The 57,671-nt window shown below is 52.1% G+C and carries 56 protein-coding genes and 2 tRNA genes (2 of these 58 running past the window's edge); 19 read left to right on the forward strand and 39 right to left on the reverse strand.

All coding sequences use genetic code 11. The features are described from left to right. The 10 genes from dgcA to ABFZ83_RS06675 form a co-directional block, all read right to left on the reverse strand. On the reverse strand, window positions 1-898 hold the 5' portion of the coding sequence (gene dgcA / locus ABFZ83_RS06630; RefSeq protein WP_411818651.1) for an N-acetyl-D-Glu racemase DgcA. It extends 92 nt beyond the left edge of the window; the window shows 898 of its 990 coding nt (coding positions 1-898); it begins with the start codon at window positions 896-898; its stop codon lies off the left edge, out of view. Further along, a complete protein-coding gene (locus ABFZ83_RS06635; RefSeq protein ID WP_411818652.1) occupies window positions 895-1,950 on the reverse strand; it encodes a DUF1611 domain-containing protein in 1,056 nt (351 codons plus the stop codon). Before ABFZ83_RS06635 ends, dgcA begins: the two co-directional genes overlap by 4 nt. After that, complete coding sequence (locus ABFZ83_RS06640; RefSeq protein ID WP_411818653.1) at window positions 1,947-3,680, reverse strand: N-acyl-D-amino-acid deacylase family protein; 1,734 nt, start codon at window positions 3,678-3,680, stop codon at window positions 1,947-1,949. Before ABFZ83_RS06640 ends, ABFZ83_RS06635 begins: the two co-directional genes overlap by 4 nt. Before the next feature lie 60 nt (window positions 3,681-3,740). Then, a complete protein-coding gene (locus tag ABFZ83_RS06645; RefSeq protein ID WP_411818654.1) occupies window positions 3,741-5,276 on the reverse strand; it encodes a serine hydrolase domain-containing protein in 1,536 nt (511 codons plus the stop codon). Then, the gene (locus tag ABFZ83_RS06650) at window positions 5,273-6,229 is read right to left on the reverse strand and encodes an alpha/beta hydrolase (protein ID WP_411818655.1); all 957 of its coding nucleotides are present in this window, start codon (window positions 6,227-6,229) and stop codon (window positions 5,273-5,275) included. The genes ABFZ83_RS06645 and ABFZ83_RS06650 overlap by 4 nt, the downstream gene beginning before the upstream one ends. Before the next feature lie 109 nt (window positions 6,230-6,338). Then, the gene (locus ABFZ83_RS06655) at window positions 6,339-9,077 is read right to left on the reverse strand and encodes a TonB-dependent receptor plug domain-containing protein (protein WP_411818656.1); all 2,739 of its coding nucleotides are present in this window, start codon (window positions 9,075-9,077) and stop codon (window positions 6,339-6,341) included. Window positions 9,078-9,381: 304 nt separating this feature from the next. Continuing rightward, window positions 9,382-11,583 (reverse strand): TonB-dependent receptor, encoded by a 2,202-nt coding sequence (locus ABFZ83_RS06660; protein WP_411818657.1) that lies wholly within the window; start codon window positions 11,581-11,583, stop codon window positions 9,382-9,384. A 633-nt stretch (window positions 11,584-12,216) separates the two neighbouring features. Beyond that, window positions 12,217-13,290, reverse strand: coding sequence for a FecR family protein (locus ABFZ83_RS06665; protein ID WP_411818658.1), 1,074 nt, complete (start codon window positions 13,288-13,290; stop codon window positions 12,217-12,219). Next, window positions 13,287-13,880 (reverse strand): RNA polymerase sigma factor, encoded by a 594-nt coding sequence (locus ABFZ83_RS06670; protein WP_411818659.1) that lies wholly within the window; start codon window positions 13,878-13,880, stop codon window positions 13,287-13,289. The genes ABFZ83_RS06665 and ABFZ83_RS06670 overlap by 4 nt, the downstream gene beginning before the upstream one ends. Window positions 13,881-14,052: 172 nt before the next feature. Beyond that, window positions 14,053-15,564 (reverse strand): carotenoid oxygenase family protein, encoded by a 1,512-nt coding sequence (locus ABFZ83_RS06675; protein WP_411818660.1) that lies wholly within the window; start codon window positions 15,562-15,564, stop codon window positions 14,053-14,055. A 103-nt stretch (window positions 15,565-15,667) separates the two neighbouring features. Here ABFZ83_RS06675 and ABFZ83_RS06680 point away from each other — a divergent pair, with 103 nt between their 5' ends. Next, entirely contained in the window at window positions 15,668-16,309 is a 642-nt protein-coding gene (locus ABFZ83_RS06680) for a TetR/AcrR family transcriptional regulator (RefSeq protein ID WP_411818661.1), read from the forward strand. Between the two features lie 398 nt (window positions 16,310-16,707). On the opposite strand, the gene ABFZ83_RS06685 is transcribed toward ABFZ83_RS06680, so the two are convergent. Continuing rightward, complete coding sequence (locus ABFZ83_RS06685; RefSeq protein ID WP_411818662.1) at window positions 16,708-17,721, reverse strand: hypothetical protein; 1,014 nt, start codon at window positions 17,719-17,721, stop codon at window positions 16,708-16,710. Then, window positions 17,708-20,176 (reverse strand): hypothetical protein, encoded by a 2,469-nt coding sequence (locus tag ABFZ83_RS06690; protein WP_411818663.1) that lies wholly within the window; start codon window positions 20,174-20,176, stop codon window positions 17,708-17,710. The genes ABFZ83_RS06685 and ABFZ83_RS06690 overlap by 14 nt, the downstream gene beginning before the upstream one ends. 344 nt (window positions 20,177-20,520) lie before the next feature. On the opposite strand from ABFZ83_RS06690, the gene ABFZ83_RS06695 reads away from it, so the two are divergent. The 4 genes from ABFZ83_RS06695 (at window position 20,521) to ABFZ83_RS06710 (ending at window position 23,962) form a co-directional block, all read left to right on the forward strand. Beyond that, entirely contained in the window at window positions 20,521-21,309 is a 789-nt protein-coding gene (locus tag ABFZ83_RS06695) for a hypothetical protein (RefSeq protein WP_411818664.1), read from the forward strand. Window positions 21,310-21,597: 288 nt separating this feature from the next. Then, a complete protein-coding gene (locus tag ABFZ83_RS06700) occupies window positions 21,598-21,858 on the forward strand; it encodes a DUF3489 domain-containing protein (protein ID WP_411818665.1) in 261 nt (86 codons plus the stop codon). Beyond that, a complete protein-coding gene (locus tag ABFZ83_RS06705) occupies window positions 21,855-22,325 on the forward strand; it encodes a DUF2924 domain-containing protein (protein ID WP_411818666.1) in 471 nt (156 codons plus the stop codon). The genes ABFZ83_RS06700 and ABFZ83_RS06705 overlap by 4 nt, the downstream gene beginning before the upstream one ends. After that, window positions 22,322-23,962, forward strand: a complete 1,641-nt coding sequence (locus ABFZ83_RS06710; protein WP_411818667.1) for a recombinase family protein — start codon at window positions 22,322-22,324, stop codon at window positions 23,960-23,962. Before ABFZ83_RS06705 ends, ABFZ83_RS06710 begins: the two co-directional genes overlap by 4 nt. Before the next feature lie 243 nt (window positions 23,963-24,205). Here the strand turns inward: ABFZ83_RS06710 and ABFZ83_RS06715 are convergent. Further along, window positions 24,206-24,290: transfer RNA gene (locus tag ABFZ83_RS06715), tRNA-Tyr, on the reverse strand. A 180-nt stretch (window positions 24,291-24,470) separates the two neighbouring features. Between ABFZ83_RS06715 and rlmB the strand changes: the two genes are divergently transcribed. The 4 genes from rlmB (at window position 24,471) to ABFZ83_RS06735 (ending at window position 28,355) form a co-directional block, all read left to right on the forward strand. Next, window positions 24,471-25,280 (forward strand): 23S rRNA (guanosine(2251)-2'-O)-methyltransferase RlmB, encoded by an 810-nt coding sequence (rlmB, locus tag ABFZ83_RS06720; protein ID WP_411818668.1) that lies wholly within the window; start codon window positions 24,471-24,473, stop codon window positions 25,278-25,280. 29 nt (window positions 25,281-25,309) lie between these two features. After that, window positions 25,310-25,939, forward strand: coding sequence for a glutathione S-transferase family protein (locus ABFZ83_RS06725; RefSeq protein ID WP_411818669.1), 630 nt, complete (start codon window positions 25,310-25,312; stop codon window positions 25,937-25,939). 55 nt (window positions 25,940-25,994) lie between these two features. After that, entirely contained in the window at window positions 25,995-26,642 is a 648-nt protein-coding gene (locus tag ABFZ83_RS06730; protein ID WP_411818670.1) for an HAD-IA family hydrolase, read from the forward strand. Between the two features lie 69 nt (window positions 26,643-26,711). Beyond that, window positions 26,712-28,355: an acyl-CoA dehydrogenase family protein gene (locus tag ABFZ83_RS06735; protein ID WP_411818671.1), complete on the forward strand. Its 1,644-nt coding sequence runs from the start codon at window positions 26,712-26,714 to the stop codon at window positions 28,353-28,355. A 190-nt stretch (window positions 28,356-28,545) separates the two neighbouring features. Here the strand turns inward: ABFZ83_RS06735 and ABFZ83_RS06740 are convergent, their stop codons facing one another. From ABFZ83_RS06740 to ABFZ83_RS06785, 10 genes are all read right to left on the reverse strand, one after another. Then, the gene (locus ABFZ83_RS06740) at window positions 28,546-29,004 is read right to left on the reverse strand and encodes a hypothetical protein (RefSeq protein WP_411818672.1); all 459 of its coding nucleotides are present in this window, start codon (window positions 29,002-29,004) and stop codon (window positions 28,546-28,548) included. Between the two features lie 88 nt (window positions 29,005-29,092). After that, window positions 29,093-29,419 (reverse strand): hypothetical protein, encoded by a 327-nt coding sequence (locus ABFZ83_RS06745; RefSeq protein ID WP_411818673.1) that lies wholly within the window; start codon window positions 29,417-29,419, stop codon window positions 29,093-29,095. After that, window positions 29,412-30,893 carry a hypothetical protein gene (locus tag ABFZ83_RS06750; RefSeq protein WP_411818674.1) on the reverse strand — a complete coding sequence of 494 codons (1,482 nt, stop codon included), beginning with the start codon at window positions 30,891-30,893 and terminating at the stop codon, window positions 29,412-29,414. Before ABFZ83_RS06750 ends, ABFZ83_RS06745 begins: the two co-directional genes overlap by 8 nt. Window positions 30,894-31,092: 199 nt before the next feature. Beyond that, window positions 31,093-31,169 (reverse strand) — tRNA-Pro (locus ABFZ83_RS06755). 113 nt (window positions 31,170-31,282) lie between these two features. Continuing rightward, window positions 31,283-31,837, reverse strand: coding sequence for a MerR family transcriptional regulator (locus ABFZ83_RS06760; protein WP_411818675.1), 555 nt, complete (start codon window positions 31,835-31,837; stop codon window positions 31,283-31,285). Window positions 31,838-31,848: 11 nt separating this feature from the next. Next, window positions 31,849-32,166 (reverse strand): integration host factor subunit alpha, encoded by a 318-nt coding sequence (locus tag ABFZ83_RS06765; protein ID WP_411818676.1) that lies wholly within the window; start codon window positions 32,164-32,166, stop codon window positions 31,849-31,851. Between the two features lie 246 nt (window positions 32,167-32,412). Then, window positions 32,413-33,384: a beta-ketoacyl-ACP synthase III gene (locus ABFZ83_RS06770; RefSeq protein ID WP_411818677.1), complete on the reverse strand. Its 972-nt coding sequence runs from the start codon at window positions 33,382-33,384 to the stop codon at window positions 32,413-32,415. Continuing rightward, a complete protein-coding gene (gene plsX, locus ABFZ83_RS06775; protein ID WP_411818678.1) occupies window positions 33,381-34,454 on the reverse strand; it encodes a phosphate acyltransferase PlsX in 1,074 nt (357 codons plus the stop codon). Before plsX ends, ABFZ83_RS06770 begins: the two co-directional genes overlap by 4 nt. Window positions 34,455-34,607: 153 nt before the next feature. After that, entirely contained in the window at window positions 34,608-35,135 is a 528-nt protein-coding gene (locus ABFZ83_RS06780) for a YceD family protein (protein WP_411818679.1), read from the reverse strand. After that, entirely contained in the window at window positions 35,132-35,680 is a 549-nt protein-coding gene (locus ABFZ83_RS06785) for a ubiquinol-cytochrome C chaperone family protein (RefSeq protein ID WP_411818680.1), read from the reverse strand. The genes ABFZ83_RS06780 and ABFZ83_RS06785 overlap by 4 nt, the downstream gene beginning before the upstream one ends. A gap of 272 nt (window positions 35,681-35,952) precedes the next feature. Between ABFZ83_RS06785 and ABFZ83_RS06790 the strand changes: the two genes are divergently transcribed. Then, entirely contained in the window at window positions 35,953-36,411 is a 459-nt protein-coding gene (locus ABFZ83_RS06790; RefSeq protein ID WP_411818681.1) for an outer membrane protein assembly factor BamE, read from the forward strand. A 61-nt stretch (window positions 36,412-36,472) separates the two neighbouring features. On the opposite strand, the gene thiL is transcribed toward ABFZ83_RS06790, so the two are convergent. Genes thiL through glyA form a run of 4 tightly spaced genes read right to left on the reverse strand, consistent with a single transcriptional unit; the run spans window position 36,473 to window position 39,778 of the window. Continuing rightward, on the reverse strand, window positions 36,473-37,453 hold the full coding sequence (gene thiL, locus ABFZ83_RS06795) for a thiamine-phosphate kinase (RefSeq protein ID WP_411818682.1): 981 nt from the start codon (window positions 37,451-37,453) through the stop codon (window positions 36,473-36,475). A 15-nt stretch (window positions 37,454-37,468) separates the two neighbouring features. Then, entirely contained in the window at window positions 37,469-37,945 is a 477-nt protein-coding gene (gene nusB / locus ABFZ83_RS06800) for a transcription antitermination factor NusB (RefSeq protein ID WP_411818683.1), read from the reverse strand. A 26-nt stretch (window positions 37,946-37,971) separates the two neighbouring features. Further along, window positions 37,972-38,433, reverse strand: a complete 462-nt coding sequence (gene nrdR / locus ABFZ83_RS06805) for a transcriptional regulator NrdR (protein ID WP_411818684.1) — start codon at window positions 38,431-38,433, stop codon at window positions 37,972-37,974. Window positions 38,434-38,482: 49 nt separating this feature from the next. Continuing rightward, a complete protein-coding gene (gene glyA / locus ABFZ83_RS06810) occupies window positions 38,483-39,778 on the reverse strand; it encodes a serine hydroxymethyltransferase (protein WP_411818685.1) in 1,296 nt (431 codons plus the stop codon). Between the two features lie 428 nt (window positions 39,779-40,206). On the opposite strand from glyA, the gene ABFZ83_RS06815 reads away from it, so the two are divergent. The 3 genes from ABFZ83_RS06815 to ABFZ83_RS06825 all read left to right on the forward strand — a co-directional run bounded on the left by ABFZ83_RS06815 (window position 40,207) and on the right by ABFZ83_RS06825 (window position 42,839). After that, complete coding sequence (locus ABFZ83_RS06815) at window positions 40,207-40,695, forward strand: MucR family transcriptional regulator (protein ID WP_411818686.1); 489 nt, start codon at window positions 40,207-40,209, stop codon at window positions 40,693-40,695. A gap of 562 nt (window positions 40,696-41,257) precedes the next feature. Continuing rightward, the gene (locus ABFZ83_RS06820; protein WP_411818687.1) at window positions 41,258-41,566 is read left to right on the forward strand and encodes a DUF1153 domain-containing protein; all 309 of its coding nucleotides are present in this window, start codon (window positions 41,258-41,260) and stop codon (window positions 41,564-41,566) included. 172 nt (window positions 41,567-41,738) lie between these two features. After that, on the forward strand, window positions 41,739-42,839 hold the full coding sequence (locus tag ABFZ83_RS06825) for a hypothetical protein (RefSeq protein WP_411818688.1): 1,101 nt from the start codon (window positions 41,739-41,741) through the stop codon (window positions 42,837-42,839). 103 nt (window positions 42,840-42,942) lie between these two features. Here the strand turns inward: ABFZ83_RS06825 and ABFZ83_RS06830 are convergent, their stop codons facing one another. The 11 genes from ABFZ83_RS06830 to ABFZ83_RS06880 all read right to left on the reverse strand — a co-directional run bounded on the left by ABFZ83_RS06830 (window position 42,943) and on the right by ABFZ83_RS06880 (window position 53,310). After that, window positions 42,943-44,118, reverse strand: coding sequence for a peptidoglycan DD-metalloendopeptidase family protein (locus tag ABFZ83_RS06830; RefSeq protein ID WP_411818689.1), 1,176 nt, complete (start codon window positions 44,116-44,118; stop codon window positions 42,943-42,945). Window positions 44,119-44,241: 123 nt separating this feature from the next. Further along, complete coding sequence (gene surE / locus ABFZ83_RS06835; RefSeq protein ID WP_411818690.1) at window positions 44,242-45,006, reverse strand: 5'/3'-nucleotidase SurE; 765 nt, start codon at window positions 45,004-45,006, stop codon at window positions 44,242-44,244. A gap of 4 nt (window positions 45,007-45,010) precedes the next feature. Further along, window positions 45,011-46,288, reverse strand: coding sequence for a serine--tRNA ligase (gene serS / locus ABFZ83_RS06840; RefSeq protein ID WP_411818691.1), 1,278 nt, complete (start codon window positions 46,286-46,288; stop codon window positions 45,011-45,013). Window positions 46,289-46,320: 32 nt separating this feature from the next. Next, window positions 46,321-47,151 (reverse strand): twin-arginine translocase subunit TatC, encoded by an 831-nt coding sequence (tatC, locus tag ABFZ83_RS06845; protein ID WP_411818692.1) that lies wholly within the window; start codon window positions 47,149-47,151, stop codon window positions 46,321-46,323. Beyond that, a complete protein-coding gene (tatB, locus tag ABFZ83_RS06850; protein ID WP_411818693.1) occupies window positions 47,148-47,558 on the reverse strand; it encodes a Sec-independent protein translocase protein TatB in 411 nt (136 codons plus the stop codon). Before tatB ends, tatC begins: the two co-directional genes overlap by 4 nt. Before the next feature lie 51 nt (window positions 47,559-47,609). Beyond that, window positions 47,610-47,831, reverse strand: coding sequence for a twin-arginine translocase TatA/TatE family subunit (gene tatA / locus ABFZ83_RS06855; protein ID WP_411818694.1), 222 nt, complete (start codon window positions 47,829-47,831; stop codon window positions 47,610-47,612). 101 nt (window positions 47,832-47,932) lie between these two features. Then, window positions 47,933-49,030 carry an SMC-Scp complex subunit ScpB gene (scpB, locus tag ABFZ83_RS06860; protein WP_411818695.1) on the reverse strand — a complete coding sequence of 366 codons (1,098 nt, stop codon included), beginning with the start codon at window positions 49,028-49,030 and terminating at the stop codon, window positions 47,933-47,935. Beyond that, window positions 49,030-49,905 carry a segregation and condensation protein A gene (locus ABFZ83_RS06865; protein WP_411818696.1) on the reverse strand — a complete coding sequence of 292 codons (876 nt, stop codon included), beginning with the start codon at window positions 49,903-49,905 and terminating at the stop codon, window positions 49,030-49,032. Before ABFZ83_RS06865 ends, scpB begins: the two co-directional genes overlap by 1 nt. Window positions 49,906-49,964: 59 nt before the next feature. After that, a complete protein-coding gene (nagZ, locus tag ABFZ83_RS06870) occupies window positions 49,965-50,984 on the reverse strand; it encodes a beta-N-acetylhexosaminidase (protein ID WP_411818697.1) in 1,020 nt (339 codons plus the stop codon). 42 nt (window positions 50,985-51,026) lie between these two features. Further along, complete coding sequence (locus ABFZ83_RS06875) at window positions 51,027-51,884, reverse strand: SPOR domain-containing protein (RefSeq protein WP_411818698.1); 858 nt, start codon at window positions 51,882-51,884, stop codon at window positions 51,027-51,029. Window positions 51,885-52,125: 241 nt separating this feature from the next. Further along, the gene (locus tag ABFZ83_RS06880; protein ID WP_411818699.1) at window positions 52,126-53,310 is read right to left on the reverse strand and encodes a deoxyguanosinetriphosphate triphosphohydrolase; all 1,185 of its coding nucleotides are present in this window, start codon (window positions 53,308-53,310) and stop codon (window positions 52,126-52,128) included. A gap of 250 nt (window positions 53,311-53,560) precedes the next feature. On the opposite strand from ABFZ83_RS06880, the gene erpA reads away from it, so the two are divergent. After that, a complete protein-coding gene (gene erpA / locus ABFZ83_RS06885; RefSeq protein ID WP_411818700.1) occupies window positions 53,561-53,896 on the forward strand; it encodes an iron-sulfur cluster insertion protein ErpA in 336 nt (111 codons plus the stop codon). A gap of 3 nt (window positions 53,897-53,899) precedes the next feature. Here erpA and ABFZ83_RS06890 read toward each other — a convergent pair whose 3' ends face one another. Then, window positions 53,900-54,559, reverse strand: coding sequence for an ATP-dependent Clp protease proteolytic subunit (locus ABFZ83_RS06890; protein ID WP_411818701.1), 660 nt, complete (start codon window positions 54,557-54,559; stop codon window positions 53,900-53,902). Between the two features lie 111 nt (window positions 54,560-54,670). Between ABFZ83_RS06890 and ABFZ83_RS06895 the strand changes: the two genes are divergently transcribed. The 5 genes from ABFZ83_RS06895 to ABFZ83_RS06915 form a co-directional block, all read left to right on the forward strand. Continuing rightward, window positions 54,671-55,342, forward strand: a complete 672-nt coding sequence (locus ABFZ83_RS06895) for a nitroreductase (RefSeq protein ID WP_411818702.1) — start codon at window positions 54,671-54,673, stop codon at window positions 55,340-55,342. A 6-nt stretch (window positions 55,343-55,348) separates the two neighbouring features. Next, window positions 55,349-55,825 (forward strand): SRPBCC family protein, encoded by a 477-nt coding sequence (locus tag ABFZ83_RS06900; protein ID WP_411818703.1) that lies wholly within the window; start codon window positions 55,349-55,351, stop codon window positions 55,823-55,825. Beyond that, complete coding sequence (xth, locus tag ABFZ83_RS06905) at window positions 55,822-56,604, forward strand: exodeoxyribonuclease III (RefSeq protein WP_411818704.1); 783 nt, start codon at window positions 55,822-55,824, stop codon at window positions 56,602-56,604. The genes ABFZ83_RS06900 and xth overlap by 4 nt, the downstream gene beginning before the upstream one ends. A gap of 93 nt (window positions 56,605-56,697) precedes the next feature. After that, window positions 56,698-57,483: an alpha/beta hydrolase gene (locus tag ABFZ83_RS06910; RefSeq protein ID WP_411818705.1), complete on the forward strand. Its 786-nt coding sequence runs from the start codon at window positions 56,698-56,700 to the stop codon at window positions 57,481-57,483. Window positions 57,484-57,492: 9 nt separating this feature from the next. Continuing rightward, window positions 57,493-57,671 carry the 5' end (the start) of an ATP-dependent RecD-like DNA helicase gene (locus ABFZ83_RS06915; RefSeq protein ID WP_411818706.1) on the forward strand. It continues 910 nt past the right edge of the window, so only the first 179 of its 1,089 coding nucleotides appear in the window; it begins with the start codon at window positions 57,493-57,495; the stop codon falls past the right edge of the window.

The following is a 57,671-nucleotide window of genomic DNA, read 5'->3' on the forward strand; positions in this document are numbered from 1 at the left end:
GCGGCCCATCAAGATCAACAAAGTCGCAATATTGAGCGACATAAAGAGCTGGCATCATCGAAAGAGACGTACCAATCATATTTCCGACCATCAGCGTTTTGTCTGCTTGTTTCGCGGCTTCCACAAGCGCAAGCGCTTCAGTCAATCCGCCGGTCTTATCTAGTTTAATATTGATCATGTCGTATTTTGAAAGCGCTGCTGGCAATTCTCCGCGATGCAGGCAGCTTTCGTCAGCACACAGCGGTATAGGCGAGCGAAAGCCATCAAGATCGTCATCTTGTCCCCTGGGCAGCGGCTGTTCTACCATTGCCACACCCAGATCGACAAATGCCGGTAAAACCTCTGTAAGTTGTTCAATTGTAAAACCCTGATTTGCGTCAATGACCAGCGTAGCGTCTGGACGCGCTTCACGAATGGCGCGCATTCGCTCTACTGGCTGGTCCCCGTTTAGCTTTACTTTGAGGTTTTTAAAGGTGGTAGCGGCGATTGCTTTTTCCGCCATGGCTTCCGGTGTGGCTTCTAAGCCGATGGTCGCAACCGTTTGAACCGGTTTGAGATCGATCCCAGTCAACTCGGAAACACTCTTCCCATTTATCTTACCTTCCAAATCCCAAAGTGCACAATCTATTGCATTGCGTGCACCGGATGCGGGCATCGCCTCCAACAATTCCTGCCGCGATAGACCCGCTTCTATTGAGCCACGTACTTTTTCGATTTCATCAAGCAGGCTCTTTGAGGTTTCATTTAAATAGTAAACACCGATCCCCTCGCCGCGACCGACGACACCCCCCTCTTCAATCTCCACTACAACCGGCTCTACCTCTTCAAATGTAACGCCAGTGATTCGAAATGGCGCTTTTAACAGCCAAACAGTTTTGTACACACTGACGCGCCTCATGACCAATTCTCCGACAAAATACGATCGACTATAGGGGCAGCACCGGTTTTTATCGGGTCGATTACTGGAAGATCGGTTTCCTTATGATACTGATCAAATAGCGCAGTACGCTCTTGATCAGATAGGCCGCTCGAATTCACGGACACACCGACAAATCGTACCGATGGATTTACCCGTCGCGCCAAAATAAGATTCAGCTCTATTGCTTCGGATAGGGAGACAATCGGATAGCTCCCCGCGTCGCCAATATGATGAGAGCGTTTTGGATCGTGGCACAAAACAAGTGCATCCGGCTGGGATCCGTGGAGTAGTCCCAAACTTACGCCCGCAAAACTCGGGTTCGTTAAAGCACCCTGTCCTTCAATAATATCCCAGTGGTCCGGCTTCGCATCGGGCGAAACAACTTCGGCGGCACCAGAGACGAAATCGGACACGACCGCATCAATCGGGACGCCTTTGCCTGCGATAAGGATGCCAGTTTGGCCAGTCGCGCGAAAATCCGCGTCGAGACCCCGCGCTCGCATTTCTCGTTCAATACCGAGTGCGGTGTATTTTTTTCCAACCGCACAGTCTGTTCCGACCGTAAGTAAACGTTTACCCGAGCGCTTATCTCCCGTCCCGATTGGTAGGCTTGGCGGTGGTGTGCGAACATCAATTAGACGCGCACCGCTTTCAGTCGCGGCCGAAACAAGGTGAGGAAATGTTGATAGCTTGACATGCATTCCTGACACTATGTCAAGGCCAATCTTCGCGGCCGTCACAAGGTCATTGATCCATGCCTCGGGTATCTTTCCTCCACTTGGCGCAACGCCAATTATCAATGACTGCGCGCCGGATTTAGCCAGATCTTCTATTGTCAGATCCGGAATTCCACCGTCAATTTTTGCGCCTGCCAACCGAATTTGTCCGATACACAAATCGCGGCGCCATTCGATCAATCCAAGCCCCGTTTTGGCGAAGCCGACCGTTTCCACATCGCCAAAATAGATGGCATATGGTGCTCGAAAAACAACCTGCTCGACAGCCACTATCATTTTATCCTGACTGCTCATTTCCTATAATCCTCGTCATTGGATTGAAAACCAGGACCACGCACGACCCGGCCAGGTTTTGCGCCCGTGTGAACGCCATCGCGAACCACTTGCTCACCATTTACGAAGACATGATCAACGCCCACGGAAAGTTGGTGCGGGTTCTCGAAGGTAGCGTAGTCCGTAATTGTTTCCGGATTAAAGACGACTATGTCTGCGTAATAACTCTTTTTCAAAAGACCACGGTCCTCAATTTTTAAATTTTCAGCTGGAAGTGATGTCAATCGACGTATCGCCTCCTCCAGAGAAATTATCTTTTCATCGCGAACATATTTTCCTAGCAGGCGCGCGAATGTCCCATAGGCGCGCGGATGTACGCTTTCCTTGAGAAAAACACCTTCAGGTGCAAGCGTCGGAGCATCCGATTGAAAACTAACCCATGGCTGCGCGATCTGTTTACGTATATTTTCTTCAGACATCATAAAATAGACAGCTTCGACCCGACTACCATCTTCGATCACAAGGTCGATCATCGTTTCCGCTGGGCTTGTGCCCCGCATTGCCGCGACTTCCGCCAGTGTTTTACCAGTTAGCGGCTGCAGGTCTGGATTCCGAAAACCGACAAGGAGAACTCCGTCCGCGCCGCCCGATGCAAGATAAATATTCTCCCACTCATCTGTAGGTGTTTCTATTTCGACGAGGAGCTGTTCGCGTATTTTCGGATCTTTCATCCGCTCGACCCAAGCCTCATAACCGCCTTCCTGAACCCATGGTGGCATACCGGCATTCAGCCCCGTACTTCCCGCAGTATAGGTGTACATATTGGCACGGATATCGACACCATTAGCACGAGCCGCGTTTACCATCCGAAGGACAGTATCCATTTTCGAGAAATTTTCCTGACCAGCTGCTTTTAAGTGATAGATTTCGACGCCGGCGCCAGTGGCTTCAGCAATTTCTAAAACCTCCTCTACGCCTTCTACCAATTTCGCGCCTTCGGAACGCATATGCGTAATATATGAACCGCCGTAGTCCTCGGCGGTGTCGACGAGCGCGATCAGTTCTTCCGTCTGCGCGTAAAATGCAGGAGCATATATCAATGACGACCCGACCCCCATGGCACCTTCTTCCATCGCGAATGCCACATCCGCTTGCATGGCTTTTAATTCTTCTTCGGTCGGGGCACGGTCCTCGAAGCCCAAATGTTTTATCCGTAAGGTCGTCGCCCCGACAAAAGAAGCAACATTTGGTGAAACACCACGTTCTTCGAGATACTGTAAATATTCTCCGAGCGTCGACCATTTGATGTCATACTGAATGTTGGTTTGGCTTTTCAGCTGACCTTCTTTCATTTTCTCAGTCCACGGACCCATGGACCAACCTTCACCAAAAACCTCAAGCGTTACACCTTGCGTGATATCCGATAGCGAACGACCGTCTTCAATTAAAGACTCAGGTCCCCAACTCAGCATGTTGATGAAGCCGGGTGAAACGGCTCGGCCGGTAGCATCAATAATTGTATCCGCCTTCGCGTCGTCCAATTCGCCGATCGCAACGATCAGATCACCGTCAATCGCAATGTCGAGTTCCTGACCGGGGGAACCGGATCCGTCATAAAGGACACCATTTGCAATAATCGTGTCATAAGTCGGCACGTTTTTCTCAACCGGCTCATTCGCCGCGGTACAGGCTTGCGCCATTACAATCGAGCCGCAGCTCGCGGTCATAAATATGCGCCATTTAGAAATCATTCTTTCCTCCCAACTTTTAATATTTTGTTTGAACGATCTGGGTTGTTCCAGATCGTAATCTTAATCGACCCGCGTGAAGCGAATGGCATCAGTTTGTGGACCGGGAAACTCAAGTTCTATCGCACTGACGTTAGCTCGACTGTTCAATACAGCGGTAATGATGACGGGTGCCAGTGCCGCAGACTCCCGCGCTGTATCATTTGTATGTAGATCAAACGATAATCCGCGATGCGGTTTTAAGTCCGATGGATTTCCGGTACCGAATTGAGAGGTTAGCCTACCATCGACTTCGTTGATTATTATTTCACCATATAAAGGTGATCGAAACCTTCCGACCATTTCTGTGTGGTCAAAGGCAACCATTGCCGCAGGGTCGTGTGAACGGTTATGCAACACACGGAGACCATTTCTTTGTTTGCGGCGTTTTTCTAATGCCTCAACAAAATTGCCAATATAGTCTCCCGCATCTAACCCTAGTAGGCGGTCAAGGATCCAATATGCAACATGAGTACGAACATCCGCATACGATTCGCCATTGGTTAAAACGGCAACGCAAACTTTTTCCTCTGGTATGAAGACGATTGTGGACGCCATGCCCTGAATGGCACCACCATGCTCATAGGCGATATGTGCATCCCCATAATTTTTACGCTCTAACCCTAATGCGTAAGCGTTATGATGCGTGCCTGCATGTCCGGTTTTCTTTAGCGGCAGAAAGGTTTTTCTTTCGCGGACTGCATCTATCACCTTTTCGGGGACAATCTGCTCACCGCGAAACTCACCATTCGCCAACTGCATTTGGCACCAGCGGGCCATGTCCTGCGCGGTTGAATTGATTGACCCGGCCGGTGCCATATGATCGAGATTGTAATAGGTCGTCGGTATCGCTTCATTATCGGTGAGATAATGGGGCGTTGCGACATTGCGCATACTCGTAAGCACCGCTGCGCTCGTATTGGTACGCCTCATCTTAAGGGACGCAAATAGTCTTTCCTCAAGAAAATCATCCCAACTTTTGTCCGTAACCGCAGGAATTGCCTGACCCGCTGCGAGATACATGAAATTATTGTAGAGATATCCTGCTCGAAACGGAACTTCTGACTGTATTCGCTCGATGACTGCGAGCATCTCATCACGGGATGCGCCTGATTTCGAAAACCAGGCGACGTCCGCGCGCTCAAGTCCCGTTCGGTGTGAGAGCGCATCATTCAAAGAAAGCATTGAGAATAAATAGGGATCAGAAAAACGGAGCCCCGGAACATATTGTGTTAATGGAGCATTCCAACTTAATCGCCCCTCCTCCACCAATAACCCAAGCGCAATTGCTGTAAAGTTCTTGCTCATGGAGCCGATGGCAAAAACCGTATCTTCGTCGACAAGCTTCTTGGTTCCCGCTTCGCGGACCCCGAAACCGCGCGTCAAGACAACATCACCCTCCTTCACAATCGCAATCGCGACCCCGGGCGTATGAGAGATGTTCATTACCTCGTTAACAAATGGCTCAAGTTCCGATAGCACATCATTAGCCGCGCTTACCGATGTAAGCGTCACAAAGCTGAACGCAGCAAACGCAAGAGACCTTTTTAGAAAACTCATTGTGCGCTCTCCGCCGGTTTCGCGCCGCGCAAAAGGCGTAGCCCCCGGGCATAGGCCGCAGCAGCCGCATCCACATGACCAAGACCGTTGTGAATTTCGCTATGCAATGTGAGATTCTCGTACGCCCGGCTATTCAGCACACCGCCTAACTGCGCCTGCCCACTTATGACACGTCCGAGCGCTTCGATATAAGGATGGTCAATCTCAAGCGAACCAGAAGACATGTAAATACCGACATCTAAATCGTCATTTTTATCCGCAAAGCGCCGCTCCTGACGAAATACTTCGCCATCACCATAGGCTAGCGCTGGACTTGAAATAATATAGTTCGAAAAGGGCGATGCTTCTTGGAAAACTGTCCACGCCGCGAAAAATCCACCAGCGGACACACCACCCAAGGTAAGATCATTTTGATCTATACGGAACGGCCCGGACAGAGTTGGCAATAGCTCACCGGCGATAAATTCTAAGAACTCATCAGCGCCGCCGAGACAATCCTTTGGTGTCAATTTCCATTCGCGACAGGATTGCTCAATCGTCTTCCCGAACGGATCTTTTAGGTTCCATCCAGATGTGGAGAACTCGTGAACACGCCGTCTATTATAAGCAGCATATCCCTCTTCGAATGGCGTTCCGATGGCCACCAAAATCATTGGCTTGCCCAACTCGGCTTCGACTGCATTAAGCGCAAAATTCGCGGCGGAAAAAAATCTATTCCCATCGGTAATCACAAGCGCAGGAAATTTTGCGTCGGGGTTTTCTCTGAACTGACGCGGAAATCGAATAGTAATGTCGTAGAGTCTTCCGGTGACCTTCGACCGGTAACTAAACGCCTGCACCCCTTGGGACGGTAACGCCCGCGCCGTCAGTTCACCCACCGCTAATTGATTTTCAGCGGCACCTACCGAAATGTTCAGTACAAATAATATTGCGATTGCGACCAGGCGCATCATCTTGCTACCTCTTTTCACGAAGACACCACGCGGAAAAGCCACGCACCTCAATAGAAGACTGATGAGAACCCCAAACCCACAGTTGCGCCCTGGGTTTGGGTTCCATTTTTTAGAACTCGGCGCGGAGCCCAACGAATACTTTTCGACCAATCACATCATAATGCGTAGGATTGGTGGCAATATTGGCGATAAAATCACGGGGCACGACAGGCGGGTTGCGATTCAGCACATTGTCGACACCGGCATAGGCCTCAATGCTCACCGATTCGCCGGCGACAACCTTATAGCGCACCGATACATCCCAATAAGCAACTGCGCCGATATTGTTTTCTTCTGGGGCGAGTTGCTCAGGACCAAAGTTCGCGTCAAATACACCATCGCTGATATAGCGGACCTGACTAAACAGGCCCCATTTATCAGTATCATAACTTATACTGATATTTGATCGGAAGTCCGGTGTGCCAAAAAAGGTTTGTGCACCCAACTCGCCGGCAACATCGGTGATGTTTTCACCGTCAGGCGAAATTTCTTTTCTTATAAGATAACTTCCCAGCGCTCTTAAATTTAGAGCGCCTGGCCCTATCTCTCTCACATAGTTAAGTTCGAAATCCAGACCCTCAACCTTGAAAACACCGAGATTGAGAGATCGGTTTAGGACTTCGAGAATTGTTTGGTCGGAATCAAATGTAATCAAATCACAGAAGCTTTGATCAGCCTCAAAACATTGATCTACAATAGATTGTGTACTGACCTCACCGATTGCATCCTCGAGGTCGATTAAATACCAATCTAGTGATGCACTGAAGCCCCAATCAGAACTATATACAACCCCGGCAGTTGTCGTTAGCGCGCGTTCTTCGGCGAGTCCGGTATTGCCAGTACGGGGTGCCGCAATAAAATCGCGATTGCCGGTAAAAGGATTGTCTACATCGGCAAAAACCAAAAGCGTGTCGAGGAAATTTTCACCAATATTCGGCGCGCGAATATCGCTAGATACGGTAGCGCGGAAACGAATGGGCTCGACTGGCGAGTAATTCAGACCCGCTTTCCAGGTCACAATTCCGCCAACAGTGTTATAGTCTGTATATCTGCCCGCAAGGTTTATATCTAACGCTTGCTTCCCGCTGATGAGCGGCACCGCCAGTTCGCCGAAGACCTCTGTGACATTGATCTTACCGTCCAGAGGCTGCGCGTTGACGATCAGAAACGCTTCATTGTCATTGAGATCGTTTACTGTGCGATTTAGCGTCTCGCGGCGATGCTCTAGCCCCATTGATGTCATCACAGGACCAGCCCACCCTTGAATCAACTCTCCCTCGACAAAACCACCGACCGAGAATTGTGTCACTTTGGTATCAGAAATGCCGTCCGCCGTTATGTAATCAAGAGATTCCGAATTCGGCGAACCTTGCCCAAAAAGATTAATCGGTACACATCCTGGCGCTCCTTCCGCACCGTTAGCGTTCGCACGGCAAACGATTTCACCTACGGATGGATCGAAGACACTATCTGCGGCACGGTAAAGATTTGCTGGAATTAAATTGCTGGGCTGATCATTTGAAAAATGAGTCTCGCCATACTGTATCGATGTTTCCCAACGCCACCGATCATTGAAATCACCACGGGCACCGGTCACAAAACGCATCATCTCATTTTTCGAGACCGATGTGATGGTCGGGATCTCGTTGAAGGTTCTGAATAACGCAAAAGGTGTGTTTAGCGCCGCAATGTCTGCCGGGAGATAGGGATTGTCAGGTTGAATAGGTACGCCGAATGCAAACGCGTCAATTAGCGGCCCTCGGCTTTCTGTGTGTGCATATCCAGCCTCGACAAAAAGCTGGAGCTGCTGTGACACTTCAAAATTCCCAGTGATTGTCCCGTTATAACGCTCTACGGGCACAGCGAGCGCGACATGATCACCCAAAGTCGATCCGCTGCCCCCGACCATCAGATTGCCGCCAATTTGCCCAAGCGCACGCGGTCCATAAGCACCACCCGGAGAAAATTCCAAATTGGAGACCGGACTCGACCCTGGCAAAGTCACGCCATTCGGAGACGCTAGAAATAAGCGCGTGTTATCACGAATTATGTATTGCGGAATACCGTCATTCGGCCCTGTATCAGCAGGATTTTGCAATAGGCCCGGGCGCTGCAACGCCCAATCACGACGCTTAGACTCCGACACGCCACCATTATCATTGTAATCGAAAGCTACCAGTACGTGACCACGGTCATCACTAAAACGACCACCCCACGCAGCAGCGAGTTTTAAGTCCGAGGCGTCACCCTTTAGGGATGCTCCATATTGGACATTTAGCTTTGCTCCCTCAAGCGTATCATCATAAATCAAATTAACGACACCGGACACAGCATCAGACCCCCATGCGGCGGACGCGCCACCGGTAACGACTTCGACTCGTTTCACTGCAAGAGAGGGAAAGGCATTTAGATCAACATTGCCAAATTCATTAAAAGCAGGAACCCGGCGGCCGTTCACCAGAACCAGATTGCGATTAACGCCCAATCCGCGTAAATCCACAGCGTTCACACCATTCAATCGACTATTCAATACAGTCGATGTCGAAGTGGCGGATCCGGTAAAGGCCGGCGATTCGTTAATGATGTTTGCTATATTCGTCGTCCCGCGCGCCTTTATCTGGTTTTCACCAAGCACCGTTACCGGTGTCGGTGCCATAAATCCGTCGGTCCGAATACGTGACGCGGTCACTGTAATCTCGTCTTCTTCCGCAGCCGCAAATTGTTCATGTTGCGCTTGCGCCGCGCCCAACAACAACGCCGCACTCGAGGTGCCTATTCTGAGAACATTTTTTATTAACTGAGATGCCATTTCCTATACCCACTTCACTATTTTTTACCGTCGCTATTGCCGCATTAGGTGGTACAAATCACGAAATTTAGAACGTAGATTTTTGCGTCAATCACATACCGTTTGTATGCTGATTTTCTAATTGTTGCGGCACGCATGCATGAAACAAAAGCCAAACGTAAGGAGTTTGTCGCTCCGTATCTCGACATTAGTTCTGTCTGTTATTTCGAGAGTTATTTCGAGAGATATTTCGACCACATTGGGGCCGAGACTAGGGCTTGAAGCGCCGCACTCAATCAAGAGCGCGGCACATCTTCTATGGAGGTTAGAATCGATAACCGAGCTGTAAACCCACCGTGCGCGGTCGCAAACGCCAACCTCGATCGAGGAAGAAACTCACGGTTACATCCTCTTCATTTGTGAGGTTGTCCGCAAACACTCGAATATCGAATTTATCGAATTCGACGCCCGCGTTTAAATCCAGTCGAATATAGTCACCAGACTGAGTGGGGATCGCATTGCCGGTCGAGAATCCGCCAACATAAGTGATATCTGCTCGGAAATATGACTTTTTGCCGTATAAATCGAAGTCATATTGTAGCCCGGCATAACCGTTGAAATCTGGCGACATCGGCAACCGATCACCAACTTGGCCGACAAGCGCATTCTTGAACTCAGCGTCGACATAAGACCCAGACAACTGAAGGTGGAGCCCTTCCGTAAGCTGAATACCAGTTTCTATTTCAACACCTTGTGACCGCGCTTTTCCGCCATTGATCGTCGCGTTACAAACGGGATTATCGCCCAGAATTCCAACCGGAATATCGTCCCAGTCAATTCGATAAACCGCGGTATTTAAAACCACTCTATTATCAAATAGGCTGAATTTTCCGCCAACTTCGATGTTCTCTGTTGTGTCTGACTGTAATTGCGATGTGCCGAGCGGAAGATCCGTAAAGTCTAACAGCCCATTATTGTCGGTATCACAAACACTCGGCGATGGAACTGCCGCGCCAAATCCCAATCGAAAACCTTGAGACCACAAGCCATAAATCAACGCATCTTCATTGGGTTTAATATCTACCCCGGCTTTAAAACGCGTACCGCTTTCCGATGTAGATAGATCAGCTGACCCCGCAGCGAGCACACCAGACTCACTAATAACGTCCCGGCGTTCGTAATCGAACCAGCGTCCGCCGGCGGTGAATTTCAGCCAATCGGTGGCCTCAAACGTAGCCTCGCCGAACACCGCCACTTGCTCGATCGTGGCGACGCTATTGATAATTCTCAGATCAGGACTGCCAAACGGATTTAAGGAAGGATCTTCGCCAGTCCAACGCCAGCAGCAATTCTCAGGAGATTCAAAATCCTCGTAATAGAACCCTGTCGTCACTTGGAGCGGACCAGAGAATTGAGAGGTAAAGCGAAGCTCTTCAATCCAACCCTCTTTTTTGCGGTCGCTAAAGCCAACGGCCGCCCACCCTATGACACGGCCTAAGTCTGAAGAATCCGCAGTTTGTCCTACAATGCGAGACGTAGACGAAGTTACGACGCCCCAATCCAGGTCATAATTTGCGACCAGATTATAGATTTGGAGATCATCCGACTTGAACTCCTTGCCCGTATTAAGCGCCGAAGCGTTGTATCCACCAAGGGAAATTTTTACTTCATTTCGGCCGATTTCATTGAGCTTCTGATAAGCGGCCATGAAGCTAAGATCAAATTTATCCGATGGCTTCCACAATACTGTTCCGCGTACGCCTGTATAATTATGGCCGCCCATGCCTTGGTGAAGCGCGACCGGCGCACCGGTAGCTGCAGCACGCGCTTCGATCTCGTCATCACTCACAAGATTAACGTACCCGGCATTTTCGAACCGGTAACCGACCACACGAAAGGCGAGTTCGTCCTGAATAAGCGGGAGGTTTAATACCGCCGTAACATTGCCGTTACTGCCGTTCGCGCCTTCGGTTCTCGAATACTCAGCTGTTACCTTACCTTCGACTTTACTTAAATTCGGCGCATTAGGAATATTTCTAACGGCCCCACTCATTGCACCGCCGCCATAAAGCGTACCTTGTGGCCCGCGCAGTATTTCGATGCGCTCCATGTCTACTAATTTTATATCCGTAGACGTTGAAATGATCGGATTAGAGAGCGGCACCTCACCAAAATATGTGCCTACGGTAGAACGCTCCGCAAAACCGAGAGCAATACCACGAATGACAACTTGGTTGTTGCCAACGCCACGATCTAGGAAATTTACGCCTGGCACCGCATTCAGATAATCATCCATACTCACGAGTGACTTGTTCTGAATTTCTTCCCTGCCCAAGGCCGTAATACTTGACGGCGTATCTTGCAGACTGGTCGCGCGCTTCGTTGCCGTCACGATTATTTCATCATTCTCAAGATCGCGATCACTCTGTGCGTTCGCCACATCTGCATATGCGACACTCGCCCCAGCGCCGAACAAGAAACTGCTGACTCTCAGCAAAAGTGATTTTTTCAATTTAGAACTCGACATTTTGTCCTCCCGCTCCTTTTTATTGCCCCTTAGCGAAACCGTGACGGTTCCACTCTGCGTAAGGCCGGCGGAAAACTTCGTGTCGCGAAACATGATGTTGAGTGCTTCGCATAGCGTATAAGAACCATCCACCCGATTAACCTCGGATGTGTGAGCAAGGTCGTAAGGGTAAATCAATTGAACGTTGCCTTGTTGCACAAGGCGACTAACGGCTTCACTCAAGGTTGAAGCAGCAATGTCAAATTCAATTATCTCGGAGGGACAAGCTGCATTGGCAGTACCTATCCATTGGCAATATAGTATTGCCGCGATTGAACACTGCGCAATTCTTTGATTAGATACTCGTCCCCAGCCTCTTACGATCCGGCCCAATGATTTCCATCCACTTCGCTCTTCTCATCGGCCTAGACGTAAGACCGATGTAAATTCAAAATCCGCACCCGCTTCTTCAAAAAAAATTATTTTTTCTCAAAAACAGTGGATGCTAATAATTGATCTGGCGGAAGAAAGTAGGACTTCGAAAAATAATATCCACATAAATAGTACACTGACGAATGGGTCGGAAGCCGCGAATTGAAAATGTTGCGATTTAAATTTTTGCGCGGACCAAATCCACAATCAGCATAGAAATGCTCAAGTCTCTCTTCTTAGGCGCGCGCGATTTCCGTCAATGCGTTCCACCTTGATGTCGAAAGTTTCTTCCAACGCCTCAAGCAGCCCCTCCACTTCACCCACCTTAAAATACCCCCCGATCGGAACCTTATTAAGACTAGGTTCTGCCACTTCGATTTGGAAATCGGTATATCGACTGACTTCTCCGATCACCTCTGACAATGGCTCGCCTGCAAAAGCAAGCATTCCATGCCGCCATGCCAGCTTGCGATTGATCTCCGCTTCCGTCATCGGCGCGACATAATCAAGCTTGTCGCGATTAAAACGAGCATGATCACCCGCGGCAATTTCTGTCAGCGGTACTTTTTCGTTAGGTACCCGCACCCGCTCGCTTACAGCCCCACTCGCCGGCTCGGCAACAGGCTCCGGTTTTGCGATGAGCTCTACACGTCCTTCCGATACAAAAACTTCCACATCATCGTCATGGACCTGAACAGAAAACGCCGTACCGATCGCCCGCACAATACCGTCACCCGCATAAACCGAGAATTGTCGCTTCGGATTTGATGCAACATCAAAATGCGCCTCGCCTTTTAAAAGATACACATTTCGCGCATCACGGGTAATCTGAACGTTAATTTCGCTATCGGTGTTTATGGTCACAGTCGACCCGTCAATAAGTTGAACGGTCTGCTGCCTACCCAGAGCCGTTTGAAAATATTCAGATTGCGTTGGGTTTCGAAGGTTTAAAAATATTTGAAAAGAACCAAGCCCGGCAAGAATAGCCACCGACGCCGCTATGCCAAAAACAACACGCCGCGTCGGCCGAGTTTTCAGCCGCAGAATGTTTCGGTTCTCTGGATTATCAGGGACTTCGAGATAATTCAGCTCTTCCAGAATATCTAAATCACCCCACAATCCCGACAGGCGTTCAAATTCTTCTTCATGCGCATGACTACTCTTTAGCCATTGCGATAATTCATCACGCATGTCAGGCGTCATTTCGCGCGATTCCACGCGCGCGAACCAATTCGCAGCTTCCGCCCTGATCTCGTCGCGATCAGGAAACTCTACTACCTTGCCGGAATCGCTCATTGCCTTTTTTCTTTTATCTTAGTTACCGATCGAATATTCTGCTTCTTGGAGCGCACTAACGAAGTCCGCCCAAAATCAGCCGGTCCATAGCCGCGTTCAACAAGATAATCGCTGCATTTCAGCAGACCCAACGCAACATGCTTCTCCACCGCACTGATTGAAATACTCAGTTGCGCGGCAATATCCTTGTTTTTCATTCCATAGAGTTTTCGCATAATAAACACACGCCGACACTGGGTCGGCAATTGCGCGACCGCCTCGGAGAACAGCGTTAATTTCTGCCGCGACTCTAACTCTTCTTCCGCGCCGACCTGCCTTTCGTCATGTAAGACTGATGGGACGCTAAAATCCTCAAGGTAATCGGTCGTAGAATTTGATTTTTTCGCGATTTCACTTAGCGCAAGGTTCTTGGCAACGGTGAAAATGAACGATTTCGGCGACTCTATTTCCTGCCGGGCCTCGGCAGCAAAACTGCGCAAGAAAGCATCTTGCGCGATATCCTCAATATCATCTGCCCGCGAGAGAAACTTTGACAAAAAACGCTTCAGCGCCTCCTGATGTTCCAAATATGCCTTTAATATCGGGCTCATTATCTCTCGGATCCTAGAAACGAAATTTGGAGCCTATCATAAAATTTTCACAATCTGAATAGTACACCTGTCGTCGCACGCTGACAAACCTACCACACTCTCCGATGTCCAGAAATGAGATTGACCGTAGAATGAGCGCTACGAAACCTGTCAGTGCACATCTCTTTTGACCTCAAGCAGACACCCAACACCCATGAAAACTGAGCGGCGCAACATGTTCTAGCCAAATTTTCGCAACGGGCCCCTGCGCTATACTCGACGTTTCAAAAACCGCGAAGAATGATTGTGCCCGGTGCCCATCAAGACATTGAGCGATTAACCAACCTTTGTCGGCGATGCCGTCCGGATGGGGCACAAAGATGGGCTCACCAACATGCGCATGATCGCCAAAATGGAAATTATCATGTGTGCCGGATTCAAAATCGACTCGTTTAACGCCCGCATTCAGCCCGCCAAGCCCGCCCGAACTGAAATACCCATAACGGTGCTTTTGCAAAGAAAATTGCGGATCTAGTATCGGAAACTCGTGATTGCCGGCGTCAACAATCTCTTCTCGGAGACGCCGTTTCTGGACTTCGATATGATATCGCCGAACTTTTCCGGGCACCTGCGCCTGCCCCATTTTACCGCTCATCATCGTTTTCAACATCGGGTTCGGTCCAATGAAATGGTCTGGCACATCGAACCCAACAAAGTCGGCAATTACATTCTCCCCGATCTGATAGGCGTTTAACGCGTGCCACATAAACGCGGCTGGCGCGTCCAAGTAAATCGGCGCGCCACCCTCTCGGGGGCACAACGCGATGAGGTTACCTTTCTCCGGTCGCCACTTTAGGGATTCAGCAATACTGCGGGTCCCCAAGAGAAAGCCCGCAGGCGAGAACTCTGCCGGGTGCAACACAAATATAAAGTATTTTTCTGTAACTAGAAAATCGTGAAAATATATACTCCTCGGACATTCAAAACGGTGCGTACGCTTTAATTTTCCGTCCTCTGAATAAACGAACGCAAAATTCTCGGGCTTTCTACCAAAGCCTTGTCCAGGGATGATCCACTCTCGCCGACGCGGATCGAACTTTGCGTGTGCCTTATTGTTCGATCCCTGCGTTTCACCGCCAATCCATAACGCAGATTCCGTATTTAGCGTTTCCTCGTTTATTCGAAATCCCGGATTTACTTCATCGAGTGCAATGATTTTGTCCCCAATCGGATAAACCATGACACCTGCTTGGCTTAAGATCTCACCGCCGCCGAAATTATTCCAAACGCCGCCCGGACGCCGGGTTGTCCATGTTGAATATAGAAATTGTCCCGCATTTTCTTCAGCAATAAACTTTGGAGTTTTGACAAAGGCGTTCTTGTAGAGCGCCGTGCCATCAGCGATTTGCAATTGCTGTATTAGCCCATCCCCATCGACGGCATAAGCTTTACGGAAACCATCTCGCTCGTAGAGCCCTCCACCATTCCGGTAGAGCGTACCCATGAGCGCTTGCGGCAACTGGCCTTCGATACGGGCCGAATAATCGCGCCCACCCCGCTCGGATTGAACCAACAGTGACATCCATCCCGCGGAGTCATCCTCGGCTGCAAAATTGGTGGCCGCGGGCCCGCCCCGATCACATCCGACAACAAGCGCAGCACCGCCCTGCACAATTGCCCTGCGGCTTAGATTCACGTCGCTCATGCGCAGCTCTCCCGAATTACTAGCTATCTTTACACCGTTAAGATAGCTAGTAATTGAACACTGTCAAGATAGCTTGCTCAAACGGACCGACCACTGTACACCCATGAATACTCAACGAAAAAACAAGCCCGAACGCCTGCGCAAAGAAATGGCTAAACGCTATCACCACGGCGATCTACGATCGGCCCTCCTAAAAGCCGCAAAAGACATTTTGGATAACCAAGGGGTCGAGGCAATGTCTCTGCGTGCTGTTGCCAATCGTGCGGGGGTATCACCGTCCGCCCCTTATCATCACTTCAAAGATAAGAACGATCTGTTGACCGCAATTGCGGCCAGCGGATTTGATGCATTCGAAAAGTCATTAGAGGAACGTGCAGCGAAAGGCTCCACCTCCCAAGAAAAGCTCAAGCTTTCAGGTATCGCATATGTTGAATTTGCCTTGGCGCATACCGCACTATTTCAATTGATGTTCAGCGGGATTAGGGTTAGCGCCTCAAAAAAAAATGAGGTGGCGTCGCAAAACAACGCATACAAAACGCTTGAAAAACGCGCCCAAGCCGTAATGCACGGTGGCCACTCCGGCGACACGAAAGCTGGCATATATGCGCTTAAAGCGTGGGCGTCGGTTCACGGTCTCGCCACACTATTGATCGACGGCGCGATCACGCCAAAAACCTATGGCGCAAAAGACGCAATCGAATTGGTTGAAACAGTATTAGGTACCGCGCCCAAGCAAAGCGACTAATGTTTCTCGCCACAATCCCCAGAAAAACTGAGCAAAAAATTCGTGATATACCGCGAAAAATGCGGAAGTGAATCTTGCCTGAAATATCTTTGAAGCAAAAAGCATTCACAAATAGTCTGTATAGGTTTAAATCGTTTCCGGCGCACTCTATTTCTAATTACAAGACACAAGCAAGTTTTTCTCCGTCACGCTGGTACACTTAATCCAACCTTGGTCAACGAACCGGATTACGCTTTGGTGACGCGCTTCCGCTTAATCCTCAAACCGGACATAACGAGCGACCGAAATGAGGCGATTTTTGGCTGCTCGGCGCAAATGTGCGAAGGGACAGGATCGGTCCTTATCTGCCATTCATAAAGATTGCAATATGCTGCGCTGCGGTCTGCCTAACCGACAATTTAGCTCTCGAAGCAATAATTAACGATTTCGGTGAACGCCACTTCTTCTCGGGTCAGCCTCGCCTCCAACTCGTCGAGATGTTCGATGCTAGGAAGTTCGTCAGTAGCGGATATTTCAACACTATATCCGGCATTGTAGCCCTTACCCACCCTTGAGAGTTCAGAACTAAACTGCCGCAAAATGTCATCCCTTAGCATTAGTTGGTTTCGACGGAACCGGATCAGCCGGTGACAATCGAAAAAGTCAGAATGCTTAGTTGAGTCAAATTTTCGACCTTTCCAACCGGTACCTCGCGTTGCTCGATACAAAGCACGCTCTTGGGTATCTCTCCAAACACCGAAATTGAAATGATTGATCGGGTTCGGGTTCTCGTGCGTGGCCTGAGGATGGAACTCGGTTGCTTCATACTGGTGTTTGTCAAGAACGGCCAACGTCTTGTTCTGTGCAGATAGCATGCGTTTGATTGTTCCGGGCATCGCGAAGCGCATTATCTTACCTGCATCCAAGATGCGTATTTCTCTAGGAATCTCTTTGTTATCTCGATCCCAATGCTGTTCCGTACGTTTTGGCACCCACTGAATGAGCACTCCAAAGAAACGTGCAACACCGTTTGAGCCGAACGAAGCAATGTGGACGTCTTCATGCTCCGGATCGTCGTGAAGGAAGTAGTACGCTCTACCAAACCAGATCAGCGACTGAGCGATCTCTTCCACCCACCGACGCACAGTTTCATTGACCGAATGTGGTGCATACCGCATCTTTACATTCCCGAATAGACTCTGGGTCAGTTCGTCGTCATTAGATACGATGTCAAACAGATTGCTACTCCTACGGCTCATCGAGTGGAACAATCTCGCAAAGTCCTCATCAAACATCCGGCGATTGAAGTTTGGCTTGTCGTGTTTGCGCTTTAGGAAGAGGTTATCAACCATCCCTATTTGCTCGTCGCGAAAGTAATGCTGGTGCAAGGGTTCTGCTCTAATAATCCGCATGCTGTACTTATTCTTCATCATGGCGCAATCGTTGCTCAAGATCCGTTATGTGATGATCGACCTCAAAGTCGATTGCTTCGAATTGGGGAATAATGTGCGTGGCAAAAAACAGGTGAGATGCATCCGAAAATGAACTCAAAAACTCTCGCACGGTCTTATGCCGATGCGGCTCTCCCCTTTCCATTCCCATCTGATCACCGAAACCGTCATTCCTAGCGCGTTGTTCGAACGAGATTTTCCAATTGATCCGGATCAACCCCCGCGGAGAAGCGCTCATGCTGAAGCTATTTGGGTCTGAAAGAAGGATCATCCTCTTCAGGTATCGTTGCTTGTCGGCGGCGCGCTCAATCCAAGAACCGAATTTTGCAAGAGCTCCCTCAGACAACTTTTCGTTATCGTAGTAAGCTCCATAGAGGATGGCAAACCCCAAGACGGACGCCAAGTCATTGATTACTGTTGAGATGAGATGAAGTCGAAACTCGTCATTTATATCGAGCGATGGGTCCGCAAATTTTGAATCCGCCGCAACAAAAGCAAGTGTCATGAACATCGGGAGAACCTTGTCCAGCTTACCTTCATCGTTTTGCTCAAGAGCGCTTATGCATGCTTCAGCCAGTTCAAAGTAAATCTGTCCAAAATGATCCGGCAGCTCATCATTGTGCTTTGGTTCGAAGATGTGTCCGACCATGTCGCCGCTTGCGAGCATCAAAAGTGCGTTATCTCGTAAAGCGGCATGCTGCTTGGACATCTCGTGGATCTCGATGTCCGGCAGTACGTAATGTTCATTGGTGTAGTGCTGATACTCCTTGTATCGGCCCAAAAGCTGGGCGACTTCGTCAAACCATCTTGGCAATTTCCAATGGCTATGTAGGCTTGCTAGAACGACCTGCGTTGCAGCCTCGGGCATTTTCAATTTTGTGAGCGAGGTCACAAAATCCGGAACCATGTTTTGAAAGAAGTCGCATACAGCAGGCAGGACTTCTGCGTAGTGCTGCAACAACTTCTGCACCGCCAACTGTTGCACGTATTTTGGCTTGGATAGCCGTTGGCCCTCGATCTCTTGCTCGAATTCAATACGTTCGACGATGAAAGCGAGCTCCACTTGAAGAAAGGCAGGTAGACGGCGCAGGGACTTTTCGCTCCATTCGTCCGCCGCGAAGAACTGCTTCAGCTCTTTCTCAAAGGTAATCATTCGACGTAGAGTTTCTAGGCAGAGACTACTCCCAAGTGCAGCCCATGTGTCTGCTATGCCAATCCTTAATATGGCTGTTTCATGAACCGCTGGAGCGTCCGATGTGCGGAAAGCATGTTCAATGATCTCCTTGAATCTTTTGAGCTCTTGCATACCGATGTCGAACTGAAACTGTACTGCGTAAGCTGATATGCGGGTCGAGAAGCGACGTAGAAGTTTCAACGCAAGGTCGAAGTCACCAACATAAAAGGCGAGCTCAATATGGCCTGCCAATCTACCGACGATCTCACTTTCAAGCCACTGGTGATCGGGCATTTCCTCAACCAGCATTTGCTGGCTGCTCGATTGCAACGCCATAGACGTCGCGCTGTCACCGGCAAAAAACCATTGCTTGTGCCTGCTTCGCCTTGGAAACCAATAGCTTTCTTGATCAATCGCGTGTTTCTGCTGAACGTAATGCAGAAGCAAAGCCGAATAATCGTCGGTCAACGCAAGAAGCTTGTGTTCCAACCCCTCTTTGTCACCTTTGACGAGATCATCTATGTACGAGAGCTGTTCAAGTGCATGTCGCGCAGCCTTCGAATGATGGTTGGCCAACGAAATTGAATTCTTGCGGTTCGCTGCACCTTCGATATGGCGTGCAATGTTGGGGAGTATTTCGCTGCGAACAAGCAGATTCAGATCAAAGAAATTGAATAGCCTCTGGCCCAACGGAAACAAGGCTAGAGCACTCAACAAAGTCAAAACCGTTCCGACAACATAAACGAACAGACCGGGTTCAAACCCAAACAAAGGCAAAGTTGTTGCTGCCAAACAGAACATCGCTGCAAGCACCAAAACCCGGGAATACACGCTGCCCACCTGCTCGTTGGTAAGCATTTGGATGATGTCGCGGCGAAGCCTCGTGTAACCAGCACTCAATATGATACCAATCGTAGCGAAATAGATCGAGAAAATCGCAGTGAGTAATTGGGCGTACAGCCTGAGTTGTTCGATGTTGAATGCTTTGTCGTCAGCACTCAACGCTGTGAGCCAAGACTGGTTGTCTCTGACATAACCCTCAACAAAAATTAGAGCCGCCAAAGCCAAAACGACCCAAAGCAGGCTTTTCACACCGACCCACGCGAACGAGCCCAAGATACGGGCGTTTGCCTTTGTTCTGGTGGCCGAAGCGCTCCTCTTGTAGGCGCTATGCTCGAATGCAAACCCGATCTTTCCAAGCCTCGCTCGGAACTTCCAAAACCAAGGCTTTGATCCCAACCAGATTTTCAGCCGATCAGACAAAAACGTGCTCTCTTTGCTTCAATTGCAATATATAGTGGCATCCGATACCAACTGCGAGATTTTTGTGGGCCGCAAAACCTCTGTTGGCCCTACAGAATCCATAGACGACCGTGCGGCACCCAAATAACCGCTTCGTGCGCGAACCGGCGTTCAGGATGATCCTCGATCAGGACGAATCGCCGAAGGATGGATTGTGAAAAGCCGTAACCCAACACCATTCGGTGCCGCCTCAGCGTCTATAGTGCATTGGGCATCGCTTAATGCGCCCGACTTGCTTGCTATTTTTTCAAAATTGGCTGGACAAGTCAGCATATTAATACAGGTATTTATTTGGGAGATCGACTATGGCTCGCAAAGCGCCCGTCAAAGACACTGTCCGAAATCTTTTTGCGCGATCTGGAAATCGGTGCGCTTATCCGGAATGCCAGGCACCTCTGATTGAAGATGACGGGCTTTTTGTTGGTCAGATCGTCCACATCCACGCTGCGGAAGCCGGCGGCCCACGTTTCGATCCATTAATGAGTGACGAAGATCGTCGAAGCCTGAATAACTTGATCGTTCTCTGCTACCCCCACCATAAACGGGTCGACACCAAACCGTATGCTTCAGCTGAAGACTTGCAGGAAATAAAGAAGAGGCACGAACGTAGTTTCGAACAGGACGGATTTCTTCCGACTGACGCGGCTCTGGAGCAGATTGTCCGAGAACAAAGCAATCAGTGGACCATGATTACTACAATGAATGCTGCCGCGCGAGATGAATTTGATCTGATATTAGAACTAAACGCGGACCTTCCGTTCGAAAAACACGTGGGGCTTATCAAGGATGCCAACAGTTACGCGATAGAGCTTTGCGGTGAAATGCAGGCGTATGTAGAACAGCTCGTTGCCAAAATACCTGGCGATCAGATCGAAGAATGGCGTGATGCACAGGGTCTCTGTTTCTGGGAACAGGTGAACATCGGAGCAACTAACGCGGACCTCCGAGTTCGGGCATCGCTTCTAGTTTTGGAACTGCGCTACCTAGACCTACGGCTTCAACTTGATCCTGACAATTCAAAGTACAAATCAAAAGCGGGAAGCGTCAGAGAAAAGTTAGAGGCGATGGCGAAAGACGGTTATTACTTCGATTAGCAAATTTGGATCCGAAAGCGCCGCCCAATATTTCTTTTTTCAATGTCGGCTAATGCGCGCATAGCGGACCTTTGACCAGATCGAATGCACGCCACTTTGAATCGGTGCCCCAGTATTAAACAACCGTCGTCGTTCGAACCCACCCCCAACGCGCCCATTCCCAAACAATTCACTGGACTTCCTCCTTACAAAGAGCGTTGCTGTGGCTGTCGCGAATGCCTTGTTTCGCCCCCTGCCCGACCGTCTCCGACGCCGGGCTTGTCGCGGTGCAACAACGAGGAGGCAATCATGGGCCAACATGGAAAGACTACGGTAAAACGCCGGACCCAAAGCAACGCACCTGAAAAATCAAAGAAGGACCGGATTCTAGCGCAGCTACGGCGTAAAAACGGGGCAAGCCTTCAAGATTTGGCGGCGATATCAGGGTGGCAAGACCATTCTATTCGCGGGTTTTTATCAGGGACCGTCAAGAAGAAACTCGGCTATTCGCTGGTGGCAGAAAAACCAAATAAGGGACCACAGCGTTATTACATCCGAGATGCTCAATGACCCGGTACGGTGATGCCGCCGAGTTGGAACAGGCACTCTCCAGCCTTGACGATCTTTCATTTGGAGACCTGAAGCAGTTCTATCGCAAGCATCACAAACAGTTGCCGCCCAAACGCATGGGCCGCACGCTTTTAATCCTCGCCATCGCCTATGAGATGCAGCGTAAATTCCATCGCGTACGTGTTGATCGTCTGCACAAGCGCGTTCGGGCGCAGAGTTCGGGCAGCAAAGCGCGTCAGGGCGCCTCCCAAAAAAAGACGGCCCCTCGCCCATCCCTGCGGCCGGGCGGGCGGCTGGTCCGCGAATGGCGCGGCAAGCAATATGAGGTCTATGTCGCGGATGATGGATGCTATTTAGACGGTAAGCGCTTTCGATCACTGTCGGCAGCCGCGGAAGCCATTACCGGTGTCAAACGCAATGGCCCAGCGTTCTTTGGGCTACGGTCCACACGGGTGCGTGCACAATGAAACGGTGCGCCATTTATACGCGTAAGTCGACGGAAGAAGGGCTTGATCAAGCCTTTAACTCTCTCGATGCCCAGCGGGAAGCTTGCGAGGCCTATATCGCTTCGCAACGACATGAGGGCTGGAAACTGGTCAAGACCCGTTTTGATGATGGGGGCCTCTCCGGCGGCAATATGGACCGCCCTGCACTCAAAGCCCTCTTGGCAGAGATTGATGCTGGGCGCATCGATCTCATCGTTGTGTACAAGGTGGACCGTCTGACCCGATCGCTGGCCGACTTCGCTAAACTGGTGGAGCGCTTTGATGCACAGGAGGTCTCCTTCGTCTCTGTAACCCAGCAGTTCAATACGTCATCTTCCATGGGACGGTTAACGCTAAACGTGCTCTTATCCTTTGCCCAATTCGAACGGGAGGTCACAGCCGAACGGATCAAGGACAAGATTGCGGCCTCTCGCCGCAAAGGTATGTGGACCGGCGGCAACCCACCCCTCGGCTATGACAATATCGATAAGAAGCTTGTGGTGAATGAGGCCGAAGCCAAAACCGTCAGAAGGTTATTTGAGCTTTATCTTGAGACTGTTTGTGTCCGCAGCGCTCTGAAGATTGCAAGGGATGAAGGTCTGCAATCCAAACAACGATCCCATGGTGGCGGAAAACCGATCACGCGAGGGCCGCTTTATCATATCCTGGCCAATCCAATCTACGTTGGCCTTTTGCGATCTGGAGGCGAGTTGCATGAAAGCGCACATGACGCGATCGTCGACAAAGCCCTTTGGGACAACGTGCAATCGAAGCGTCGCGCTGCAAGTCAACGCAGGGGCATTAAAACCAGATCGAGTAACCCCTTATCGGGTAAGCTCTTTGCTGATGGTCATCGGTTGACACCGAGCCACACCTCTAAAGGCGGCAAGCGCTACCGATACTATGTGAGCCATGCGTTCGAAAAAGGAACGGCCGCAGCGGCAGAACGCTGGCGAGTTAATGCTGACACACTTGACGCGACCATCGTCAAAGTAATCGCTGAAGGAATGACATCATCAGATATCATGCAATCGTTATTGCCGAAGGGCGCGAGCGCATCGGATCTACAAGTGGCGCGCCATGCAATTGATCAGCTGCACACAGAACAATTGGGGCAATCATCACAATCAATTTTGTTGCGATGGGTTACGCGTATCAAACGTGTGGACCTATACAAAACCGGAATGGAAATCAATTTAAACGCCAGTGCGCTTTTTGAAAAAGACGTCCAGCTTCCCCTACCCGAGACATGCGTCATCAAATCACAAATGAACATCGGAAAGCGCGGCACCGGGCTTCGACTGGTGCTCGGCGAAACTGAAACCCATCCGGTCCCCAATGAAACCATTGCAGGACTTTTGAAGACTGCGTTCCTCTGGCGCGAGCAATGGTTCAATGAACCGGATACAGCACTCAAAGATATTGCGAAAGAAGCCAACGCCGACATAAGTGATGTGAGCAAACAAATGCGCCTCGCCTTCTTAGCGCCAGATATAGTCAGAGCATTACTAGACGGAACGACCTCTGATGATTGGACGCCAGAGCGACTTCGCCGATTTGCGGATTTGCCTGTCACCTGGTCGGAGCAGCGTCGCCTATTCGGACTGGCACAAAACTAATCAAACCACAATCTGTGACGTAATAAGGGAAAACGCTTAGGCGTTCGGCATCATCGCCTATTTAACAGCCGATCATCATGCCCGTTCGGTTGGTGGCCAAAATAGGCGCACGGAGACTTTTGCGAATCTTGCGCTCCCTCACCGCAATCAGAGACAACAGAGACGTTCTAATCGCCCGAAATCCCGCCACACTGCGGCCCTTTTGGCGCATATTACCTTATGGACGAAAACTAGTGGACTGAATGGTGGAGGGGGTTGGATTCGAACCAACGTACGCTAAGCGGCCAGATTTACAGTCTGGTGGATTTAACCACTCTCCCACCCCTCCACGGGACGGCATCGGCCAGAAAGTCTGACGTCTACCGGGTTGGCGATGCCGCGAATTAGGTGCGATCTCGCCGGGAGAACGGGGTCTATAGCGGCGCTGGCCGCGCTTCGCAACCGTTTGATTGCGCTTCATAAGTGATTTCCTGTTCACAGGCCCTCTCGAACCGGCTACGCCATTAGAATGAAGCAAAAATCTCCTCCTCGTTCGCGTAAAAAACCGCCATCGAAACCGCAGAACCGGCGCAAAACCGGCCGTGATTCGCCCTTCCCCGCAGATGGCAACGGCATCTGGCTCTATGGGCGACATGCGGTCGCGGCTGCGATCAAAAACCCCAACCGCACGGTCAAACGGGTCTTTGCGACCCGCAATGGCGCACAATGGCTGGCCGAAGCGGATACCGGCCTGACCGAGGCCGTCGAAGCCCGCCCGGAGGAGCTAGACCAGATCCTTCATCAAGGCGCAGTTCACCAAGGCGTCGCGGCGCTGGTCGAGCCGCTGGCGAAGCACGACATCGCCGATATTTGCGCGCCAGCAACCCCGGGCCGGCCGGTTTTGATCCTCGATCAGATCACCGACCCCCAAAATATCGGCGCGCTGTTTCGATCAGCAGCCGCCTTCGGCGCATGTGCGGTGATCGTACAAGACCGGCGTACGCCGCCGCTATCGGATGCCTTGGCCAAGGCCGCCGCCGGCGCGATCGAAGCCATCCCTTGCATCGAGGTCGTCAACATCGCCCGCGCAATCAATACGCTTCAGGAGATGGGCTATTTCTGTGCCGGCCTCGCTGGCGAAGGCGCAACCGAGATCAGCGCCCTGCCCGCCGCGCAGCCCTTAGCGCTTGTGATGGGCGCAGAAGGCACTGGGCTAAGGCCGCTGGTCGCGAAACATTGTGACGGCCTTTACCGAATTCCGATTGCCGAAGGCATTGAGAGTTTAAATGTTTCAAATGCAGCGGCAATAACGCTATACGAAGTTGCGCGTAATCGTTGATCTTTTGTCATCAATATTAGGAAACCGTCATGTCAAAGCCCGTTCTTTACCACGCTCCCAACTCCCGGTCGCAAACGCCGCAATGGCTTAACGAAGAATTGGGCGGTGTTTGTGACGTCAAATTGATGAACCTCGCCGCGCAGGAGCAAAAAGCGCCTGAATTTCTAAAACTGAATCCAATGGGAAAGATCCCTGTACTGATTCATGAAGGCGTCGTCGTTACCGAAGCTGCCGCGATATGTGTTTACCTCGCAGATCGGTTTCCCGAAGCGGGCCTTGCGCCGAAACTCGATGACCCCCGCCGGGGCACCTATCTGCGCTGGATCTTTTTTGCGCCCAGCAGCATCGAGCCCTTAATCCTTGATAAGCTGGTGCCCGCAGAGCGCGCGAACCCCGACGCATTGCTGTATGGTTCTGAAGAAACGGCTCTTAATTCCATTCGTCATGCCCTTTCAAATGGTGATTACATCTTAGGTGATCAATTCAGCGCCGCCGATGTTGTATTCGGCTCTACCTTGAACTTTGCGATGATGTTTGGCGCGATTGAAAAAGAAAAACTGTTTACGGACTATGTTGGCCGTTTGACGGCGAGACCAGCCGCGCAAAAATGCGCGGAAGCGAACCAAAAATTCAGCAAAGAATTGGGTCTCGACAGCTAATACTAAAAGATATTTCCATAATTTATATCCTTTCATTGTAAGGTCCATATGTAGAATGCCTGATTTCAAAGCTGTGATTTTTGACTTTGGTGGCGTATTCACCACCTCGCCTGTACAAAATTTTGCCGTGTTCGAGCGCGAGAATAATTTGCCGGAGCGTTTCATCGGCGACGTTATAAAAACCAACATTAATGAAAATGCCTGGGCGAAATTTGAACGGGCCGAAATAGATCTTGATACGTTTGATGGGGCATTCGCCGAAGAAACCCGCGCGGCCGGGTTTGAAATTCGCGGCAAAACGCTGGTCGGGCTTTTGTCGCTGACCTTTAATCACAATATGATCGACGCGCTTACCCGCGTTAAACAACGCGGCTTGAAAACCGGCTGTATCACCAACAATCTGCCGAAAGTCGGCTCGAATGAAATGTTGGCGCAAAATGAGAACCGCGACATTCTTGAGCTTATTCACAAAAATTTTGACGCAATGATCGAGTCTGCGAAAGCCGGTGTCCGCAAACCCGAGCCGCGCATTTATGAAATGATGTGCGAAATGCTGTCGGTCGATCCGGAGCATTGCATTTTCCTCGACGACCTTGGCGTCAACCTCAAGCCCGCACGGGAAATGGGCATGACAACGATCAAAGTCCCTTTTGACGATGTCTCCCCTGCGGTTACAGAATTGGATATGCTCTTGGGGCGTTAGCTGCTTGCGGCTGTTGCGATGGCGCGTGTGAAAGCGCAAAATCCGCTTAAAGTCGCGAGGAACGCCACCATGACGCATTTTCGCCCGCAGTCCGAGCTTGAAACCCATGACGTAACCAACCAGCCCCCGCCCCTTGAGGATATCAATCTCTATGACGGGGATGCGGCGCTGGTGAACGCGGTCAGCAAAAATGGTGGCCGCGACCATAATGGGCATCTCTCGATCTATGGCGAAGCGTTGGGCCGGGCGGAAACCGCACAATGGGCGCGCGAAGCCCACCAAAACCCGCCAAAGCTGAAAAGTTTTGATCGTTATGGCCATCGGCTCGACGAGGTTGAGTTTCACCCGACCTATCATCAATTGATGGCGCTCGGACTTTCGTCCGGATACGCATCGATTGCGTGGACCGCAAAAAGCGCCGGTCATCTTGCCCATGCGGCCATGGTTTACCTTCAGGCCGGGACCGAACCGGGTGTCGGATGTCCGATGACCATGACCTATGCGGCGGTGCCCGCTTTGCGGCATGAACCGGCGCTCGCCGATGAATGGGGGCCGCGCATCATATCGGGGCAATATGATCCGCGTTTTATTCCGGCATCTGAGAAAACCGGCGCGACCATCGGCATGGCCATGACCGAAAAGCAAGGCGGCTCTGACATCAGGGCCAATGCCACGCGCGCAACGCCCATTGGCAATGATGAATATGAGCTTGTGGGTCATAAATGGTTTTGCTCTGCGCCCATGTGTGATGCATTTTTGACCCTTGCCCAAACCGATGCCGGGGTGACCTGTTTTCTGGTGCCGCGCTGGCGACCAGATGGCAGCCGCAATCAGTTTCACATCATGCGCCTTAAAGACAAAATGGGCGACCGTTCGAATGCGTCGTCGGAGATCGAATATCACGGTGCCTGGGCCAAGCGCCTTGGTGATGAAGGCCGCGGTGTACGGACGATCATCGACATGGTGCAACATACGCGGCTTGATTGTATCGCCGGGTCCGCCGGAGGGATGCGCGCCGCCACCCGCGAAGCCATTTGGCATACGGCGCACCGGTCGGCCTTTCAGAAAAAACTGATCGACCAACCGGCAATGGCCATGGTGCTTGCGGATCTCGCGCTTGAAACCGAAGCCGCGACCGCCCTTGCCATGCGCATTGCCCATGCCTTTGACAAAATGAAAGACGACCCGACTGAGGCCGCCTTCATGCGCCTTGCGACTCCAATTGCAAAATATTGGATCTGCAAGCGCCAGCCGGGCGTAGTTTATGAAGCGCTCGAATGTCATGGCGGTGCCGGCTTTGTTGAAGAAGGGCCAATGCCGCGCCTGTTCCGGCAATCGCCGCTCAACGCCATTTGGGAAGGATCGGGCAATGTGATCGCGCTCGACATTTTGCGGGCGCTGGCGCGCGAACCCGATAGCCTTGCGGCCGTCCGTAGCGAGATCATGACCGCGCGCGGCAATAATCACGCGCTTGATCAACATATTGATCGGCTTGATGATTGGTTCAAACCCGGCGCGCTCAACGAAAGTACCGCCCGCGCCTTCGCCGAAACCATGGCCGTGGCCCTGTCGGCGGCGGCGTTGTTGAAGACCGCCCCTGACTTTGTCGTTGACGCCTATATTGATGCGCGGCTTGGTGAACACGCGCATATTTATGGCGGTCACCCGGTTGATAACGCCGATAAAATTATCGACCGCGCCCGCCCCGCATAAACCCATCCGCATACGAACCCACACAAAACTAAACATGGCGAGTTCGCTTGTAGATTAGGCAATTAATTAGAGATTATATATTGAACGTTCAAAGAAAAACCTACCCGTTTTACATTGTAACAGGCTGATCCGAATAGAAACGATAACGTAATTCTAGGGAGAAGAGCTAATCTTTCATGAAGAACTGAAATTAACTCAAGCGCTTAACCTCAGCTTCTATTCTTGTCAATATTTTTGAACGCAGCCTACGGATAGAAACCGGAATAAACGCAACAGCATCCCTCATCTCGTCCTCAGTACGAGATACATTTAATGCTTTATCGAACAATGCCAAAATTTCGTCTTCTGCATCTGAAAATCCATCCAACCAATCTTTGCCATTTGCAAAAGTACTTTGGTTAGCATCCGCTAGTGCGTCGGATATTTCGCCAAGTTTAGAAACCAATTCCTTATTGATTGGACCAAGTCGAGCTCTCAATTCAGTGCCTGTGGGCGAATTTTTTGCGACGATTTTAACCTGACCACAAATATCATTTAATCCTTGCAACGTTTCCCTAACTGGATCCCGCACTGAAGTGCGAAATTCGTCCAGAACAACGGACCGGCGCTTATTTTTCTCATTGATTCTATATGAGATGAAACTATTCACACAGTTCCAAACTAAGGAACTACAGGCAATAAAAAATGCCCATTTCCTCCAATCGTAACCCTCGCCCCCTTCCATATCGAAACCGACGTCAGCCCAGCGCAGTTCCGCGCGGAGTAAGAACTCTTTGTATCCCCCGGATTATTTGTTCCATAATTGATGCGTTTGTCTCGAAGTGATACTTCGCTAAAAATTTCTCGGCAGTTTTCGCTGATCGAACGCTTGCAGAAAACATCCCTTGAAAAAACGATGTTGTTATGGCGTCCAACTCAGGTGGGACAATAACAGTAACCATTTCACTGTCTTTGTCCAAAATATCTAGTTCAAATAACTGCCGCGCTGCCTTACCTCGATCTTGCCCGGTGAGGTTCCGCACTTCGCCTTTGGTCAGCTGTGTAAGATCAATTTTCTTATTCATCGTTTTCACCTGCCGTTACAGCTTTTAGATAGTCTGGATCTAACACAAATCCAACACTAATTACCGTACCCGGTAATCCAGGCTCCAAATCGAACACGTAACTAGGGTCCGGAATATTATCTTTTGAATTCATAGAGTTACACCATAATACGCGAGTAGGGTCATTCGTTTCTTTCGGCTCGCCTCGTAGATACGGTTTCCGTAGCCTTATGCACGAAGAGCCTGAAAGTATTGTAACTCTGGGACTGCGATCAGGATGCGACGTTTCACCTAAAAGTGATACGATTTCAAGCATCTCTTGTAGTCCAAACCCACCCCTCTGGTCCTCATCCGCGTCAGCGGCGCATGTTACCCCATCCTGTAAAGCAGCTAATGTTCGTAAGGTTTTTTCAGATTGAGGAGCTCCTTTGCTCTTCATCAAATAAACATAGTCATCCAACGCCCTCTGCACGTCAGGCAATGCGCGATCTAAACTCTCTGAAAATGAATCGCCGATACTAACGATTCCAAGGTGAGCTCGATAGACCCACTCTTCGGCATCCTCGCTCCTGCGTCTCGCCATAAATCCTGATACCGCCCAGCTTCCATCACGTCGATTGCCGTCGGAATGACGTTCAGCGTTTTCTAACAACTCACCCAACAAATTTTTAATTTTAGCTATACCATGCGAATTAAGTGAAATTCCAATCTCAGGGTGCGACAACCACAAATTTAACGCATCACAAAATCGATCCGATGCAAATTCCCTAGTTTGAGCATCCAAGAATGGTGTGGACGATTGGGTTGATCCAGCACCACGCCTTCGCATTAAAGGAAATGCCCAAACATTTGAGAATTCAGAAACTCCATTCAAACCGATTCCCAACGCATGCTGGACCCCCACTGCAGCCAATACTTTTTGCATCGGCAAACTCATTTCACCGCCTTGAAAAATTGGCAGCATTTCGTTCCAACATTCTGCGAGTATCATAAATGGCGCAACATCAAGGCAATATTCATCGCGAAAATGGATCATCGCACCTGGCGCGCTAGCTTCAGCTGCCGCAATTTTTTTCAATGAATTTAGCGTCGCATACGGATCATGAAGCAACGAAAAGTTTTGGACTTCAATCTCTGGCAGTTCGTTCTGAGCATCACGTTCAACCAGCTTTAACCATAGAGCCATGCGTCTTGGGAAAATGCGGTCAAGAATTCTGGATGGACGCTTCCCACGAAGTAATAGAACTTGCTCATCACGAGTAAGGCGTCGCCGTTGCTTCCGTATTGGCCTCAGATATTCATTAACTTTTGTTCGAATTGCCCTTTTTAGACTGGCGCGTTGTTTTGCGGCCAAACCATCAACATTCCAGTGCTTCCGGATTCGGTCACGCTTGGTCCGGCGAATTTGAGAAAGCAGGAGTGCAGAATTGTTGGTTTCTTTTTTCAGTCCAAAACGGCCAGATGCAACCTGCAACAGGTCTTTTATGCCAGACAACTTCAACCCTCTCGAATAATGATATAATATCTGTCGATGGAATTGAGCAGAGGCAGGCTTTGATTTCAAGATTGGTAAGTAATAATAAAGCTTACCTGTTCGAACACTGTGATTCTAATCAATGTAAAATTTCTTTGAACACAATGCTCCGGCACACCGCCGTACATTTTTATTCCGCTCAGTAGAAAGAGGCTTTAAATGGTCGGAGCGACTGGACTCGAACCAGCGACCCCTTGACCCCCAGTCAAGTGCGCTACCAGACTGCGCCACGCTCCGACCCGGCGGCGGATCAAACATCACGCCGCGAAGTGGCGGACTATAGTCTGCTCGGCGAAAAGGGAAAGCCGATTTTCACTGAAAACTTCACTGAAATGACGCGAAAATGACGATTAGCGCTCGTCGTCTTCGGGGTTGATGGCCTCAAGGGCCAAAGTCGCCTGATCGAGCGCGTTTTGCACAGTTTCAAGCCGCCGCAGGAGCGTCGTCAGGTTTTTGCGCATGGCGGGGTTGAGAACGCCCGGCGGCTGAACCACCGCGGCGGGCATCAGCTCAAGAACGCCATCGCCGTTATCCTTGACCTTTTCCGCCGGTGCCTTGCCGTCAGCGGATTTGGCGGCGTCTTCATCATCAAGCACGGGGCGCACATCGGTTACCTCGCCGGCGGCGGCGCGCCGCCCCAGCTCGGAGACATATTTGACGCCTTCATCCTTGAAGATTTTTTGCACGCCCTTGGTGGTGAAGCGCTGATCATAAAGCAGCGTTCTGATCCCGCGCAGGAGATCAATATCGAGCGGCCGGTAATAGCGGCGACCACCGGCCCGACGCATCGGCCGAACCTGACCGAATACTTCTTCCCAGTGGCGCAACACATGTTGCGGTACGTCCAATTCCTTGGCCGCTTCGGATATTGTGCGAAAGGCTTCGGCAGATTTTGCCACGGACATTGCCCTGCTCTTTATTCAGCCGCGTTTGACTGTCGGTGGCTGTCGTTGATTTGATCTTTGAGAACATGTGAAGCGCGGAAAGTGATCACCCTACGCGGTTCAATCGGCACTTCTTCGCCAGTTTTCGGATTGCGCCCCATACGGAGTTTTTTGTCCCGCACAGAGAATGTCCCGAATGATGAGATTTTTACGGTCTCGCCTTTTTCTAATGTCGAGGCAACTTCATCAAGAATACGCTCTACGAAGGCCGATGATTCATTGCGCGAAATACCAAGCGAGCGATAGACCGCATCCGTCAGGTCTGCTCGAGTGATGGTTTTTCCAGTCATGCTTACCCTTCCCCAACAATCCAACCGAGTGGCCGCCGATGTTCAAGTCGTGGTGTGCCCGGCAGATCATGTTTCGCCGCCCATTACGCCAGAGGTTAATGGCTGACCGACGGTTTGGTCAATAAGTCTTTGAAATATAATACCTGTTTTCTACACCAATAGTGTACATAGCGAAAACGAAGTATAAATTTTTGGCCATATTTGGCGCACAGAGCGCGCCAAAAGGCAGATCAGCGCGCGATTTGACTATGCGCGCATCAAGGCCGCGCCCCAAGTCAGGCCGCCGCCCATTGCCTCAAAGAGGACGAGATCGCCGCTTTTGATCCGGCCATCGTCGACGCCCGCGCAATAAGCCAGTGGAATTGACGCCGCAGAAGTATTCCCCTGGCCGGCAATTGTGGAAATCACCTGATCGGAACGAAGGTCAAGCTTTTTGACGACCCCTTGGATAATCCGCTCATTGGCCTGATGGGGCACGAACCAGTCAATATCGGTGACGGGAATGTTCGCCTCGTCGCAGACCGCGACCATGGCCTGAGAGATACGGGTCACGGCTTCGCGGAAAACCTTGTTGCCCTGCATCCGCACATGGCCAACCGTCCCGGTCGACGACACGCCGCCATCGACATAAAGAAGATCCACAAGGCGGCCATCACAGCGCATATAGCTCGCCTTGACGCCGCGATCGCCCTCGTCCGCTTCTTCGACGGCTTCAAGGACAAATGCCCCCGCGCCATCGCCAAACAGGACACAGGTTGAACGATCTTCCCAGTCGAGGATCCGCGAAAATGTCTCCGCGCCGATGACCAAAGCGCGTTTGTGCTGTCCGCTAATCAGGAATTTTTCTGCGGTCGAGAGCGCATAAATGAAACCGGAACACACGGCCTGAACATCAAACGCCGCGCCTGCGCCCGCACCTAATTTCGCCTGAACGATTGCGGCCGTTGATGGGAAGGTCAAATCCGGTGTCGTCGTCGCCACCACAATCAGGTCGATATCATCCGCCTTCAAACCAGCATTATCGAGCGCCGCCTGCGCCGCGCGTGCCGCAAGATCGGATGTCAGTTCGCCTTCCGCTGCGATATGTCGTTCGCGGATACCGGTGCGTTCTGTAATCCACTCATCACTCGTATCAACACGTTTTGAAAGCTCTTGATTGGTCAAAACCTGTTCAGGAAGAAAAGCTCCGCATCCACGCAGGACTGCTTTTAGACTCATACTACCGCCGCTTTTACTGTTGTTTCTTTAGTATCACTTAGACCGGCACGGCGTTTCATGACCGCCTGAACCGTAGAAATGATTTCGTCACGGAATGGCCGATTTGCAAGGCTAGCGGCCATATTAACCGCACTTGCAACGCCGCGTGCATCCGCGCCGCCGTGACTTTTCACGACAATACCATTTATGCCCAAAAATACGCCACCATTATTAGAAGCCGGATCCATACGATCCTTTAATTTCTTGAGCCCCGGTGCCATCATCAGCGCACCGAGTTTTGCGTTCAATGATCCTGTCAGCGTTTGCTTGATCCATTCACCCAATAATCGCGCAGCCCCTTCGGCGGATTTAAGCGCTACATTGCCGGTGAAACCGTCCGTGACCACCACATCGACGGTTCCTTTGGAAATATCGTTTCCTTCGACAAAACCATGGAACGCCATATCGGGATCAGCCTCGCGCAATACGCGCGCCGCCGTGCGAATGAGTTCATGCCCTTTCAGGTCTTCGGCACCGACATTCAGAAGGCCAACCGTTGGCCTTTCAACATCTGTCAGGGCACGGAAAAAGGCTTCGCCCATAATCGCAAATTGAACTAGCTGGTTTTCATCGGCGTCAACATTCGCGCCAACATCAAGCACCACCGAACGCCCTCGCGGCGTCGGCCACAACGCTGTCACCGCTGGCCGGTCTACACCTTCGATCATGCCGAGCTGTTTTCGCGACACGGCCATCAACGCGCCGGTATTCCCGCAGGACACGACCGCATGGGCCTCGCCCTCACCCAGTGCCGTTACCGCGGCCCACATGGATGTATCGCGCCCGCGCCGCAAAACATGCATCGGTTTGTCGTTCATCGAGACGACATTATCAGCGTGGCGAATTTCAGCATCCCGTATTTCCGGAGCCGCAGCGACCAAAGGTTCTAATTCAGCCTTGTCACCGAAAAACATGAATTTGCAATTGAGACCGCGTTTGACCGCATGGGCGACGCCATCGACCACCGCCTTTGGTCCGGCATCGCCGCCCATCGCGTCAATCGCCAACACATGATCCTGACTATTTGTCATGGACTATTCTTACCTGTTCAATTCCAAATTCGGTCAGGGCACAAAGCCCTGTTCAAAAGAGCGCGGCGGAGAATATGGGCGACCGCCAATTGATGCAACGCATCAGCGAAACATCCTTAATGAGTTTATAGCCTCAGCAAGGGCTAGGTAAACCTATTGATTATCATCACTTTTTTTTACTGCGTCTTGTAATACGGCGAATGGGGATATTTTTTCTTCCTGCGCATAGAGGTCAATCAGGCTCTTAGCCCCCTCTTTTCGGGGAAACGGGTCCATGGCGAGGGATAATTGCTGAACCAGCAATTCGCCGATATCCATATCCGGATCGAGATGCACCTCCGGCAAGCGCCAGTCTTCTTCGACCTCTGGGTCATCAGAAGCCTCTTCGGGAATGCGCGTAAATTCGACCTCGAATTCGTCATGCACGGTCTCGTCCAGCGGCTCCAGGCTGGATACGCATTCGCGCACAAGCTGGGCATCGACGACGCCTTTGACAAAGATCTCGGTTTTCGTCGTCGAAATGCTGATCTCGCCTTCTAGCGTTGAGATCGACAACGCGCCGACGCGCGCCGCCACTTTCTTCCGCTCTTCGTCATTTGTGGACAGCTTGAACGTTCTGGCGGGTTTTCCCGATTCGCCAAGCTCAATGACCTTGCTGAACTCCGGCTGAGCATCACTCATATCAATTCCTCCAATGGCGGAAACAGAACAATCCCGCCGGCAATGCGCGCATGGGGTTGGGCATGTAATGCCGCATCAAGCGAACGCACATATTTCGCAAATTTCGGCGCAGCGGGCGCTTCTTCATTTTCAAACAGATTGCGGCCCAGCGCGCGGACGAGGTCATCGTCGGGCGCATCCGGCGCAAGAGCATCCTCATAGGCGGCGATGCGGCCATGGAAACTTTCCGCCATCTTGCGGACTTTCTTACCGACAGCGTCGTCACCGACCCCCATTTCGCGCAAGGAATCGTCCATATTCTGGAACATTGCATCGAACATGCACTGACTTACCTCACGAGCACCGGGCTCCGTTTTCAGACGGCGCATCACCAGATAGACATGCAGCGCGACCTGCTCGAAGCGGCCTTCGACCGTGTCTTCTGCGCCGAGTTGCTCATAAAGCGGCGCTGAGCGGGCTTGATCCACCGCAGCGGCATAAAGCGCACGCCCGGCCTCTAATGACGGGCTTTTTTTGAAGAACGCCGAGAAAAGCGATTTAAACATGCAGGTTCCTTGTCTGCTCTGCGAATGGGCTCGACGCCAGCGGAATACATTATAATCGCCCAGAAGGGTTTGCGGCGCATAGAAATCGCTGGTATCGATGGGGCGAAGTATTCCCGACGGGCGCTTCGATCAAGTCCCGGCTGGCGAAAAGGGCCAAATCGGGCTTATAATCTGGGTTTCTGGTCGGCTGATTTAGCCTAACACACCAGTAAACCGCGAAAATTCGAACGGCGACTTTTCGTAGATGACGAGAAAAGAGTAGAGAGCGCAGTATGATCCGACTAATCCTTTTGGCGCTTTGCCTTACAACCCTCCAAGCTTGCGTTTCCGTCCGGTCCAGCCACGGATATGTGCTTGAGCGGGATCAGGAGAGCCTGACGGCCAAACCGGGTTTTGACACAAAGGATTCGATCCTCGCGAAATATGGCGAACCTTCGATGATCGGAGTTTTTGATCGCAATGCATGGTACTACCTCCATTCGACCGATCACTCGCGCGCCTTTTTTAAGCCGGAGACCCAAACCCGGACCGTAACCGCAATCCACTTCACCGAAGATGGTTCGGTCGAGAATTTTGAAACCTATTCGCTTGAGGATGGCGAAGACATTCGCCTCGTGCAGCGTGAAACACCGACCCGCGGCAAGACCCTCAATTTCTGGGAACAGCTTTTGGGTAATGTTGGCGCACTGCCCGCAAGCCTTGGCGAAGAAGGCCCGACCCCCGGTCAGTAAGCCGCAGCTTTATCAGTTCAAAATGCCGGCCATAGCGCCGGCATTTTTTATGGGCGCGCCATCAAGTGAAATGATTAAAGCCGGGCTTCTCAACAGGAATTGGCCTTCCGGCTTCGTCGAGAAACAAAACGCCCTCGCCCCGTGACAGCGTCCCTATTCTTGCAACTTCCGTACGGGATGCTTTTGAAGCAACCGTGATTGACCGGCGCATAGCGGGCGGCGCGGCAAACAGGATTTCGTAATCATCGCCAAAACTCGCAAGCGTCGCCAAGGCGCGCCAACGATTTTCCTGCGCCGCCACCCAAGAGGCTGCGCCCGCCGAACGTGGGATCGCCACGGCATCAATCTCAGCGCGCAACCCACAAGCACGAGCAATATGACCGGCATCCGCGATTAGCCCGTCAGAAACATCGATCGCCGCCGTCGCCAGCCCCGCCAGCGCAGTGCCCAAAGTCAGGCGCGGCTCGGGCAAATGATAACGGCTCGAAAGTGATGCCTTATCGACGGTTGTGAATTTGAATTCCTTGCGCAACGCCGCGAGACCTAATCCGGCATCGCCAATTGTTCCGGATACGTACAAATCATCGCCGAGCGACGCCCCGGATCGCGGTGTCATACCCTGCTTTGGCGGCGTTCCCAAGAAGGTCGCAGAAAGCGTTAAAGGCCCGGTTTTGGTGCTATGAACGGTCGTGTCACCGCCATAAAGCCCGATGCGATATCGCTCCTGATCTTCGGCGAGCCCACGCGCAAATTGTTCAATCGATGCGCGATCCATATGTTTTGGCCAGACGCAGCCAAGGAAATACCCAAGCGGTTTTGCACCTTTCGCGGCGAGATCCGAGAGGTTCGCGCGGATCAATTTGCGCGCAACCAGATCAAGCGGATCCTTTGCGAGAAAATGCACGCCCGCGACCAAGAGATCTTTTGTCACGACAAGATTTTGTTGTTCGAGCAATGCCGCGTCATCAACGAGATCAAATGCGCCCGGCGCTGTTGCCGTCAGCGGCGCGAAAATATCGCGGATGATTTCAAACTCGCTCATGCTCTCTTCTTGCGTTTAGACTTTGACCTCGTCGCTGCGCGCCTCTTTTGACGCGGCATCAAGCACCGCGTTGATAAAGCCCGGCTCGTCACCATCGAAAAACGCATTGGCGATGTCGAGATATTCGTTGATTACCACCTTATACGGAATATCGGGTCGGCGGATCATCTCATAAAGCCCAGCACGCAATATCGCACGAACTGTGGCATCAAGGCGCGACAATTTCCAGCCCGACGTCAATTGTCGTTGCAAATAAGGATCAAGACGCCCCTGCGCCTCAACCGCGCCGCGCAAGATATCTGCGAAAAAGGTTTTGTCCGCTTCTTGCAGCTTCACGCCGTCAACTTCATTACCGAGGCGAAAATCCTGAAACTCGCGGATCGTCGCTTCTACGCCCTGCCCGGCCGCTTCCATCTGAAACAATGCCTGCACAGCAGCCAATCGCGCAGCAGACCGTGGCGGTGCGCCTTCTCTGTTTTTACCTGATACCATCTTATTGGGCCCGAACGGGCCTCGCCTCACTCTTGTTCGCTCTCATCCATCTTGCCGAGGAATTGTTCAAAGTCCTTGGCTTCACGGAAATTCTTGTAAACGGATGCGTAGCGCACATAGGCCACATCATCGAGCTTGGCGAGCCCTTCCATAACGAGTTCGCCAACTTTCGTGGTCTCGATCTCGTTTTCGCCCGACGCTTCGAGCCGCCGCACGATGCCGGAAACCATTTGTTCGACCCGCTCCGGCTCGAATTCCCGCTTGCGCAGCGCAATCAAAATCGACCGCATCAGCTTGTCACGGTCGAAGGGCGCGCGTTTTCCGGTGTTTTTGACCACCATCAATTCGCGCAATTGCACCCGTTCAAATGTCGTAAAACGCCCGCCACAGGCCGAGCATTCGCGGCGACGCCGGACCGAAGCACCATCTTCGGCCGGGCGCGAATCTTTAACCTGGGTCTCGTCACTGCCGCAAAAAGGACACCGCATCTATCGTTTCCTTAACCCTGCGCCGGGACCCAAAGGTTTGCCAGCCGCGTTAGCTGTAAATCGGGAAGCGCGCCGTTAGCGCCTTCACGCGCTCACCGACAGCCGCCTCTACGCTTGCATCGGCTTCTTGATTATTGGCCATTGTATCAAGCACTTCGGCCATCATTGCCCCGATTTCGCGGAATTCTGCAACGCCAAATCCTCGTGTGGTGCCCGCAGGTGAGCCAATACGGATGCCGGAGGTCACGGTAAACTTCTCAGGATCGAAAGGTACACCATTCTTATTACAAGTTATACCGGCCCGTTCGAGGCTCTCTTCAGCCTTGCTTCCTTTAACGCCTTTGGGTCTGAGATCGATCAAGGCCAGATGCGTATCGGTACCGCCAGAGACGACTGCATATCCGGCTTCGACCAACGCACTTGATACGGCCTGCGCATTATCGATCACGGCGCGCGCATAACTTTTGAACTCGGGCCGAAGCGCTTCACCGAATGCAACGGCTTTCGCGGCGATGATATGCATCAAAGGTCCGCCCTGAATTCCGGGAAACAACGCGGAGCGAATTTTCTTGGCTAGGTCAGGATCATTCGTCAGTACGAGACCACCACGCGGACCGCGCAATGTTTTGTGCGTCGTCGTCGTTACAACGTGCGCGTGTTCCATTGGGTTCGGATGCTCGCCACCGGCGACTAGCCCAGCGAAGTGCGCCATGTCCACCATCAGATATGCACCGACGCTGTCTGCAATTTCACGGAACTTTTTGAAATCGATAATTCGAGAATAGGCACTACCGCCAGCGATAATCAATTTAGGTTTGTGCTGCTTAGCAAGGTCAGCAAGCTGATCATAATCGATCAAATGATCGTCCTCGCGGACACCATAAGAGACTGCATTAAACCATTTACCAGACTGGTTTGCCTTACCGCCATGGGTCAAGTGACCACCCGATGCCAGGTCCATCCCAAGGAAGGTATCGCCCGGTTTCATGATCGACATGAAAACGCACTGATTCGCCTGACTGCCCGAATGCGGTTGGACGATTGCTTCGTCACAATTGAAAAGCTGTTTCGCGCGATTGATGGCTAACTCTTCGACCTCATCGACGAATTCACATCCGCCATAATAACGACGGTTCGGATAGCCTTCTGCATATTTGTTTGTCAGCACCGATCCAGCCGCTTCGAGCACCGCTTTCGAGACGATATTTTCAGAAGCGATTAACTCTATCTGATCTTGCTGACGCCCAAGCTCACGGCCGATTGCGGCAAAAATATCGGCGTCTCTTTCTGCGAGGGTTTCAGTGAAAAATCCTTCGGGTAACTGGTAGGCGTGACTAGCGCTCATCAAGGCGTCTCCTGGCGAGGTGGTGGCACCCAAAATGGATGCCCGATATCGTGGCCGACATATAAGCGCCGATTCCTCGCTCGGCAATGCAATCACGCGATAACCACTCGATTCGTTGGAATATTCATTCTAACTCGTCCGTTTACAAACCTTGTGCTGTAACAGATCCAGTCCGGTAACTAACAATTAATCGCGGTTTATCGCTCTATATGGTCATTTCGACATGAATACTTGTATTTTTTTCAATCTGAGCTGCATAAGGCATTGCCAACGCCGTTAATACAAGCTACCGAATTGTTGGGGTGAGGCGCGCAACTTGTACTATATTGCGCATAAGGGAGAGACTCCTTTACCGTGCTTGCCGAGCTAAGCAATATTATTAGTAAGACAAGCATCTCCAGGGAAACTCTCCCAGAGGAGAAAGTTAAATGATAAGTAAAAAGCCGGCCTCCGGCGATCAATTTAATGCAATAAGCGTGGCGGGGAATATTGTTGCAGCCTATGTAGGCAACAATTCAGTAAAGGCAGAAGAACTTCCCGGCCTTCTTCATGAAGTATTTTCCGCGGTCTCTGGTTTGGCCGAAGAAGGTACTGATTTCATTACTAATCGTGAGCCCGCCGTTCCTGTCGACAAATCAGTGACACCTGATTTCGTTATCTGCCTTGAGGACGGAAAAAAGCTCAAGATGCTCAAACGATATTTACGGACGCATTATGACCTCTCACCTGAGGAATATCGTCGTAAATGGGGCCTACCTGCGGATTACCCGATGGTTGCTCCCAATTATGCCAAACGGCGCTCGCAATTTGCCAAAGATATCGGTCTAGGCACTGCCGCGACTTCCAAGAACAGATCAGGCGCAAAAGCGGCTGGTAAGAAAACGACCGCTAAAAAGCGCGTTTCTAAAAAGAAGTAATCCGCGAAGGCTCGGCGTGAACAGGCATTTTGCTACATGACCGAGCCTTCGCTGCCGCGCATTAGCGCGCAATAACCGGCACCTAAACCGCCGGACCGAAAAAAGCGACCTTGCTTATTATCTATGTCTGTATGGGCGAACGACCCTCTACGGCAGCGAATGCGTTACGCTAATCGCAACAAAACTGGCCACCTCCCCGCGCCGCAGGCGTCTTGAGCCAGAAAATCGATTTTATTCGAAAATTTTATTTGCCCCCGCCTGTTAACCGGTCAAACGGCCGCGCTTAACCCTAACTGTCTAGTTCTGAGACGGTTTTATTACACTCGACCTAAAATTCGCGCCTGATGCGCTCGGCCCAGTACGAAAACAGGTCAGACCACGCTTCGAAAGTATAAAATTGTTCCTATCCGGGAAATTTTCGATTCAATTTTTTCACGAAAAATCAACCACTTATCGAAGCTTTTACCATGATATTTAGGCGTTTCTTAAAAGCCCAATCGTAGCTTCTCCAACATCAAATGAGCAGAACCTTTAGTTGCGTATTACGGGGATATAAACCGTCATGACTGTCGTCGCTGAATCTATTGTACCATCGGGAAATGCCGAAGCCCCGGCGAAATCAGATGCCTATGTCATTGGCCCGGATGGTACGCCACTGACCTTACAAGACCTGCCGCCACCGAGCACGAAACGCTGGGTGATCCGCCGGAAGGCTGAAGTCGTTGCTGCCGTTCGTGGCGGTCTCTTAACCCTCGAAGAGGCATGCAATCGATACACACTCACCGTCGAAGAGTTTCTTTCCTGGCAAAAAGCGATTGACCAGTTTGGCTTGCCTGGTCTTCGTGCGACCCGGGTTCAACAGTACAGATAACCCCTCCACTTTTCGGCATTCGAACAACCCGTGCTCAGGCAGCACGGGTTTTTTTTATTGCCCGATAAAGGCGTGATGAGCCGACAACTGGCCTCCGCTACCTAAAGACGTTAAGATCAACCGTCCTCGCCTGACATGCAGGTGAGCTAGTAAATGACCGGTTGTGTTCCCCATGATGAAATTCATCGCCTCTACTCTCGACGCTGCAAAAGCAAAGGCGCATCGAGCGTTAGGAGAAAAAACCGTCATCGTCTCTGTTCGCGACCTGCCCAGCGGTGATGTGGAAGTTACCGCTTCCGACAAACCGGCACCGGCAGCGCCGAGCCCTGCACCGAAAGCAAGCTTTGCGGGTGCCGCGCGTGAAGCCGTCGATGAAGGCCCGTTTAAAATGGGCGCTGGTGCGCGCCTTAACGAAAATATCGAGGCGAAATTTTCTGCGGATGCGCTCTCGCGCCTTTCAAGTAAACTCAGCGGCGGAAAGTCGGCGCGCGGTATCGATATGAGCGATGCATCCGTGCGCGCGATGGCAGAGATTTTAGCGCCGCATGGTATCGGCGAAGCGCTGATCGCCGCATTGGTGGCGGGCGCGCGCAAATCGGATATCGACGAAGACCTTTATCGGCTCGAAACCGGATTCCGAGAAACATTTGTCTTTGCGCCGCTGATCTTCTCACCGACCAATCCGATCATGCTTGTCGGGCCGACGGGCGCTGGCAAAACTTCAACCGCCGCCAAGCTCGCAGCGGCCTCGCAAGAGAACAGCCCTAAAGCGACGATGATTACCGCAGATGTGGGCCGCGCCGGCGCGATCGACCAAATCAAAGCCTATGGCGAAGCGCTGGGGGCTGATTATTTCATCGCCGAGTCGCCGCTTGATGTTGCGCAAATCCTGCGGAGCAATCGCCCGCAAGGCGCTGTGATCTTTGACACGCCCGGCGTCAGCCCCTTCGACAGTGCAGACATCGCCGCCTTGCGGAGTTACCGCGAAGCCGCCAATGCAGAACCCGTTTTGGTTCTGCCCGCAAGTGGCGACGCAGATGAATATGTAGACTGGGCCAATGCCTTTAAGGAAATTGGCGTCCGAAGATGTATCTTGACCAAATTCGACGCGACCAAACGCGTTGGCGCTGGGCTTCGCGCGGCATTCGAAGGGGAACTCGCCCTTGCCCATTTCTCTGAAACGGCCTTTATTTCCGAGGGTTTATTGCCCGCTTCACCGGAATTTCTGGCCCGGCGATTGATCGCCTCTCGGCCCGGCCAGATTTCGACATAAGACAAAAAAAATAGCGGGCCCGAAAGCCCGCTAATTTATACGCTACTTTATCTTTATACTGAATATGCAATACTTACTAGATCAGCTATCGGGGATAGCTAAACTACTGTTTGCCTAAAAGTGCAACAGGGTCGACCGTTTTTGAATCCTGCCGGATCTCAAAATGTAGCTGCGGCGTCGTGACGGCACCGGTCTGTCCGACTTTCGCGATCAACTGGCCTTTGCGGACATAATCACCCTTTTTCACCAACATAGCGTCATTATGGGCATAGGCCGTGACGAAACCGTCCTGATGCTTCACAAGCAAAAGATTTCCAAAGCCTTCGAGCTCTGATCCGCGATAGACCACCTGCCCGTCAGCAGCCGCCCGAACGGGCGAGCCAACCGGGGCCGCAATATTCACACCGTCATTGCGGCGGCCAAGATTGCCTGATCCGTATTCGGATATAATCGCGCCGCGCACCGGCCAAGAGAACAGTGATTTGTCAGATGTAGCTTCCGGTTTCGTGTAAGAAACCGTGCGTGAAATGTCGCCAAGGTCAGTTGGCTTTGACTCGCGTTCAACGGTCCGCTGGGTCTTTGCGGGCGTCGGCGAGGTTGCCGGACGGTCGAAAGCTGTGACCGGTGCCTGCGGGATTACGAGGCGCTGACCAACACTGAGCGTATAGGGTGCACGCAGATTATTTGCAGAAGCAATATTCGAAACAGGCACGCCAGATGCGCGCGAGATACCGTATAGAGTTTCGCCGCTCCGAACTGTGTGGAGTTTATCTTGCGCTGCGACTCGGCGGGTCGGCGCATCAACGGCAACCGCAGTCGCCCCCTTCGGCAGTTTCAGGACCTGACCAACTTTCAGCGAATATGGCTGTTTCAGGTCATTCGCATCAATCAGGGATGCTGGCGTGACATTAAACCGGCGCGAAATTGCATAAACCGTATCGCCGCGCTGAACCTCGATATAGCCTTTGGCCTTATGCAAATGCGCGGGCGGCGCAGAAACAGGCTGGCGCACCGCATCATCGAGATAAACCGCTTTGACCGGCGTTAATTGCGCTGGCTCAACGGCCGCGCTTTGGGCCTTATAGACGGGCTTTTGATAGACTTGCGCGGTCTGCGTTTCGCGGGCCTCGCGCGCGCGATAAATGTCTTCGGGTGAGTGATAAACGCGCGTTTGGCGCGCCGGGTCAGCACCATAAACAACAGGCGCATGATTATGGGATCCGCACGCCACGATCGCCATAAAAGAGCTTGTCAATAATGCCCAACCCACGGTTTTCATCACCCCTCCAATAGAGTTAAAAATCAGATCGATTCGGTCTGACGTTTGCCCTCTTTGGTTAACAGAAGGTAAACAAATCACGACTCCGTTAAGGATTTGTCATTAATTTGGAAAACGAGGTTTTCAGGCTTCGTTTTTGAAGCTCTCAGCGAGGGTCTCGTAGGAATCTTTGTGGGTCAAAGCGAGGTGCAATGGCGTGATCGAAATCCGGCCATCATAGATCGCGCGCAGATCGGTCCCTTCCGGCGGGTTTGAACGGCTACCCCGGAAACCATACCAATAATACGTGCCGCCGCGGAGGTCTTTGCGCTCTTCCGCATAGAGCTGCACCGCATCGCGATGCCCCTGCACCGTGACCTCAATGCCTTTGACCTCGTCGGGCTCTACATCCGGAAAATTCAGATTGATAACGACGTCTTCGGGCCAACCGGTTTCGAGAAGCTGTTTGACGATACGCGCCCCATGCGCTTCGGCGGTTTGCCAACGGGCCTTGTCGCGGTCGAGCCGTGAAAGCGAAAGCGCAACCGACGGAATTCCCATCGACATGCCCTGAAACGCGGCGGCGATTGTACCGGAGACGGTGACGTCTTCAGCGAGGTTCTGGCCATTATTGACGCCCGAAAGAATGAGATCGGGCTTTTTTCCCTCAACAAGCCGCGTGACGCCCATCATGATTGCATCGCTTGGTGTTCCGGATACGGAAAAACGACGTTCGTCGAATTTCCGAACACGCAACGGATGCGCAAGGGTTAGTGCCCGCGCTGCACCAGATTGTTCCTCTTGCGGCGCGACCACCCAGACATCGTCGGTTAGCTCATGCGCAATCTTGATCAGGCTCTCAAGCCCGCGCGCATGAATGCCGTCATCATTGGAACATAAAATACGCATCTGGCTATTTCGCCTCGATTTTGGTGAGACCATTCATATATGGCCGCAGCGCCTCTGGGATCGTTACCGAACCATCAGCCTCCTGATAGTTCTCAAGTATAGCCACCATTGTGCGGCCAACCGCAAGCCCGGACCCGTTAAGCGTATGCACGAATTTGGTTTGCTTTTCGCCCTTTGGTCGGCAGCGTGCATTCATGCGCAAGGCTTGGAAATCACCGCAGTTTGAGACCGAAGAAATCTCGCGGTACGCCTTCTGTCCCGGCAGCCACACTTCAATGTCATAGGTTTTGCGGGCACCAAAGCCCATATCACCGGTCGAAAGAACCATTGTCCGGAATGGAAGATCGAGACGTTTCAAAACCTCTTCAGCGCATCCGATCATGCGTTCATGTTCGTCCTTCGATTGATCAGGTGCCGTAACCGAAACCAGTTCAACCTTGGCAAACTGATGCAGGCGGATCATGCCGCGTGTATCACGCCCTGCCGATCCGGCCTCTGAGCGGAAACATGGCGTCCACGCCGTCAGGCGCATCGGTAGCTCTTCTTCGGCAACGATCTGATCACGAACCATATTGGTCAGCGAAACTTCCGCTGTCGGGATCAACCAATGATCGCCCGTGGTTTTAAACAAATCTTCCGCGAATTTTGGCAATTGTCCGGTGCCGTAAAGCGCATCATCCTTGACCAGCAATGGCGGCGCGACCTCGGTGTAGTCGAATTCGCCCGTATGCAGATCAAGCATGAAATTTGCGATTGCCCGCTCGAACCGCGCCAATTGCCCTTTCAACAGAACAAAACGCGCGCCGGACATATTCGCCGCGGTCTCGAAATCCATCTGGCCGAGCGCCTCACCAATATCGAAATGTTCCTTGGCGTTGTCTGGGCTCTTTGGCTCGCCCCATGTGCGCAATTCCACATTGGCGCCTTCGTTCTCGCCTTCGGGAACGTCATCGGCCGGAATATTTGGAATGCCGGATAAAATCTCGCGTATCGCGTCCTGCTTTTTCTTTTGCTCGGCTTCGGCGACCGGCATCTGTTTTTTGACCGTATCGACCTCAGCGCGCAGGCGGTTGAATTCGTCTTCATCGCCTTTGGCTTTGGCCGCGCCAATCTGCTTCGATGCAGCGTTCCGGCGCTCCTGCAATTCGTTGAGAACGTGGGTGTATTTGCGCGCTTCCTCATCAAGGGCGAGGATTTCGCCAGCGCGCGGGTTCAGGCCACGGCGCGCCAGTCCAGCGTCAAATGCGTTTGGGTTGTCGCGGATGAATTTAATATCAAACATGGCGTCCGTTTAACTGTGTTGTGGAATGGGGTCTAGCCCGTCTCGGCGGCGGCTTCCTCTGCGGCTTTCTTTACGCGCTTCTCCGCCAAGCGCACGGAGATCACCGAAGCTTCATAAAGCGCAATGATTGATAAACCCAATACGAGCTGGCTGAACGGGTCCGGCGGCGTCAGGAACGCAGCCATGACGAAAATCACGACGATAGCCACCCGGCGGTTTTTGGTCAGGAATTTCGATGTCATCAGCCCCGCGCTTGCCAAAAGCGTAAAGAACACAGGCAATTGAAACGCAAAGCCAAAGGCCATGATGAGCGTCGTCATCAGCGATAGGTAATCGCCGACACGGGTCAGAAGTTCAATCGAGACACCGGTTCCGGTGCCCGCATCCCGTTCCATCCCCACCGCAAAACGCATGACAAACGGCATCAGCACAAAATAAACAAGCGCGGCCCCGGTGGTGAACAATACCGGCATCGCCGCGAGAAAAGGCAACGCCGCCCGGCGCTCGCGGCGGTAAAGCCCCGGCGCAATGAATTTATAAATCTCATAGGCGACAATCGGGAATGCCAGTGCAATCGCGCCCAATGCGGATAACCGCACCCGCGTGAAGAAGAATTCAAGCGGCGCAAAATAGAGCGTCGGCTCAACGCCCGCTTCGGTCACGGCGCGCTCAAACGGAATAACCAGAAATTCGTAAAGCGGTATCGAAAAGATAAAACAGATCACAAAAGCAACGGCGAGCGCGCCCACCGATACGATCAGGCGTTGGCGCAACTCAACCAGATGATCGAGCAAAGGCGCAGCAGACGCCTGCACTTCATCATCTTCGGTTTCCGGCTTTTTCGTTGTGTTCTCACCGCTCATGGCTTGGCGGTCTCTTCGTTTTGGGTTTCCGTATCAGACGCTTTTGGTTCATCGTCGCCTTTTGGCGTATCCGCCACCGCATCCGATGCCGCTTTGTTGAGGTCATCAGCTTCTTTGCGGAGTTCCTCGTTTATCGGCTTGATCGTATCGTCGATGGCATTTTTAGCGTCTGTAATCGGGTTGTGTTTCTTGAGTTCGTCAATTTCCTTGCGAAGCTCTTCCATCTCGGCTTCGCGGGCCATTTGATCGAACGCCGCCGTGAACTCGCCAGCCATCGCCCTCGCCTTGGCGACAAGTCGCCCGGCGTCGCGCATGAATTTTGGCAAATCATTCGGGCCGACCACGATCAAAATGACCACAGCCACGAGCATTAGCTCAAAAAACCCGAATTGCGGCATGAGGCTCATAAGCGGCCGGTCACACTTTCAACAGTTTGCATTTCGGTTGCGGTGCGCGAATTAATCAGCGCGGGATTTTTCTTCGTCTGACACAGGGGTTACATCCACCGCCTTGTCGCCGCGATCATCAATCGCTTTTTCATCGTCCTGAAGGCCCTTGCGGAAGGATTTAATCCCTTTCGCAAAATCGCCCATGATCGACGAAATTTTACCGCCACCACCGAATAAAAGCAGGGCCAACACCAGAATTATGACAATTTGCCAGGGTCCAATTGCGCCCATTTTGCGCCTCTCAAATAATTTCACGCTATAGGTAGAACGGGCGCGCGAAAGACGCAAACGCCAATCCCAAAATTTGGCCCGAAATTTGGCCCGAAATTCGGTTAGATATCGGCCGCTTCATCGACAGAATCCGCCGATTCCGCATTTTCTTCCTCTTCGAGGAAGTCTTGCGCAAATTCGCCTTCCTCGCCGCCTTCTCCGTCATCCTCGTCATCTTCCGCCTCTGTCGGGGTCGGAACCGAGAAACCGGGTGGAAGGCGCGCATCGAGAAGACCCGCCGCTTTGAGGTCTGCAAGACCGGGCAAGTCGCTCACCGATTCAAGACCAAAATGCTCAAGGAAAGCCTGCGTTGTACCGTAAAGCGTTGGACGCCCCGGCACATCACGGCGTTTGCCGCGCAATTTCACCCAACCGATTTCCAAAAGCTGATCGAGCGAACCTTTTGCAACCTGCACGCCGCGAACATCTTCGATATCGGCGCGTGTACAAGGCTGGTGATAGGCAATGATCGCCAGCGTCTCTAGCGCCGCGCGCGAGAGCTTGCGTTGTGTGGTTTTCTCTTTCTGAAGGACATGCGCTACATCCGGCGCGGTCGCGAAATAGAATTTGCCGTCCACCGCACGCAAATTGACACCGCGATTTTCGTAATCGGTTTTAACCCGCTCGATTAACGCATCGGTGGGCGCACCGGCCGGCAGGCGGTCAACGATGCTCTTCTTATCAAGTGGTTCAAACGCCGCGAAGAGCAATGCTTCAAGCATACGCGATTGCTCCGCAATATCCTCTTCTGTCCACTCAACCGGCGCAGCCGCTTCCGGCGCTTCGGCGGTCTCTTGCTCTGCGTTTACGTCGTCGCTTTGTTCTGCGTCATCGCTTTGCGCAGCTTCATTCTGTTTAGGGGCACCCTCGCCATCGGTTTCGGCGACGGGCTCTTCAGCGATTTCATCCGCTTGCGCCGAAACAACGTCCTCATCTGGCGTTTCTTCCTGCGCAGCCTCATCGTCGCCGGACGTCATCGCCTCGCGGTCATCCGATGCGATAACATCGTCCTCGACCGTTTCCTGCTCCAACTCGCTATCGGTAACCTGATCTTTCACGCTAGTCTCTTCGCTTTCTTCACTCGTCAATTCCTCAACGAGCGCTTCTTGGGTCGCACGCGCGTCCAATCCTTTGAAATCTCTTCCGGCGTCAGAATCCATTATGACGCATCCCCTTCATCCGTCGACTGACGAGCTTTGATATAAATAGGCTCGAAGGTACCCAATTGCCGAAGATCAATCTTCCCGGCCTTGGCGAATTCGAGCGCGGCGTTAAACGAGCTGGCAAGCACCGAAACATCTGGTGCCTCAACATCATAGGTCGTGGTCAGCGAACGTAATTCTGTCCATTCGGGGATCGCCCCGAGAATACGCTCAAGCCGATTACGGGCAGCTTCAACGGAATAAACCGCAGGCGGATCAAGATGGTATTCCCGGTCAACCGCCGCAACGCGCTGAACCGCATAGGCCCGCAACAAATCATAAAGGTCCGCTTGCCAATCAGGCTTATGCGTGACCCGAACACCTTCGGGTGCTCCGCGCGGGAAAAAGTCTTCGCCTTTTTGCGGTAGGGCCTGAAGATCCTCGACGACCTTCCGCATGGCCTCAAGCCGTTGCAACTGGAAGGCAAGCCGCGCAGCCATTTCATCCGCAGTCGGCTCATCATCGTCGCTTTCAACGACCGGCAGAAGCATCTTCGATTTCAAGAAGGCAAGCCAGGACGCCATGACCAGATAATCAGCCGCAAGTTCAAGATTGCGTTCTTTGGCAACCTCGACAAAACGCAAATACTGATCGACCAAGGCGACCATCGAGATTTTGCGAATATCGACTTTCTGGTGGCGCGCAAGATCAAGAAGGACGTCGAGCGGACCTTCATAGCCGTCAAGATTGACGATCAACGCATCAACGGCGTCATCCTCAGGCACAGCAACGCGCACAGGAGCATCAAATGCCTCCTGAGCCTCTTCGACCGCAGGGGTCGCGCCCTCTTCGGTCACAACAGCCGCCAATACAATATTCTCACCATCCGCCATTACGCCACATAAGACCGATTCTAGCCCCCGCCATCAGCCTTTTACGCCCCTGTTGAAAATCAGACCAAGACGGGCTTCAGGAGCGCGTTTAGCCACTCATAGGCCTCGGCCGTATCGCTCCTGTCAACCTTGCGCAGGTCGCCTAGCGCTGCCTTGGCGCGGGTTTCCGCCTTGCCGCTTAAGGATTTCAATGCCTTAGCGCTTTCGCGCTTTTCTTCCATTGAGAAATTGCAATTCAGCGCAATGTCACAGCCAGCCGCATAAGCCCCGAAAATCCTGTCTGCGATTGCCCCGCCCAGCGCTTTCATCTTGAGATCGTCTGTCATCAACAGCCCGTCAAAGCCAATTTCGCCGCGAATGACGTCTTCGACGATCACGGGAGAGAGGGTCGCCGGCCGTTCCTTGTCATAGGCCTCAAACACAATATGCGCGGTCATGCCCATGCGCGCATCGCTAAACGCGCGGAATGGCCGGAAGTCGACCTCGCGCAGATCATCTTTTCGCGCACAAACATTCGGCAGGTCATGATGGCTATCACAAAGCGCGCGCCCATGGCCGGGAAGATGTTTGATGACCGGTAAAGCCCCGCCCTCTTTCAGCCCCTCGACCTGTGCCTTGGCCAGTTGAATGATCGTATCCTGATGTTTTGCCAATGCGCGGTCGCCGATCACGACAGGGTCCGCGTCCATCTGCGGGACATCAAGCATCGGAACGCAATTGACGGTCACACCGCAATCGGAAACCAACCGGCCCAACAGATAGCCATTCAGCTTTGCTGCCTCAGCCGCTTTAATTGGATCGAGCCTGTGCAACTCGCCAAAGGTTGCTGGTGCGGGATGCTGCGGAAACACCGGCGGCTTCATGCGCGCCACGCGCCCGCCTTCCTGATCAATCAGGATCGGCGCATCGTCCCGCCCCACACATTCGCGCAATTCATCGCAATGAGCACGCAATTGATCGGCGCTTTCGCAATGACGCGCAAAGACGATAAACCCCCACGGGTCTACCTCACGGAAAAACGCGCGTTCCTCCGGGGAGAGACGCGCGCCTTCACAATCAAATATCGCTGCTGTGGGCATTAGCCCGTCACCTCAAACTCACTGGTCAGCAAAGCACCTATCCTAGAGCGCTTTGATCAGACAATCCTGGCCACGTTCTTTCAGGCCGGCACAATAGGTTTTCGCCGCATCCGATGATGAGAACGGACCAATCCGCAGACGATGATAAACCCCGCGATCACCAAGGTCTGCGCGTTCTACGTCAGGTGATTTCCCGTCGAGGTAACCACCAAGCTTGCCTTCAAGCCGTGACCACTGGGCCATGGCTTCGTCATTTGAACGAAACGCACCGACCTGAACGACATGCGATCCGCTCCGGGCAGAACCACTCGCACGGGACGCCGGGCGAACATTGCTGGCCGGTGTTGTGCTTGCGGGTGTCGTCGGTGTGACGCTCACGGTTTCCGGTGCTTCATTGCGGGGCTTTTGTGATGGCACAGCCTCAGGGCCAAGCGTCGCCGCATCTTCCTCTTTCAGGCTCGCGAGGCGGTCTTCGACTTCGTCGCTGATATCCGCGGCAGCGCCTTCTGCTTCAGCGGCCAATGCGCCAATCGTATCGTCAACATTGCGGGTGACGGGCTCTTCCGGGCCTTCAGCCAAGGTCGTGACTGGCTCCGGGTCATTGCCGTCAAGCGCGTCATAGACTTCGCGATCAGCAACTTCTTCGCCGCTATCGGCAGTTTCGATTTTGATAGGCTCAGGGTCAGCGGCCACATAGGGCATTTCCGCAATACCGCCCTCGCGTCCTGCCTTCACCCCTTGGTTATATGAAATCCACACGACCGAAACAAAAGCACCGATCATGACGATGCCCATGATGAGAACGACTAAGCCCGACAGGCCGCGATCATCATCATCGTCGAATTCGTCATATTCCTGATAATCTTCGTCGTAGGTTTCGTCTTGTGCTGCGTTGGTCATTTTTTTAGGCCGCTCCTTGCCCGACGTCGTTTAAGACGCCTGTATCATCTGTGTGCGCCCGAAAGGTCATAGGCGCGTTAATTCAGTTAGCGCAAGAGCGCGTTTTGCTCATCTTGCATACTCGCATATATGCTTACTCAACATATCTAGCCGCGATCGCACTGAGAAATCCCGAACCATCCGGTCGACCGAATCGCTTTGCGTCGTTCATTCTACCACTTTAGCGGCGAATGATAGAGCTTTAGCCCTCAAATTCGTCACCAAAAAGGCGACGATACTCCCGCGCAGCATAACGGTCGGTCATCCCTGCGATATAGTCACAAACCACCCGCGCCAAGCGGGCTTCGCTCGCGCCCTCATAGCGGCTTCGCCATTCAGGCGGCAATGTCTCCGGCTCGTGGAAAAACAAGTCAAACAAAGATTTAATGATTCGCTTCGCGCGGCTGCGGGCGCGATTGACCTTGTAATGACGATACATGTTCTCATGCAGGAAAGACCGCAATCCGCTCAGATCGCGATCCATCTCCGGGGAGAAAGCACTGAACGCATGATCGGCGCGGCGAATTTCATCGGCATGGGCCGGCTTGTCCGCCTCAAGACGTCGGCGGGTTTCCGAAAGGACGTCCTGAACCATCGCGCCAATCAAATCCGAAACTGCTTCCGCAATCAGGATAACGCGCGGCGCATCAGGAAAACGCTCTTCGGCGGCGCGCAGCGCTGGGCCCACAAGCGGGACATCCCGCGCTTCCCCAAAATCAAACAGCCCCGCCCGCAGGCCGTCATCCACGTCGTGATTATTATAGGCAATGTCATCAGCAAGAGCCGCCACTTGCGCCTCAAGCGACGGAAAGCTGTCGAGCCACAAATCATGCGCTTCCGCATATTCGACAATCGCCGCCGGCAGCGGGTCTTTCTTTTTGGCCAACGGCCCGGTCAGCGGGCCGTTATGCTTGACGACGCCCTCAAGGGTTTCCCAAGTCAGATTGAGCCCATCGAATTCAGCGTGCCGCCGCTCGAGCTTGGTGAGCAGGCGCAAGGTTTGGGCGTTATGGTCGAAGCCGTCATATTTCTCCATGCACTGAACCAGCACATCCTCGCCCGTATGCCCGAAGGGCGGATGGCCCAGATCGTGCGCCAGCGCCAGACTTTCGGCGAGGTCTTCATCAAGCTTGAGCGCCCGCGCGAGCGTGCGCGCAATCTGCGCCACTTCCAGCGAATGGGTCAGGCGGGTTCGGTAATGATCGCCCTCATGGGAGATGAAAACCTGGGTCTTATGCTTGAGACGCCGGAACGCCACAGCATGAATCACCCGGTCGCGGTCCCGCTGAAACGGGGTGCGAAATGCGCTTTCGGCCTCCTTATACAGGCGACCGCGCGTCGCCTCCGCGCGCGCCGCATAGGGCGCAAGCGTTGCCGGGAACGCCATAGGCTTTACTTCAGGAGTCGTATTTTTCGACATATATTCAGCTACTTACGCCTTTTTCCGCACTTATTGCATTTGCAATGTGAAACCGCCCTATCGCCCTTTGTCTGCCGATTCCACAAAGTTTTCCCTAAGCCATATTCAAAACTTGATCAAAAATTGACGCCTTCTTGCGAACAATCCGAAACTTGACCCTCGAATTTCAGCGACTGGCCCACTATGTTTCAGCCAGATAAGTCAAAAGAGTAAGCAAATGTCTGACGCCACGCCTGTTACCGTATCTGATCGCGCTGCCAAACGTATCGCGGCGATCCTGTCGAAGGAGCCTGAAGGCGCAATGTTGCGCGTTTCGGTCGAAGGCGGCGGTTGCTCCGGCTTTCAATACAAGTTCGACATCGTCAATGATCGCGAAGATGACGATCTGGCGCTCGATGCCGATGGTTATGCGGTTTTGATCGACTCGGTCTCTGTGGACTATCTCAGCGGTTCCGTCATCGACTTTTCTGACGAGCTGATCGGCGCAGCATTCAAAATCGAGAACCCGAACGCGACTGCGTCTTGCGGCTGCGGCACGAGCTTTAGCCTCTAACCCCTATTCCAGCACCGTCACGATATTTGAGCCTTCACGCATCAATTGACGGCCAGAGACAAAATAGTCTTTCCCGCGCCATTCAACCGCAAGCTTATCGCGCCAATCCGGGTCCATTTCCGAATTGACAAAATAACGGTGGAAAAACTGATTTGACGACATGCGTTTTTCAAAGGCCGGTTCGTCAACTTTTTCCCCAGTATAGACATCATAGACAGAAGGTTCGTGGAACATAAAGCGCGCCGACGCAGCGGCGTAGCGCTCCTCCCCTTGCAGGAAAATCGGCACGCACATGGAATAGCATGAACGCCGGTTGCGCACCCGCGTATCGACAATATGCGTGCGCTTCATCTTGTTGATCTGGCGAATGACCGCCTCGCCCTCGCTCAGGGCACCGCCGGGCGAATGAAGGTCAATAAGGATGCGGCTCGTTGTGTCTTTATATTCGCGATAGGCCTCGGCGAAACGACGTGCCATCGGCACGTCCACATCATTGCGCCAATAGAGAATAGCGGTTTCCGGGTCATCGGGATCAAGCTTCACAATCAGGCGGCCCTTATCCTGAAAGACCAGGTCCTCATTGCGCGCCATCAAGATTGCCGTGATCGCAAACAGAACCAGCGTTAGCGCAAGTGTGAACTTATTTTTCCGTTGTTGCGTCAATCGAATTACCCAAAACCATTTAGACTAAATATGACCGTAAACTATGATATGGTTTACTTCAGAGCCCGAACAAGTCCGAATAGCGCCCCTAAACATCAGAATTGCCAATCCATGAGCGTAACGCAAATAATTCAAAACCGTATTTCGACGCGCGCTTTTCTCGACAGGCCGGTTTCCGAAAAACAAGTCCGCGATATTCTCCACGCCGCGCGCTGGTCGCCTTCGGGCGGCAATCTGCAACCTTGGCGGGTTTACGTGGTCATGAACGATGCCCGCAATCGTTTGATTGAGACCGTTAAAAAGGCGATTGCAGAAAATCCGCTTGCAGATGAATCGGAACTGGCCATCTACCCACCAAAACTTGCAGAGCCTTGGCGCACACGGCGATACGAACTTGGCGAGGACATGTATCGCCTGCTTGACATACCGCGTGAGGATAAAGCGGCGCGAATTGCCTACCTCCTCCGCAATTACGAGTTTTTCGGCGCGCCAGTTGGCATTTTCTTCGCGCTCGATCGGCGCTTTGATAAAGGTCAGTGGGCGCATCTTGGCATGTTCATGCAATCCTTAGCCCTGATCGCAGAGGAACAGGGACTTGCAACCTGCATGCAAGAAGCGTGGGCCGCACGCGCCAAAACCGTTTCCGCATTTTTGGAAATTCCGCCCGAGGAACAGCTTTATTGCGGCATGGCCTTGGGATATGGCGATCCATCGGAAAAAGTAAATCAGTTACGTTCCTCGCGCGCTTCAGTTGATGATTTCGCGACGTTTTTAAAAGAATAGACCTATATGACCGTTCAACTCACCGTTTGCGAAAATGTGAACGCCCGCGCCCGTACCGTATTCGATACGGCGGTCGCGTTTGATGCGCGTACGCTTATTCAGAAAACCGGAATTATGCCGGGGATCGTCGATGTCGCGGGCCATGACGCCCCTTGGGCCAATGTTGGCGAAACTCGCCGCCATACGCTAAGCGACAATTCTTCCGTACACGAAGAATTGATCAGCATAACGCCTGGCAGAAGCTTCGCCTATCGGTTGACGGACTTTACCGGGCCGCTGGCACCCCTTGTTCGCGGTGCCCGTGCGGACTGGCATTTTACACAAATCGGTCAGGAAAAAACCAAAATCGAATGGACCTATGCATTCACGCCCACCAGCGCGATTGCGGAACCAATCTTATGGTTTATTGTCAAATTATTCTGGCCAAAATACCTGAAGAACGCGCTAGAGCGCGTGAAAGAAAAAGCTGAGAGCCCAACGTGAAAATAGCGACTTTTAACGTCAATTCGATCAACGCCCGCCTGCCCCGTATTCTCGAATGGTTTGACAATACGAAACCTGACGTAGCTGTGTTGCAGGAAATAAAGTGCATGGATGAAAAATTCCCGGCGCTCGAATTTGAAGATCGCGGGTACAATGTCGAGGTTCATGGGCAGAAAACCTATAATGGCGTCGCCCTGCTCTCGAAACATCCGATTGACGATGTCATGCGCGGCTTGCCGGGCGATGATAGCGACGAACAGGCACGTTATATCGAAGCGCTGATCATGCCCGATGACAAAGAACCTGTGCGTGTCGGTGGCCTTTATCTGCCGAATGGCAATCCGGTACCGGGGCCGAAATATGATTATAAACTGAGCTGGATGAAACGGCTTCATGCGCATGCTGAAATGCTACTCAGCAATGAAGAAGCATTCGTTCTGGCCGGCGATTATAACGCTATTCCGCAGGCAGAGGATGCGCACGACCCGGCGGCCTGGGAAGGTGACGCGCTTTTCCGCCCGGAAACCCGCGCGGCGTTTCGGTCGTTACTCAATCTTGGCCTCACCGATGGCCTCAGACAGGCGAATCCAAACGGGATTTGCTACACCTTTTGGGACTATCAGCGCGGGGCGTGGGAAAAAGATAATGGCATTCGAATCGACCATCTTTTGATGTCCCCACAAGCGGCTGATCGGTTCAAAGATGCCGGTGTTGACCGGTCAGAGCGCGGGAAGGAAAAACCATCCGATCACGTTCCAGTTTGGATCGAGTTGAGTTGATCCGAATTTCGCGTTAGGGTCTGTGCTTCGCCTTAGTTTGGCAAGGGGGAGCCAATATATAGAGCCGCGCTAATATTATTGTTGATGTGGGTCTTGCCAGCATCTGCGCAAGACCGATTGGACTATCTTCAAAGCATCAAACCTGAAGGTTATCACCTGATCAAATCAGAGACCTTGGGCCGGTCCTTTCATATCTACGTTAATCTGCCGCGTGCCTATGATTGGGGCGACGACAACTATCCGGTCATTTATCTTCTTGATGGCGGTATGACCTATCCGGTCTTGTCGTCCTATTTCCTCTTGATGACCATTGATGAACCAATGCCAGAAGCCATCATTGTGGGCATATCCTATGGCGCGACGTCACCGGCTGATGGAAATTTTCGGAGCACGGATTATACCCTCCCCTCCAAAGAGCGCGAACATTGGGGCGGCGCACCACAATTTATTCAGTTCCTCGATGAGGAATTGCTTCCCTTTATCGACGCCAATTATCGAACCGATCCGTCGCACCGCGTTTTGTTTGGCCAATCATTGGGTGGGCAATTCGCAATCTATGCTGCGATGATGCGGCCTGACCTTTTCTGGGGGTATATCGCCAGCAATCCGGCACTGCACCGAAATCTTGACGTTTTCCTCGGCCTCGAACCAAACGACATTCCGGCAAAGACCAATCTTTTTGTCGCTTATGGGACGCGCGATAATGAACGTTTCGTCGCCCCGCGTGTGGCGTGGCTCGATAAATGGACCGAAAAACCCCATCCATGGAAAATGGATGTCGAAATCTTGGAAGATGAGTATCACGCCTCCGCCGCCCCCCTTGCATTTCGGGCCGGTATGCGGTGGTTGTTCTCCGGTGATTCCGAGGTCCGAGAGTAAATATCTGAAATGAAATGGTCTGTAGAACAGGACAACGCGCTGTTGGCGGTTGAGCGCTGGCGCACCGCAGGCGACACACAGCTTTTTCGGCTGTTTGGCTATGCCGGTGCCGGCAAAACCACAATGGCCCGCCATATCGCCGAGAATGCGGGCGGTGAAGTGGCGTTCGCGGCCTTTACCGGAAAAGC

Source organism: Hyphococcus formosus, assembly GCF_046736345.1.
GTDB lineage: Bacteria > Pseudomonadota > Alphaproteobacteria > Caulobacterales > Parvularculaceae > Hyphococcus > Hyphococcus formosus.

Coding starts and splice junctions, on each gene's coding strand:
- ABFZ83_RS06635 (WP_411818652.1), bottom strand. CDS start 1,950: ATGAGCAGTCAGGATAAAATGATAGTGGCTGTCGAGCAGGTTGTTTTT.
- ABFZ83_RS06640 (WP_411818653.1), bottom strand. CDS start 3,680: ATGATTTCTAAATGGCGCATATTTATGACCGCGAGCTGCGGCTCGATT.
- ABFZ83_RS06645 (WP_411818654.1), bottom strand. CDS start 5,276: ATGAGTTTTCTAAAAAGGTCTCTTGCGTTTGCTGCGTTCAGCTTTGTG.
- ABFZ83_RS06650 (WP_411818655.1), bottom strand. CDS start 6,229: ATGATGCGCCTGGTCGCAATCGCAATATTATTTGTACTGAACATTTCG.
- ABFZ83_RS06655 (WP_411818656.1), bottom strand. CDS start 9,077: ATGGCATCTCAGTTAATAAAAAATGTTCTCAGAATAGGCACCTCGAGT.
- ABFZ83_RS06660 (WP_411818657.1), bottom strand. CDS start 11,583: ATGTCGAGTTCTAAATTGAAAAAATCACTTTTGCTGAGAGTCAGCAGT.
- ABFZ83_RS06665 (WP_411818658.1), bottom strand. CDS start 13,290: ATGAGCGATTCCGGCAAGGTAGTAGAGTTTCCTGATCGCGACGAGATC.
- ABFZ83_RS06670 (WP_411818659.1), bottom strand. CDS start 13,880: ATGAGCCCGATATTAAAGGCATATTTGGAACATCAGGAGGCGCTGAAG.
- ABFZ83_RS06675 (WP_411818660.1), bottom strand. CDS start 15,564: ATGAGCGACGTGAATCTAAGCCGCAGGGCAATTGTGCAGGGCGGTGCT.
- ABFZ83_RS06680 (WP_411818661.1), top strand. CDS start 15,668: ATGAATACTCAACGAAAAAACAAGCCCGAACGCCTGCGCAAAGAAATG.
- ABFZ83_RS06685 (WP_411818662.1), bottom strand. CDS start 17,721: ATGATGAAGAATAAGTACAGCATGCGGATTATTAGAGCAGAACCCTTG.
- ABFZ83_RS06695 (WP_411818664.1), top strand. CDS start 20,521: ATGGCTCGCAAAGCGCCCGTCAAAGACACTGTCCGAAATCTTTTTGCG.
- ABFZ83_RS06700 (WP_411818665.1), top strand. CDS start 21,598: ATGGGCCAACATGGAAAGACTACGGTAAAACGCCGGACCCAAAGCAAC.
- ABFZ83_RS06705 (WP_411818666.1), top strand. CDS start 21,855: ATGACCCGGTACGGTGATGCCGCCGAGTTGGAACAGGCACTCTCCAGC.
- ABFZ83_RS06710 (WP_411818667.1), top strand. CDS start 22,322: ATGAAACGGTGCGCCATTTATACGCGTAAGTCGACGGAAGAAGGGCTT.
- rlmB (WP_411818668.1), top strand. CDS start 24,471: ATGAAGCAAAAATCTCCTCCTCGTTCGCGTAAAAAACCGCCATCGAAA.
- ABFZ83_RS06725 (WP_411818669.1), top strand. CDS start 25,310: ATGTCAAAGCCCGTTCTTTACCACGCTCCCAACTCCCGGTCGCAAACG.
- ABFZ83_RS06730 (WP_411818670.1), top strand. CDS start 25,995: ATGCCTGATTTCAAAGCTGTGATTTTTGACTTTGGTGGCGTATTCACC.
- ABFZ83_RS06735 (WP_411818671.1), top strand. CDS start 26,712: ATGACGCATTTTCGCCCGCAGTCCGAGCTTGAAACCCATGACGTAACC.
- ABFZ83_RS06745 (WP_411818673.1), bottom strand. CDS start 29,419: ATGAATAAGAAAATTGATCTTACACAGCTGACCAAAGGCGAAGTGCGG.
- ABFZ83_RS06760 (WP_411818675.1), bottom strand. CDS start 31,837: ATGTCCGTGGCAAAATCTGCCGAAGCCTTTCGCACAATATCCGAAGCG.
- ABFZ83_RS06765 (WP_411818676.1), bottom strand. CDS start 32,166: ATGACTGGAAAAACCATCACTCGAGCAGACCTGACGGATGCGGTCTAT.
- ABFZ83_RS06770 (WP_411818677.1), bottom strand. CDS start 33,384: ATGAGTCTAAAAGCAGTCCTGCGTGGATGCGGAGCTTTTCTTCCTGAA.
- plsX (WP_411818678.1), bottom strand. CDS start 34,454: ATGACAAATAGTCAGGATCATGTGTTGGCGATTGACGCGATGGGCGGC.
- ABFZ83_RS06780 (WP_411818679.1), bottom strand. CDS start 35,135: ATGAGTGATGCTCAGCCGGAGTTCAGCAAGGTCATTGAGCTTGGCGAA.
- ABFZ83_RS06785 (WP_411818680.1), bottom strand. CDS start 35,680: ATGTTTAAATCGCTTTTCTCGGCGTTCTTCAAAAAAAGCCCGTCATTA.
- ABFZ83_RS06790 (WP_411818681.1), top strand. CDS start 35,953: ATGATCCGACTAATCCTTTTGGCGCTTTGCCTTACAACCCTCCAAGCT.
- thiL (WP_411818682.1), bottom strand. CDS start 37,453: ATGAGCGAGTTTGAAATCATCCGCGATATTTTCGCGCCGCTGACGGCA.
- nusB (WP_411818683.1), bottom strand. CDS start 37,945: ATGGTATCAGGTAAAAACAGAGAAGGCGCACCGCCACGGTCTGCTGCG.
- nrdR (WP_411818684.1), bottom strand. CDS start 38,433: ATGCGGTGTCCTTTTTGCGGCAGTGACGAGACCCAGGTTAAAGATTCG.
- glyA (WP_411818685.1), bottom strand. CDS start 39,778: ATGAGCGCTAGTCACGCCTACCAGTTACCCGAAGGATTTTTCACTGAA.
- ABFZ83_RS06815 (WP_411818686.1), top strand. CDS start 40,207: ATGATAAGTAAAAAGCCGGCCTCCGGCGATCAATTTAATGCAATAAGC.
- ABFZ83_RS06820 (WP_411818687.1), top strand. CDS start 41,258: ATGACTGTCGTCGCTGAATCTATTGTACCATCGGGAAATGCCGAAGCC.
- ABFZ83_RS06825 (WP_411818688.1), top strand. CDS start 41,739: ATGATGAAATTCATCGCCTCTACTCTCGACGCTGCAAAAGCAAAGGCG.
- ABFZ83_RS06830 (WP_411818689.1), bottom strand. CDS start 44,118: ATGAAAACCGTGGGTTGGGCATTATTGACAAGCTCTTTTATGGCGATC.
- surE (WP_411818690.1), bottom strand. CDS start 45,006: ATGCGTATTTTATGTTCCAATGATGACGGCATTCATGCGCGCGGGCTT.
- serS (WP_411818691.1), bottom strand. CDS start 46,288: ATGTTTGATATTAAATTCATCCGCGACAACCCAAACGCATTTGACGCT.
- tatC (WP_411818692.1), bottom strand. CDS start 47,151: ATGAGCGGTGAGAACACAACGAAAAAGCCGGAAACCGAAGATGATGAA.
- tatB (WP_411818693.1), bottom strand. CDS start 47,558: ATGAGCCTCATGCCGCAATTCGGGTTTTTTGAGCTAATGCTCGTGGCT.
- tatA (WP_411818694.1), bottom strand. CDS start 47,831: ATGGGCGCAATTGGACCCTGGCAAATTGTCATAATTCTGGTGTTGGCC.
- scpB (WP_411818695.1), bottom strand. CDS start 49,030: ATGGATTCTGACGCCGGAAGAGATTTCAAAGGATTGGACGCGCGTGCG.
- ABFZ83_RS06865 (WP_411818696.1), bottom strand. CDS start 49,905: ATGGCGGATGGTGAGAATATTGTATTGGCGGCTGTTGTGACCGAAGAG.
- nagZ (WP_411818697.1), bottom strand. CDS start 50,984: ATGCCCACAGCAGCGATATTTGATTGTGAAGGCGCGCGTCTCTCCCCG.
- ABFZ83_RS06875 (WP_411818698.1), bottom strand. CDS start 51,884: ATGACCAACGCAGCACAAGACGAAACCTACGACGAAGATTATCAGGAA.
- ABFZ83_RS06880 (WP_411818699.1), bottom strand. CDS start 53,310: ATGGCGTTCCCGGCAACGCTTGCGCCCTATGCGGCGCGCGCGGAGGCG.
- erpA (WP_411818700.1), top strand. CDS start 53,561: ATGTCTGACGCCACGCCTGTTACCGTATCTGATCGCGCTGCCAAACGT.
- ABFZ83_RS06895 (WP_411818702.1), top strand. CDS start 54,671: ATGAGCGTAACGCAAATAATTCAAAACCGTATTTCGACGCGCGCTTTT.
- ABFZ83_RS06900 (WP_411818703.1), top strand. CDS start 55,349: ATGACCGTTCAACTCACCGTTTGCGAAAATGTGAACGCCCGCGCCCGT.